The sequence below is a fragment of the Delftia sp. JD2 genome (assembly GCF_001682645.1).
GTDB classification, from domain to species: domain Bacteria; phylum Pseudomonadota; class Gammaproteobacteria; order Burkholderiales; family Burkholderiaceae_C; genus Comamonas; species Comamonas acidovorans.
Window position 1 is genome coordinate 1 of record NZ_LFJT01000056.1, and the last position, 42,283, is coordinate 42,283.

General features: G+C 67.6%; 35 protein-coding genes and 2 pseudogenes. 18 read left to right on the forward strand and 19 right to left on the reverse strand.

The window, feature by feature from the left end; genetic code table 11:
• The 3 genes from ACM14_RS23685 to ACM14_RS23695 form a co-directional block, all read left to right on the forward strand.
• Positions 1 to 2,608, forward strand: a 2,608-nt coding sequence (locus tag ACM14_RS23685) for an efflux RND transporter permease subunit (RefSeq protein WP_065347513.1), incomplete at its 5' end; no start/stop codon positions are given.
• A 345-nt stretch (positions 2,609 to 2,953) separates the two neighbouring features.
• On the forward strand, positions 2,954 to 6,115 hold the full coding sequence (locus ACM14_RS23690) for a multidrug efflux RND transporter permease subunit (protein ID WP_065347485.1): 3,162 nt from the start codon (positions 2,954 to 2,956) through the stop codon (positions 6,113 to 6,115).
• A 23-nt stretch (positions 6,116 to 6,138) separates the two neighbouring features.
• The gene (locus ACM14_RS23695) at positions 6,139 to 7,647 is read left to right on the forward strand and encodes an efflux transporter outer membrane subunit (RefSeq protein WP_065347486.1); all 1,509 of its coding nucleotides are present in this window, start codon (positions 6,139 to 6,141) and stop codon (positions 7,645 to 7,647) included.
• 3 nt (positions 7,648 to 7,650) lie between these two features.
• Here the strand turns inward: ACM14_RS23695 and ACM14_RS23700 are convergent, their stop codons facing one another.
• A complete protein-coding gene (locus ACM14_RS23700; protein ID WP_065347487.1) occupies positions 7,651 to 8,016 on the reverse strand; it encodes a hypothetical protein in 366 nt (121 codons plus the stop codon).
• A 91-nt stretch (positions 8,017 to 8,107) separates the two neighbouring features.
• On the opposite strand from ACM14_RS23700, the gene ACM14_RS23705 reads away from it, so the two are divergent.
• Entirely contained in the window at positions 8,108 to 8,794 is a 687-nt protein-coding gene (locus tag ACM14_RS23705; RefSeq protein ID WP_065347488.1) for an ABC transporter ATP-binding protein, read from the forward strand.
• A 24-nt stretch (positions 8,795 to 8,818) separates the two neighbouring features.
• Here the strand turns inward: ACM14_RS23705 and ACM14_RS23710 are convergent, their stop codons facing one another.
• Genes ACM14_RS23710 through ACM14_RS23725 form a run of 4 tightly spaced genes read right to left on the reverse strand, consistent with a single transcriptional unit; the run spans position 8,819 to position 11,537 of the window.
• Entirely contained in the window at positions 8,819 to 9,628 is an 810-nt protein-coding gene (locus tag ACM14_RS23710; protein WP_065347489.1) for a LytTR family DNA-binding domain-containing protein, read from the reverse strand.
• A 1-nt stretch (position 9,629) separates the two neighbouring features.
• Positions 9,630 to 10,718, reverse strand: coding sequence for a sensor histidine kinase (locus ACM14_RS23715; RefSeq protein WP_065347490.1), 1,089 nt, complete (start codon positions 10,716 to 10,718; stop codon positions 9,630 to 9,632).
• 29 nt (positions 10,719 to 10,747) lie between these two features.
• Positions 10,748 to 11,092, reverse strand: a complete 345-nt coding sequence (locus ACM14_RS23720; protein ID WP_065347491.1) for a 2TM domain-containing protein — start codon at positions 11,090 to 11,092, stop codon at positions 10,748 to 10,750.
• A 34-nt stretch (positions 11,093 to 11,126) separates the two neighbouring features.
• Positions 11,127 to 11,537 (reverse strand): DUF2306 domain-containing protein, encoded by a 411-nt coding sequence (locus tag ACM14_RS23725; protein ID WP_065347492.1) that lies wholly within the window; start codon positions 11,535 to 11,537, stop codon positions 11,127 to 11,129.
• Positions 11,538 to 11,859: 322 nt separating this feature from the next.
• Between ACM14_RS23725 and ACM14_RS23730 the strand changes: the two genes are divergently transcribed.
• On the forward strand, positions 11,860 to 14,025 hold the full coding sequence (locus ACM14_RS23730) for a TonB-dependent siderophore receptor (protein WP_065347493.1): 2,166 nt from the start codon (positions 11,860 to 11,862) through the stop codon (positions 14,023 to 14,025).
• A gap of 18 nt (positions 14,026 to 14,043) precedes the next feature.
• On the forward strand, positions 14,044 to 15,273 hold the full coding sequence (locus ACM14_RS23735) for a PepSY domain-containing protein (protein ID WP_065347494.1): 1,230 nt from the start codon (positions 14,044 to 14,046) through the stop codon (positions 15,271 to 15,273).
• A 330-nt stretch (positions 15,274 to 15,603) separates the two neighbouring features.
• On the opposite strand, the gene ACM14_RS23740 is transcribed toward ACM14_RS23735, so the two are convergent.
• Positions 15,604 to 15,882, reverse strand: coding sequence for a PsiF family protein (locus tag ACM14_RS23740; protein ID WP_043781210.1), 279 nt, complete (start codon positions 15,880 to 15,882; stop codon positions 15,604 to 15,606).
• 193 nt (positions 15,883 to 16,075) lie between these two features.
• Here ACM14_RS23740 and ACM14_RS23745 point away from each other — a divergent pair, with 193 nt between their 5' ends.
• Positions 16,076 to 16,903, forward strand: a complete 828-nt coding sequence (locus ACM14_RS23745) for an undecaprenyl-diphosphate phosphatase (RefSeq protein ID WP_063326858.1) — start codon at positions 16,076 to 16,078, stop codon at positions 16,901 to 16,903.
• Between the two features lie 91 nt (positions 16,904 to 16,994).
• Here ACM14_RS23745 and ACM14_RS23750 read toward each other — a convergent pair whose 3' ends face one another.
• The 5 genes from ACM14_RS23750 to ACM14_RS23770 all read right to left on the reverse strand — a co-directional run bounded on the left by ACM14_RS23750 (position 16,995) and on the right by ACM14_RS23770 (position 23,064).
• Complete coding sequence (locus tag ACM14_RS23750) at positions 16,995 to 17,864, reverse strand: alpha/beta fold hydrolase (RefSeq protein ID WP_065347495.1); 870 nt, start codon at positions 17,862 to 17,864, stop codon at positions 16,995 to 16,997.
• Positions 17,861 to 18,919, reverse strand: coding sequence for a proteasome-type protease (locus ACM14_RS23755; RefSeq protein ID WP_065347496.1), 1,059 nt, complete (start codon positions 18,917 to 18,919; stop codon positions 17,861 to 17,863). Before ACM14_RS23755 ends, ACM14_RS23750 begins: the two co-directional genes overlap by 4 nt.
• 55 nt (positions 18,920 to 18,974) lie before the next feature.
• Entirely contained in the window at positions 18,975 to 21,563 is a 2,589-nt protein-coding gene (gene mutS, locus ACM14_RS23760) for a DNA mismatch repair protein MutS (protein WP_034391340.1), read from the reverse strand.
• Between the two features lie 319 nt (positions 21,564 to 21,882).
• Positions 21,883 to 22,647 (reverse strand): hypothetical protein, encoded by a 765-nt coding sequence (locus tag ACM14_RS23765; RefSeq protein ID WP_065347497.1) that lies wholly within the window; start codon positions 22,645 to 22,647, stop codon positions 21,883 to 21,885.
• Between the two features lie 207 nt (positions 22,648 to 22,854).
• Complete coding sequence (locus tag ACM14_RS23770; protein WP_065347498.1) at positions 22,855 to 23,064, reverse strand: hypothetical protein; 210 nt, start codon at positions 23,062 to 23,064, stop codon at positions 22,855 to 22,857.
• Between the two features lie 64 nt (positions 23,065 to 23,128).
• On the opposite strand from ACM14_RS23770, the gene ACM14_RS23775 reads away from it, so the two are divergent.
• Positions 23,129 to 23,719, forward strand: coding sequence for a helix-turn-helix domain-containing protein (locus ACM14_RS23775; RefSeq protein WP_065347499.1), 591 nt, complete (start codon positions 23,129 to 23,131; stop codon positions 23,717 to 23,719).
• 46 nt (positions 23,720 to 23,765) lie between these two features.
• Here the strand turns inward: ACM14_RS23775 and ACM14_RS23780 are convergent.
• Positions 23,766 to 24,125: pseudogene (locus ACM14_RS23780) on the reverse strand (leucine zipper domain-containing protein); the annotation flags it as partial.
• A 112-nt stretch (positions 24,126 to 24,237) separates the two neighbouring features.
• Between ACM14_RS23780 and ACM14_RS23785 the strand changes: the two are divergent.
• Positions 24,238 to 24,909 (forward strand): annotated as a pseudogene (locus tag ACM14_RS23785) (PLxRFG domain-containing protein); the annotation flags it as partial.
• 90 nt (positions 24,910 to 24,999) lie between these two features.
• Here the strand turns inward: ACM14_RS23785 and ACM14_RS23790 are convergent.
• The 3 genes from ACM14_RS23790 to ACM14_RS23800 all read right to left on the reverse strand — a co-directional run bounded on the left by ACM14_RS23790 (position 25,000) and on the right by ACM14_RS23800 (position 27,341).
• Entirely contained in the window at positions 25,000 to 25,701 is a 702-nt protein-coding gene (locus ACM14_RS23790) for a DUF2569 family protein (protein ID WP_175403299.1), read from the reverse strand.
• A 50-nt stretch (positions 25,702 to 25,751) separates the two neighbouring features.
• The gene (locus tag ACM14_RS31775; RefSeq protein ID WP_139093484.1) at positions 25,752 to 26,231 is read right to left on the reverse strand and encodes a hypothetical protein; all 480 of its coding nucleotides are present in this window, start codon (positions 26,229 to 26,231) and stop codon (positions 25,752 to 25,754) included.
• A gap of 405 nt (positions 26,232 to 26,636) precedes the next feature.
• On the reverse strand, positions 26,637 to 27,341 hold the full coding sequence (locus ACM14_RS23800) for a GntR family transcriptional regulator (protein WP_043824513.1): 705 nt from the start codon (positions 27,339 to 27,341) through the stop codon (positions 26,637 to 26,639).
• 147 nt (positions 27,342 to 27,488) lie between these two features.
• Here ACM14_RS23800 and ACM14_RS23805 point away from each other — a divergent pair, with 147 nt between their 5' ends.
• From ACM14_RS23805 to ACM14_RS23840, 8 genes are all read left to right on the forward strand, one after another.
• Positions 27,489 to 28,475: a tripartite tricarboxylate transporter substrate binding protein gene (locus ACM14_RS23805; RefSeq protein WP_034368955.1), complete on the forward strand. Its 987-nt coding sequence runs from the start codon at positions 27,489 to 27,491 to the stop codon at positions 28,473 to 28,475.
• Between the two features lie 15 nt (positions 28,476 to 28,490).
• Complete coding sequence (locus ACM14_RS23810; protein WP_065347503.1) at positions 28,491 to 29,444, forward strand: SMP-30/gluconolactonase/LRE family protein; 954 nt, start codon at positions 28,491 to 28,493, stop codon at positions 29,442 to 29,444.
• A 90-nt stretch (positions 29,445 to 29,534) separates the two neighbouring features.
• The gene (locus tag ACM14_RS23815) at positions 29,535 to 31,262 is read left to right on the forward strand and encodes an acetolactate synthase catalytic subunit (protein WP_065347504.1); all 1,728 of its coding nucleotides are present in this window, start codon (positions 29,535 to 29,537) and stop codon (positions 31,260 to 31,262) included.
• A complete protein-coding gene (locus ACM14_RS23820) occupies positions 31,262 to 32,029 on the forward strand; it encodes an SDR family oxidoreductase (protein WP_065347505.1) in 768 nt (255 codons plus the stop codon). Before ACM14_RS23815 ends, ACM14_RS23820 begins: the two co-directional genes overlap by 1 nt.
• Positions 32,030 to 32,228: 199 nt before the next feature.
• Entirely contained in the window at positions 32,229 to 33,221 is a 993-nt protein-coding gene (locus ACM14_RS23825; RefSeq protein ID WP_065347506.1) for a tripartite tricarboxylate transporter substrate binding protein, read from the forward strand.
• A gap of 73 nt (positions 33,222 to 33,294) precedes the next feature.
• Positions 33,295 to 33,843 carry a sigma-70 family RNA polymerase sigma factor gene (locus ACM14_RS23830; protein ID WP_043796423.1) on the forward strand — a complete coding sequence of 183 codons (549 nt, stop codon included), beginning with the start codon at positions 33,295 to 33,297 and terminating at the stop codon, positions 33,841 to 33,843.
• Between the two features lies 1 nt (position 33,844).
• Complete coding sequence (locus ACM14_RS23835; protein WP_065347507.1) at positions 33,845 to 34,852, forward strand: FecR domain-containing protein; 1,008 nt, start codon at positions 33,845 to 33,847, stop codon at positions 34,850 to 34,852.
• Between the two features lie 115 nt (positions 34,853 to 34,967).
• Positions 34,968 to 37,421 carry a TonB-dependent receptor gene (locus tag ACM14_RS23840; RefSeq protein WP_065347508.1) on the forward strand — a complete coding sequence of 818 codons (2,454 nt, stop codon included), beginning with the start codon at positions 34,968 to 34,970 and terminating at the stop codon, positions 37,419 to 37,421.
• Between the two features lie 75 nt (positions 37,422 to 37,496).
• On the opposite strand, the gene ACM14_RS23845 is transcribed toward ACM14_RS23840, so the two are convergent.
• From ACM14_RS23845 to ACM14_RS32655, 4 genes are all read right to left on the reverse strand, one after another.
• Positions 37,497 to 38,594, reverse strand: a complete 1,098-nt coding sequence (locus ACM14_RS23845) for a crosslink repair DNA glycosylase YcaQ family protein (RefSeq protein WP_065347509.1) — start codon at positions 38,592 to 38,594, stop codon at positions 37,497 to 37,499.
• 79 nt (positions 38,595 to 38,673) lie between these two features.
• The gene (locus tag ACM14_RS23850) at positions 38,674 to 39,606 is read right to left on the reverse strand and encodes a DUF4349 domain-containing protein (protein WP_065347510.1); all 933 of its coding nucleotides are present in this window, start codon (positions 39,604 to 39,606) and stop codon (positions 38,674 to 38,676) included.
• 58 nt (positions 39,607 to 39,664) lie between these two features.
• A complete protein-coding gene (locus tag ACM14_RS23855; protein ID WP_065347511.1) occupies positions 39,665 to 40,492 on the reverse strand; it encodes a hypothetical protein in 828 nt (275 codons plus the stop codon).
• A complete protein-coding gene (locus ACM14_RS32655) occupies positions 40,483 to 40,617 on the reverse strand; it encodes a hypothetical protein (RefSeq protein ID WP_263864465.1) in 135 nt (44 codons plus the stop codon). The genes ACM14_RS23855 and ACM14_RS32655 overlap by 10 nt, the downstream gene beginning before the upstream one ends.
• Before the next feature lie 236 nt (positions 40,618 to 40,853).
• Between ACM14_RS32655 and ACM14_RS23860 the strand changes: the two genes are divergently transcribed.
• Positions 40,854 to 42,098 carry a cyclopropane-fatty-acyl-phospholipid synthase family protein gene (locus tag ACM14_RS23860; RefSeq protein WP_065347512.1) on the forward strand — a complete coding sequence of 415 codons (1,245 nt, stop codon included), beginning with the start codon at positions 40,854 to 40,856 and terminating at the stop codon, positions 42,096 to 42,098.
• The last annotated feature ends 185 nt before the right edge of the window (positions 42,099 to 42,283 follow it).

The window sequence follows — 42,283 nt, forward strand, 5'->3', positions numbered from 1 at the left end:
AGCATGGCCGAGACGGCCTGCCGTGCGCATCCAGGCCAACCCGACGGCGCTGGCCGGCCTGGGCATGACGCTGGACGATGTGCGCACCGCCATCGCCGCCGCCAACGTCAAGCAGGCCAAGGGCGGCTTCGACGGCCCGGCGCGCGCCTCCACCATCGATGCCAATGACCAGCTGCAGTCGGCGGCCGAGTACCGCAACCTCATCATCGCCTTCAAGAACGGCCTGCCCGTGCGCCTGTCCGACATCGCCCAGACCGTGGACGATGCCGAGAACACGCGCCTGGCCGCCTGGGCCGGCACGCCCGAAGGCGGCTCGCGCGCGGGCGTGATCCTCAACATCCGGCGCCAGCCCGGCGCCAATGTGATCGAGACGGTGGACCGCATCAAGGCGCTGCTGCCCCAGCTCAAGGAGACGCTGCCGGCCTCGCTGGACGTGCAGGTGCTGACCGACCGCACGGTGACCATCCGCGCCTCGGTCAACGACATGCAGCTGGAGCTGATGCTGGCCATCGCCCTGGTGGTGGCGGTGATCTTCGTCTTCCTGCGCAGCGCCTCGGCCACGCTGATCCCGAGCTTTGCCGTGCCGCTGTCGCTGATCGGCACCTTCGGCGTGATGTACCTGGCCGGTTTTTCCATCAACAACCTCACGCTGATGGCGCTGACGATCTCCACCGGCTTCGTGGTGGACGATGCCATCGTGATGATCGAGAACATCGCGCGTTTCGTGGAAAAGGGCGAGCCGCCCATGCAGGCCGCGCTCAAGGGCGCCAAGCAGATCGGCTTCACCATCATCTCGCTGACGATTTCGCTGATCGCCGTGCTGATCCCGCTGCTGTTCATGGGCGACGTGGTGGGGCGGCTGTTCCACGAGTTCGCCATCACCATGGCGGTGGCCATCCTGATCTCGGCCGTGGTCTCGCTGACGCTCACGCCCATGCTGTGCGCGCGGCTGCTGCGCCACCAGCCCGAAGGGGCCGAGGAAGAGCGGCATGGCCGCCTGTACCACGCCACGGGCCGTTTCTTCGACCGCACCATTGCCGGCTACGGCCGCATCCTCACCTGGGTGCTGGACCGCCGGGGCCTGACCTGGATCGTCTTCCTGGCCACGCTGGCCGTGACCGTGCTGCTGTACTTTGCCGTGCCCAAGGGCTTCTTCCCCGACCAGGACACGGGCACCATCCAGGCCACGACCGAGGCCGACCAGTCCATCTCCTTTGCCGCCATGGCCGAGCGCCAACAGGCCCTGGCCGAGCTGCTGCTCAAGGACCCGGCCGTGCAGAGCATCTCGTCCTTCATCGGCGTCGATGGCAGCAACACCACGCTGAACACGGGCCGGCTGCTGATCGACCTCAAGCCCCACGGCCAGCGCGATGGCGTGCCCGCCGTGCTGCGCCGCCTGTCCGACGATGCGCTGCAGATCCCGGGCATACGCCTGTACGCCCAGCCCGTGCAGGACCTGACCATCGAGGACCGCGTGGCGCGCACCCAGTACCAGCTGCTGATGTCCTCGCCCGACATGGCGCAGCTGACCACCAGCACCCAGGCCCTGGTCGAGCGCATGCACGACCTGCCCGAGCTGGTGGACGTGGGCAGCGACCTGCAGAACCAGGGCCTGCAGGCCTTCGTGCAGATCGACCGGGCCCAGGCCAGCCGGCTGGGCGTGACGGTCTCGGCCATCGACACGGCGCTGTACAACGCCTTCGGCCAGCGGCTGATCTCCACCATCTTCACGCAGTCCAACCAGTACCGCGTGGTGCTGGAAGTGGCGCCGCAGTTCAAGATCGGGCCCGAGTCGCTGCAGGCCATCTATGTGGCCTCCAGCGCGGGCGCGCCCGTGCCGCTGTCCTCGGTGGCCACGGTCAGCGAGCGGCCCATGGCCCTGGCCGTGAACCATGTGGGCCAGCTGCCCGCCGCCACCATCTCGTTCAACACCGCGCCCGGCGTGTCGCTGGGCCATGCGGTCAAGGCCGTGCAGGACCTGATGGCCCAGTTGCGCACCGAGGGCCATATGCCGCTGTCGGTGGATGCCGCCTTCCAGGGCGCGGCCCTGGCCTTCCAGGCCTCGCTGTCCAACACGCTGCTGCTGGTGCTGGCGGCGGTGATCACCATGTACATCGTGCTGGGCGTGCTCTATGAGAGCACCATCCACCCGGTGACCATCCTGTCCACGCTGCCCTCGGCCGGCGTGGGCGCGCTGCTGGCCCTGCTGCTGGCGGGGCTGGACCTGGACATCATCGCCATCATCGGCATCGTGCTGCTGATCGGCATCGTCAAGAAGAACGCGATCATGATGATCGACTTCGCGCTGGAGGCGCAGCGCGAGGAGGGGCATACGCCGCGCGAGGCCATCTACCAGGCCTGCCTGCTGCGGTTCCGGCCTATCCTGATGACGACCTTGGCGGCTTTGCTGGGGGCCTTGCCGTTGATGTTGGGGACGGGGGTGGGCAGTGAGTTGCGGCATCCGTTGGGGGTGACGTTGGTGGGGGGCTTGCTGGTGAGCCAGTTGCTGACTCTGTTCACTACGCCTGTGATTTATCTGACGTTTGAGGGGTGGGCGCAGAGGTGGCGGGATCGTCGGGGTGCTTCTTCGGAGCAGGCCCATGCTTGAGCTTGATCTGCGCTTTTGGCTGGCGCCGCTGGCCGGGGCTCGGCCCGGCGGCCGACCTACTTTCTTGTCGCGCGACAAGAAAGTAGGCAAAGAAGCGCGCCCCACTGCCCGCGACCCCTTCGCTTCGCTGCGGGGCCACCTGCGTCGTGGCGCTTGCGGGGTTCGCCGTGAAACTCACTTCGCGCTGGCGCGCTGCGTTCAGACAATCACGGCGAGCCAGATGACGAAGCAGTCCTGTCCTTCGGCAGGACTGCAACCCCGCAAGCGCCACGACGCAGGCGCGGGCAGAAGGGGAGTTTGCTCGGGCCATCGCTTCGCTCGGCCTGGGATTTTTGGGGCTGGATCATGAGCCAGCTTTCCAATCTCTCGGCGCCGTTCATCTTCCGGCCCATTGCCACCATGCTGATGACCATCGGCCTGGCGCTGGCGGGGGCGGTGTCGTATTTCCTGCTGCCGGTGGCGCCGCTGCCGCAGGTGGACTATCCGACGATTTCGGTGTCGGCCAGCCTGCCGGGTGCAAGCCCCGACACCATGGCTGCCACGGTGGCGACGCCGCTGGAGCGGGCGCTGGGGGCGATTGCGGGGGTCAATGAGATCACGTCCAGCTCCAGCCTGGGCAGTACGCGCATCACGCTGCAGTTCGATCTGTCGCGCACGGTGGACAGCGCGGCGCGCGATGTGCAGGCCGCCATCAATGCGGCGCGCACGCTGCTGCCTTCGGGCATGCCGGGCAATCCTACGTATCGCAAGGTGAATCCGGCCGATGCGCCGATCATGATCCTGGCGCTGACGTCCAGCGCGCTGACGCGCGGGCAGATGTATGACGCGGCGTCCACCGTGCTGGCGCAGAAGCTGTCGCAGGTGGAGGGCGTGGGCCAGGCGTCCATCAGCGGCGGGGCGCTGCCGGCCGTGCGCGTGGAGCTGGACCCGGTGAAGCTGGCGGCCAATGGCGTGTCGCTGGACCAGGTGCGTACCGCCATTTCGGCCACGAATGCCAACCGGCCGCTGGGCGCAGTGGAGCGCGAGGACCATTACTGGCAGGTGACGGCCAATGACCAGGCGCGCGTGGCTGCCGACTATGCGCCGCTGGTGCTGCGCTGGAGCAATGGCAATGCGATCCGGCTGCAGGACGTGGCCGATGTCACGGATTCGGTGCAGGACGTGCGCAACTACGGCGTGGCCAATGGCAAGCCCGCCATCCTGCTGCAGATCTTCAAGCAGCCGGACGCCAACATTCTGGAGGCCGTGGCGCGCGTGCGCTCTTTGCTGCCGCAGCTCAAGGCGTCCATTCCCGAGGCCATCGATCTGACCATCGTGTCCGACCGCACGCCCACGCTGCGTGCCTCGGTGGTGGAGGTGGAGCGGGCGCTGTTGATCGCCGTGGCGCTGGTGATCCTGGTGGTGTTCCTGTTCCTGCGCAATGGCCGGGCCACGCTGATTCCGGCCGTGGCCGTGCCGGTGTCGCTTGCGGGCACGTTCGGCGTGATGTACCTGGCCGGCTACACGCTGGACAACCTGTCGCTGATGGCGCTGACCGTGGCCACGGGCTTTGTGGTGGACGATGCCATCGTGGTGCTGGAGAACGTGATGCGCCACATGGAGCGCGGCAAGACCGCGCTGCGCGCGGCGCTGGACGGGGCGCGCGAGATCGGGTTCACCGTGGTGTCCATGAGCCTGTCGCTGATCGCGGTGTTCGTGCCCATCCTGTTCATGGGCGGCATCGTGGGGCGGTTCTTCCGCGAGTTCGCGGTGGTGATGTCGGCGGCCATTCTGATCTCGATGGTGGTGTCGCTGACCACCACGCCCATGATGTGCGCTGCGCTGCTGCGCCCGCAGCGTGTCGCTCAGCCGGGCCGGCCGCGCAACGGCCTGCAGCGCGCCTGGGACCGCTTCGGCGCCTGGGTGGGCCGGGCCGAGCGGCGTGCCATGTCCGGCTATCGCGCAAGCCTGGCCTGGTGCCTGCGCCACCAGCCGCTGGTGCTGCTGGTGCTGGCCGGCGTGGTGGCGCTGAACGTGCACCTGTACATGGCCATCGACAAGGGTTTCATGCCCAGCCAGGACACGGGCCGCGTGATGGGCTTCATCCGGGCCGACCAGTCCACCTCCTACCAGGCCATGGAGCAGCGGCTCAAGCGCTTCCTGTCCATCGTGCAGGAAGACCCGGCCGTGGAGTACGTGACGGGCTTCACGGGCGGCGGGCAGCGCAATGCGGCCAACATGTTCATGTCGCTCAAGCCGCTGGCCGAGCGCAAGGTGTCTTCCGACGAGGTGATCAACCGCCTGCGCGACAAGCTCAAGAACGAGCCCGGCGCGAGGCTGTTCATGGTCACGCAAAGCGATATCCGCATCGGCGGGCGGCAAAGCTCGGGCTCGTACGACTACACGCTGCAGGCCGACGACATCCAGGACCTGCGCACCTGGGAGCCGCGCATCCGCCAGGTGCTTTCGCAACTGCCCCAGCTCACGGACGTGAACAGCGATGTGTCCGACTTCGGCCTGCAGACCTCGCTGGTGATCGACCGCGACGCGGCCACGCGCCTGGGGCTGACCGTGTCGCAGATCGACGGCACGCTCAACAACGCCTTCGGCCAGCGCCAGGTGGGCGTGATCTACAACCCGCTCAACCAATACCGCGTGGTGATGGAGGCCGCGCCCCGCTACCTGCAAAGCCCAGAGACGCTGCGCGGTTTCTTCTTCGTGAACAACCAGGGCGTGCAGGTGCCGCTGACCTCGTTTGCGCGCATCACCACCACCAACACGCCGCTGGCCGTGAACCATGACCGGGGCACGCCGGCCAGCACCATCAGCTTCAGCCTGGCCGAGGGCGTGGCGCTGTCGGATGCCAGCGACGCCATCCGCGCGGCCGTGGCCGATCTGGGCGTGCCCGTGTCGGTGCGCGGCAGCTTCAGCGGCACGGCCGGGGCCTTCCAGCAGGCGCTGTCCGGGCAGCCGCTGCTGATCCTGGCGGCCATCATCACCATCTACCTGGTGCTGGGCGTGCTCTATGAGAGCCTGGTGCATCCGCTGACCATCCTGTCCACGCTGCCCTCGGCCGGCGTGGGCGCGCTGATGGCGCTGATGCTGTTCAAGACGGAGTTCTCGCTGATCGCGCTGATCGGGGTGATATTGCTGATCGGCATCGTCAAGAAGAACGCCATCATGATGATCGACTTCGCGCTGGAGCGGCAGCGCGCCGGCCATGCCACGGCTGCCCAGGCCATCTACCGCGCCTGCGAGTTGCGGCTGCGCCCCATCCTCATGACCAGCCTGGCGGCCATCTGCGGCGCACTGCCGCTGGCCCTGGGCCGGGGCGATGGCGCCGAGCTGCGCCAGCCGCTGGGCATTGCCATCGTGGGCGGCCTGATGCTGAGCCAGCTGCTCACGCTCTACACCACGCCCGTGGTCTATGTGCTGCTGGACAGGCTGCGCCAGCGTGTCATGGGCCTGCGTGGCCGCGTGCAGGGCAAAGACCCCGGCACCCCTGTGCCCGCCGCATCACCCCAGTGAACCGAATCCGAAAGCCCAAGCTGATGCAGTTCAAGACACTTCACTCCCCGGCGATCTGGCTGGCCGCCGCGCTGCTGGCCGGCTGCTCCACGCAGAGCGCCTACCAGCGCCCCGCACTCGAGGTGCCGGCCCAGTTCAAGGAAGCCACGCCCGAGGCGGCCGAGGCCGGCATCTGGCGGCCCGCCGATCCGTCGCGCGCGCAAGTGCCCGACAACTGGTGGGAGCTGTTTGGCGACGAGCAGCTCAACCGCCTGCAGCAGCAGGCCGCCACCGGCAACCAGAGCATTGCCCAGGCCGCCGCGCGCCTGCGTGCCGCGCAGGCGGCCGTGGCCAGCAGCCAGGCCGGGCTGTTCCCCACGCTGGGCAGCACGGCCGGCGCCACGCGCTCGCGCAGCGGCGGGGCCTCCGGTGCATCGGGTGCATCAGGCACGGGCGGCAACACCGGCAGTAGCGGCAGTAGCGGCAACATCTCGACCAACTACTCGCTGGGCCTGAACGCCAGCTGGGAGCTGGACCTGTGGGGCCGCGTGTCGGGCACGGTCAGCGCCAGCCAGGCCAGCGCCCAGGCCAGCAGCGACGACCTGGCCGCCGCGCGGCTGTCGGCCCAGGCATCGATCACGCAGACCTATTTCTCGCTGCGCGCGGCCGATGCCAGCGTGCGGCTGCTGCAGGAAACGCTGCAGAGCTACGAGCAAAGCCTGAAGCTCACCAATAACCGCTACCGCGCGGGCGTGGCCTCGTCGGCCGACGTGGCCCAGGCCGAGGCGCAGTACAAAAGCACCCAGGCCCAGCTCATCGAGGCACAGACCAGCCGCGCCCAGCTGGAGCACGCCCTGGCCGCGCTGCTGGGCCTGCCGCCGGCGGCCTTCAGCCTGGAGGCCGGCGCCGAGCTGCCGCCGCCGCCCGAGGTGCCGGCCATGCTGTCGTCCCAACTGCTGGAGCAGCGCCCCGACATTGCGGCGGCCGAACGCCGCGTGGCCGCCGCCAATGCCCAGGTGGGCGTGGCGCGCGCAGCCTTCTTCCCGGCGCTCACGCTGTCGGCCACGGCCGGCTACCGGGGTGCATCGCTGTCCAACCTGGTGAGTGCGCCCAACCTGTTCTGGTCGCTGGGCCCGTCGCTGGCGCTGGCGCTGTTCGACGGCGGCGCGCGCACGGCGGCCGTGGAGTCGGCGCGTGCCTCGCTGGACCTGGCCGCCGCCACCTACCGCCAGACCGTGCTGACGGCGTTGCAGGAGGTGGAGGACAACCTGGTCACCGCATCCGCCCTGGCGCGCGAGCAGCAGGTGCAGATCGAGGCCGTGGCCGCCGCGCAGAAGGCGCTGGATGTCGTCAACAACCAGTACCGCGCGGGCACGGTGGCCTATCTGAATGTGCTCAGCGCCCAGACCACGGTGCTGTCGGCGCGGCGCAGCCTGATCGATGTGCGCAACCGGCGGCTGGCCGCCGTCAACACCTTGCTCAAGAACGTGGCCGGGCGGTGGCAGCCGCTGAGCCCGGCCTCCGTGCAGGGGCCGCAGGCTGTCGCGCGCTGATGTTTAGTCCTGCAGCTCGAAGGCCTGGCGCAATGCTTCGCCGAAGGCCGCGCTGCCGCTGATCGACAGGTTCACCGTGGTGCGGCCATCCCCCGCCGCCACGGATTGCAGGCGCGCCGTGGCTGCGTCAAAGCGCCAGGCCAGCGGCTTGCTGCCGTCGTCCTGGGCCTGCAGCTCGTAGTCCCAGTCGCCGCCTTCCTCGATGGGGCCGCGCCGGCCCTTGAAGCGGCGGTGTGCCCAGGCCAGCAATTGCTCCACCTCGGCCGCCAGCGCCGGCACGCGCGTGGCGGGCACGCTGGCCATGGCGTCCCAGCAGCCCGTGCCTTCGTCGTCTTCGCTGTAGTCGAAATCCAGGTAGTCGAGGGTCATGGTGGGTCCGCCTGCGTGATGGGAAAAGGGAAAGCCCGGCATTGTGCCGCGTGCACAATCGCCCGCATCGCAGAACCGGAAAGACATTCAGATGGATACCGCACAGCAAACGATGGCGCCGCCGATGGTGAGCGCGCAGTCCCTGCGCTTCGGGCAGCCGGGCCTGCTGCTGTGGGATGGCGCCTCGCACGACTGGCCCGTGGGCCTGTGCCTGGTGCGCGGCGGCGAGGGCTGCGGCAAGACCAGCCTGCTGCAAATGCTGGCCGGCCAGTTGCCCTTGCAGGGCGGGCGCCTGGCGTATCCGCAGCAGCCGGACCCGTCGCAGCGCCCCGCGCTGTTCTGGCGCGACCCGCGCGCCGAGCTGTCGAATGCCGAGCGCGCCGGGCCCGCGCAGGAATGGGTGCAGGCACAGCGGCAATTGCATCCAGCGTGGAGCGAGGCGGCCTGGCAGGCCCATGCCGACGGCCTGGGCCTGGAGCCCCACCTGCACAAGCCCCTGCTGGCCCTGTCCACGGGCAGCCTGCGCAAGCTGTGGATGGCGGCGGGCTGGGCCAGCGGCGCGCCGCTGCTGCTGATCGACGAGCCGCTGGCCGCGCTGGACCGGGGATCGATCGACCATGTGCAGCGCACGCTGGCGGGGCTGAACCGGGCCGGCCAGCAATCTGTGCCCGTGGCCGGGCACGGGCCGCGCTGCGTGATCGTCGCCCACTGGGACGAGATGCAGGGAGTGGCCTGGGACGACGTGCTGGACCTGCCCGATCAGCCGCCGCTGCGCTGACGGAGTCGGCGTCTACATCGCCACCTACATCGCCTTGAACCGCTGCGCGTAGAGGCGGCTCACGGCCAGTTTTTCCGCTCGCTCGCGCAGCTGCAGCCACAGCCGGCCGGCCTCGTCGCGCTGGGCACTGGCAATGGCGGCCGCACGCACCACCGTGCCGCGGTGCACCTGCCAGAATTCCTCGGCGTCCAACCGGGGCAGCAGCTCCTTGAGCGGCGTGCGCACCAGGTACTCATGCGAGGCCGTGAGCACGCGCACGTACTTGTCGGCCGCCTCGAAGTAGACGACGTCCTGCACGGGCACCATCTGGATCTGCGTGCCCACGCCGGCCTGGATCATCTGCAGCGGCGGCTCGGTGGCGGCGGCGGGGGCCGTGGCGCCGGCCAGATGCCGCAATTGCTCCAGCGCCTGCGCCAGTGCAGCGCCGGCCGGGGCCACCGTGCGCTGGGCCAGCAGCTCGCGCAGGCGCTGCACGCTGCGCGCCAGCCGCTCGGGCTGCACGGGCTTGAGCAGGTAGTCCACGGCCTGGGCCTCGAAGGCGTCCATGGCGTACTGGTCATAGGCGGTCACGAAGACCAGGATGGGAAACGGCTGCGCCTCGGGCCAGGCGTCGGCCAGTTCGGCGGCGGCCTCCAGGCCGCTTTGGCCCGGCATGCGGATGTCGAAGAACAGCACATCGGGCTGCAGCGCCAGCGCCTGCCGGGCGGCACTCAGGCCGTCGCCCACCATGGCGGCAATCTGCAGCTCGGGCCAGGCGCGGGCCAGGGCCTGGCGCAGGTCCTCGGCCAGCAGGGGTTCGTCTTCGGCGATCAGGGCGCGGGGGGAGGAGGTCATTTCAACCGGCGTTGGCAATGGTGATTTTGGCGAGCGTGCCGCCTTCGGGCAGGGCGGCCAGTTCGAAGTGTGCGGCGTCGCCATAGCGGCTGGCCAGGCGCTCGCGCAGCTGGGCCGTGCCGAAGCGGCTGCCGGGCAGGGCGGGCGCTCCGGTGTCCAGGCCCAGTCCGTTGTCGGCCACGGTCAGCTCCAGCTGGCCGCCGGCGGTGCGGCGCGCGCGCACGGCGATATGCCCGCCTTCCAGCTTGGGCTCCAGTCCGTGGCGTATGCAGTTTTCCACCAGGGGCTGCAGCAGCAGCGGCGGCACAGGTACCTGGGCCAAATCCTCGGGCAGGTCCAGCGTGTATTGCAGGCGCGGGCCCATGCGGATGGACATCAGCGCCAGGTAGTCGCGCAGGCGTGCGAACTCTTCGCCCAGCGCATGCTCGGTGCTGCGCGAGCCGCCCAGCGTGGCGCGCAGGTAGGCGATCAGATGGTCCAGCATGGCCTGGGCGCGCTGCGGGTCGCTGGCCACCAGCACGCGCAGGTTGGCCAGGGTGTTGAACAGCATGTGCGGCTCCAGCTGGGCCTGCAGCAGGGTGAGTTTGGCCTCGGCCGCCTGGCGGCGGGCCTGCTCGGCCTGCATCTGCAGGTGGCGCGAGTAGCCCAGCAGGAAGAAGGCCAGCGACATCACCGTGCTGGCGACGATGGTGACGGCCAGCGGTATCCACAGCCGGTGCATCAGGGCCGTGCTGGCGTCGGGATCGGCCCACTGCCTGTAGGCCGTGCCGATCAGCGACCCGATCACAAACCCCGTCACGATGCCAGCCACCACCAGCGCGGCGCCGCGCCAGCCGCCGGGCCAGGGAATGTCCTGGCCCCGCGTCATGCGCCAACGGCCCAGTTCGATGGTGAGCCAGCTGGTCAAGCCTATCGACAGCGAGTAGATGAGGTTCACGTCCCAGCGGCCGTGGTTGCTCAGGCTGAATGCGGCGGCAATCAGGGCGCAGGCCGAGGTCGTTGCGATGCCGTGGCGCAGCAGCGTGGTCCGTTCCACGATGTGGCCCTGTGCGGCCCGCTGGGATGGGGCGTTGGATGCGAGGTCGGGCATGGAGGGCAATGGTAGTCCCATGGCGTCGTTTAGCGGGCGCGGCCCTGGCGTGACTGCAGCGCCAGCCGCTCACGCTCCACCATGCGCCCGTGCCAGCCGTTGCCCGGCAGGGCCAGCCAGACCACGGCCCCGTGGATGGCCAGCCCCAGGCCCCAGCCCAGGGCCGGGAAGATGGCCCAGTGCCTGCCCTGGGACAGCGACAGCGCCGCCAGCCCGAGGTTGACCAGCACATAGACGCTGGCGTGGATCATCCAGCCCATCTTGGCGCCTGCGCGGCGGCGCGCCATGCGCTCCAGGGCATCGTCGTCGTGGCGGGCAGAGGGATCGAGGGGATGAATGGGATCAAGGGGATCAAGGGGATCAAGGGTGCGCATGGGAAGTTCTCCGTCAGGGGGAAGGAAAGCGGCGTCAGGCCAGGCCCAGCTGCTGCCACAGCAGGTCGCCCAGGTAGCGGCCGGGCAGCAGGGTGAACAGGCCCGCCACGACGCAGGCGCCGATGTAGACGCTGCGCATGATCTTGCGGTGGCCGGCGATGTTGCCGTGGTACAGGTGCCAGAACGAGCGGCCCAGGCCGGCAAAGGTCAGTGGCACCAGCAGGTGGACGGGCGTGTAGCCGGCCCAGTTGGGCAGGCGGTAGTCGCGGATGAAGCAGGCGGACACCGCCGCGCAGACCATGAGCGTGACGAAGGCGTAGCCGGCCGCGCGGTGCAGGCGGGGATGGACGGCGGCCCGCCGGCGCGCCAGCAGGGCGATGGCACCCGTGGCCGTGGCCCCGAGGGCGGCACTCATGTGGATGGCGATCAGCGGTGTCATTTGCATGGCGGTGTCCTGGCGTGCGGCCCGGGTTGGTGGGCCTGTATGGGACAGGACTGTCGCTGCCGGACGCGGGCCGGGCCAGCGCCATGCGACGGACGGGCGCCGGCAGGGTGCCAGATGCATCGGGGCGCCGCGAGCTGCAGGGATCTCCGTGGTCGTTGGAAGATTGCGGCTATGGGGAGTGCGCACAAACTATTGCGAAGGGCCTTTGAATTCAATCACTTGGAGGATTGCTTCGATGCAACAGATTGAGAAAATTCATAGCAGCGCCCTAACGTGGTTGGTAAGCTAACGGATTCTGTAAATCATTCTCAATATCATCCTCATGCCCTCCATCCGCCCGATTTCCCTGGCCGTTCTCTGCCTGTGCAGCCAGCAGGCCCTGATTGCCCAGACCCGGGGCGGCGACCCCGTGCTGGAGGCCGTGACGGTGGAGGCCAGTGCCGACGCATCGGCCCAGGGCCTGTCCAAGCCCTTCGCAGGCGGCCAGGTGGCCACGGGCGCGCGCAACGGCGTGCTGGGCACGCTGGACTGGAAGAACTCCTCGTTCTCCACCACCAGCTACACGCAGCAGCTGATCGAAGACACCCAGTCCAAGAGCGTGGGCGACGTGCTGCTCAACGACCCGGGCGTGCGCCAGGCGCGCGGCTTCGGCAACTTCCAGGAGCTGTATGTGCTGCGCGGCTTCCCGGTGTACTCGGACGACATCGCCTACAACGGCCTGTACGGCCTGCTGCCGCGCCAGTACATCGCCTCGGAGTTCTTCGAGCGCGTGGAGGTGCTGCGCGGCGCCAATGCCTTCCTCAATGGCGCAGCACCGGGCGGCAGCGGCATTGGCGGCACCATCAGCCTGCTGCCCAAGCGCGCCGGCAACGATGCGCTGACGCGCGTGGGCGCCGGCATACAGACGGGCGGCCAGGCCTTTGTCTCCACCGACATCTCGCGCCGCTTCGGCCCTGACCAGAGCACCGGCATCCGCCTGAACGCCGTGCGCCGCGACGGCGGCACGGGCGTGGATGGCGAGGACCGCTCGCTCACCGCCCTGGGCGTGGGCCTGGACTGGCGCAGCCGCAACGTGCGCCTGTCGGGCGACGTGGGCTACCAGCGCAACAGCTACAACGGCGGCCGCCCCAGCGTGACGCCCGGCAACTTCATCCCGGCCGTACCCGACAACAAGACCAACTACGGCCAGAACTGGTCGTACTCCACCGAGCGCGACCTGTTCGCCACGCTGCGCGCCGAATGGGACATCAACGACACAACCACCGCCTGGGCCGCAGGCGGCCTGCGCCGCGGCAAGGAAGACAACTCCCTGAGCGGCGTGACCGTGAGCAATGCGGCCGGCGACACCACGGGCACGCGCTTCGACAACAAGCGCAAGGACAGCGTGGGCACGGGCGAGGTCGGCATCCGCACGCGCCTGGCCACGGGCAGCGTGGGCCACGAGCTGGTGGCCACGGCCAGCACCTACTCCGCCACCGAGCGCAATGCCTGGGGCATGGGCTTTGGCGTGGTCAACAACATCTACAACCCCTGGAGCAGCGCACGCCCGGCGATGACGCTGTTCGGCGGCAACCTGGCCGATCCCACGCGCGTGGGCGAAACCCAACTCAACAGCTTCGCCATCGGCGACACGCTGACGATGCTGGACGAGCGCCTGCGCCTGACCGTGGGCGTGCGCCGCCAGAGCATCGAGCAAAGCAGCTACGACTACAACACGGGCGCGCAGACCGACAACTACAAGAAGTCGGCCACCACGCCCATGCTGGGCCTGGTGTTCAAGACCAGCGAGAACACCTCGGTCTACGCCAACTACATCGAAGGCCTGACCAAGGGCGCCGTGGCGCCGCAGACGGCCAACGACCTGCCCGTGTCCAACGGCGGCCAGGTGTTCGCGCCCTACAAGTCGCGCCAGAAGGAAATCGGCTTCAAGTGGCAGGGCCCGCAGTTGGGCGCCACGGTGGCGCTGTACACCACGGACATGCCTTCGGCCTATGTGGCCAACCAGGTCTTCGGCCAGTACGGCAAGCAGCGCAACAGCGGCCTGGAGGCCACGGTCTTCGGCGAACCCGTCAAGGGCCTGCGCGTGCTGGGCGGCGTGACCTTCAGCGAGGCCAAGATCCGCGAGGCCGCCGATGCCACCACCATCGGCAACTACGCCATCGGCGTGCCCAAGCGCCTGCTCAACCTGGGCGTGGACTGGGATGTGCCCGGCGTCTCGGGCCTGGCCCTCAATGCGCGCGTGATGCACACCTCCAGCCAGTACGCCAACGGCGCCAACACGCTGAAGGTGGCCTCGTGGACGCGCACAGACATCGGCGCGCGTTATCTCATGGACATCGGCAACAACCGCCTGCTGACCCTGCGCGCGCGCATCGACAACCTGTTCGACAAGGGCTACTGGTCGTCCGTGGGCGGCTACCCGGGCGCCAACTACCTGGTGCAGTCCATGCCGCGCACCTTCTCGCTGAGCGCATCGGTGGACTTCTGAGCCGGAGCGATCTGAAGCATGCGCGCGTTGTGGACGGTGGTGCACCGCTGGATTGGCCTGGTGCTGGCCGGTTTCCTCACCATGGCCGGCCTCACCGGGGCCGTGCTGTCCTGGGACCATGAAATCGACGAATGGCTCAACGCCGACATGCTGGAGACCCCGGCACGCGGCCCGCTGAAGACCCCGCTGGAGCTGGCCGCCGCCGTGCAGGCCAGCGAGCCGCGCGCCGAGATCAGCTACATGACCCTGGGCCTGGTCGAGGGCGAAGCCGCCATGTTCATGGTGCGCCCCCGGCCCGACCCGGCCACGGGCCAGGCGCCTGCGCTGGGCTATGACACGGTCTTCGTCGATCCCGTCAGTGGCCACATCACCGGCCAGCGCAACGGGCGCAGCTTTGCGCTCAGCCAGCGCAACCTCATGCCCTGGCTGCGCCACCTGCACGAAAGCCTGCTGGCCCCGCGCTTTTGGGGCACGGACCGCTGGGGCTACTGGTTCATGGGCAGCCTGGCCCTGCTGTGGGTGGCCGACAGCTTTGTCGCGCTGCTGCTGACCTTTCCCGTCAAGCTCAGGAAAAGCGCCCCGCGCCTGACGGCGGCCGTGGGATCGTGGTGGCGGCGCTGGCTGCCCTCATGGCGCGTGCGCTGGGGCGGCGGCGCCTACAAGCTCAACTTCGACCTGCACCGCGCGGGCGGCCTGTGGGTCTGGGCCGTCATCGTCATCGTGGCCTTCACCTCGTTCTCGCTGAACCTGTACCGCGAAGTCTTCTACCCGGTGATGAGCACCGTCTCCACCACCACGCCCGGCCCCTACGAAACCCTCAAGCCCGCGCCCCAGGGCACGCTCCTCGTGCCCCAGGTCTCGTTCGCCCAGGCCATCGCCATCGCCCAGAGCGAGGCCAAGCGCCTGGGCTTCGCCCAGCCCGCAGGCGGCATCTGGTGGGGTGGCGACTTCCCGTTCTACAACGTCTCCTTCTTCGACCCGCGCGACGAAACCGGCGCCATGGGCATGGGCCTGTCCAACATCTACGTCAGCTCGGACAACGGCGAAGTCCTGGGCACCTACCGCCCCTGGCACGGCACCGCAGCCGACGTCTTCGTCCAGCTGCAACTGCCCCTGCACAGCGGCCGCATCCTCGGCACCCCCGGCCGCGTGCTCATGTCCTTCGTCGGCGTGCTCGTCGCAGTCCTGTCGATCACCGGCGTCATCATCTGGTGGCGCAAGCGAAGAGCTAGGAAGATGACCCCCTGAGCGGCTGCGCCGCTTCCCCCTTCTCGCTTCGCGGAGGGGGACGCAGCCCTCACTGCGGGGCGGCCCTTGCTCGGCTGCCCGCGCTTGAGCCCTGCGAGTTTGAACGGCTGTCGGTAGTACACGGCTCCATTGATAGCCAAATCAGAAAACTATCCGCCTAAACAGCAAAGCCACCGAAAACGGTGGCTTTTTGCAATGCTTGGCAGGCCCCAGACCCATCCGACTGGCGCGCCCCCAAAGCGAGGGACACCGAGCAAGGGCCGCCCCGCAGCGAGGGTGTCGTCCCCCCCCGCGCAGCGAGAGGGGGAAGGCGCGCAGCGCCTCAGGGGGTCAGTCCTTCTTCAAGCATTCACTCATGAACGCCTTGCGCTCATCACCCTTCTTGCCCGTGGCGTCCACGTTGCAGGTCTTCATGCGTTCCTGCTGGCGCTTCTTGCCGTCGGACAGGCAGGACTTCATGAACTCCTTGCGCTCGTCGCCTTTCTTGCCGGTGGCTTCGGTGTTGCAGGTGCCCATCAGCTTTTGCTGGGCCGTGGGAGCCTTGTCCCCTGCGGCCATGCCCATGCTGCAGGCCAGGGAGACAACTGCCAGAACAACGATTTTTTTCATGATGGAATGGTTTTGAAGGCGCGCTGAAGTCCAGCGCACCCACATTGCAGCACAGTGCCGGGCGCGCAGCAACGTCGCGGGCCGCGCGTTGTAAAAGTTTGCGATTGCCGCTGACAGGCGGGCAGGCGGACACCGGCAGGCCATGGCCAGCGCAGATAATGGCCCACTTTTGCATTGCGACAGGACGCTTGCCGTGGACATTCTTTTGCTGGTCAAGGCCGCCATCATGGGCATCGTGGAAGGGCTGACGGAGTTCCTTCCCATCTCTTCCACCGGGCACCTCATCCTTGCAGGCTCGCTGCTGGGCTTCGACGATGCCAAGGCCAAGGTCTTCGACATCGCCATCCAGACCGGCGCCATCTTCGCCGTGGTGCTGGTGTACTGGCAGAAGATCCGCTCCACCGTGGTCGACCTGCCCACCAGCCGCCAGGCGCAGCGGCTCACGCTGAACGTCATCATCGGCTTCCTGCCGGCCGTGGTGCTGGCGCTGATCTTCGGCAAGTTCATCAAGGCGCACCTGTTCACGCCCACCGTGGTGGCCACCACCTTCATCCTGGGCGGCTTCGTCATCCTGTGGGCCGAGCGCCGGCCGGCATCGGCCATGCGCGTGCAGACCGTGGACGAGATGACGCCGCTGGACGCCCTCAAGGTCGGCCTGGTGCAGTGCCTGGCCATGATCCCCGGCACCAGCCGCAGCGGCGCCACCATCATCGGCGGCATGCTCATGGGCCTGTCGCGCAAGGCGGCCACCGACTTTTCGTTCTTCCTGGCCATTCCCACGCTGATCGGCGCCGGCGTCTACAGCCTCTACAAGGAGCGCGCACTGCTGTCGGTGGCCGACATCCCCATGTTCGCCGTGGGCCTGGTGTTCTCCTTCATCAGCGCCTGGCTGTGCGTGCGCTGGCTGCTGCGCTACATATCCACCAACAGCTTCGTGCCGTTTGCCTGGTACCGCATCGCCTTCGGCATCATCGTGCTGGTGACGGCCTTCACCGGGGTCGTGAGCTGGAGCGAGGTTTGACCCAGGCTTGGGCGAAGGGCCCCAGGCATTCCTCAGGCACCAACGCAGAAGGCCACCGCAAGGTGGCCTTTTCACATTCGGGGTGCCCGGTTCAGCCCTCGGGGCCGAGCAGGTTCAGCAGCGAGGCCTCGATGGCGGCGGCCGTGGCGTGGGGCCGCTCCATGGGGAACAGGTGGCTGCCGTCCAGCATCATCACGCGCCCGCGCGTGATGCGGCGCGTAAGGTCCATGCCCACCTGGCGCATCTCCACCGAGGCACGCCCGCCGATGAAGGCCGCCGGGCAGCGCAGCGGATGGTGGTGCAGCAGCGAGGCCAGGTTGTGCGGCAAGGTGTTGTAGATGGCGGTCTCCACCTCGCGCGTGAAGTGCAGCGTGCGCCGGCCGTCCAGGTCGGTCAGGCCGCCCTGCACATAGTCCTGGAGCACCTGCGGGTGCCATTGCGCAAACACCTTCTTGGCGCGGAAATAGGTCATGGCCTCGTCATCGCTGTCCCAGGCATTGCGGCGGCGGGCGCTGATCTTGCCCGGCGAGACCGAGCCCACCAGCTGCGTGCGCTTGGCCACGCCCACGGCATTGGCACGCCAGCCGCTGAGCAGGGGCGAGTCGATCAGCAGCACGCCGCGCGCCAGTTCGGGGTGGCGCGCAGCCGTCATCACGCTCAGGAAACCGCCCAGCGAATGCCCGACCAGAAAGACCGGACCGCCCACGCGCTCCACCTCGGCGCGCGTGAACTCGGCCAGTTGTTCGACCAGGTGCGGCCAGTTGTTGGTGACGGGAAAGCGCGGGTCATGGCCGAAGCGCTCCACCCCCTGCGCCGCGATCCCGCGCTCGGCCAGCAGCGAGAACAGCAGCCGGTAGGTGGGCAGCGCAAAGCTGTTGGCATGCGAGAAGACCACGGGCAGCGGTGCCGATTCCGTGCCCGCGTCGCTGTCGGCCCGCAGCGCGGGCCGGGCCGCGTTCACGGCTGGGGCTCCTGGCCGGTCCGGTCCGCAGCATCCGGCATGCCTTGCTGGTGGCCGGAGGGTTGCCCGGCGTCCGGCCGCATGGGCGATGCCGGGCCCGGCTGCAGGGGCGTCATGGGCGAGGTGGCCAGCCCGTCGGCCGTGGAGGTGCCCAGGCCTGCGCCCGTGCCGCTGTGATAGGGCTGGCGCAGCGCCGCAGGCGGCAGCCGGCCCATGCTGCGCGCCGACGAGCGCAGGGCGCCTGCCGGCGCGGTGACCTTGGTCAGCGGCTGGGCCTGGCGGCTGTGCACGCGAATGGGCACCGCGGAATCGCTGCCCTCCCAGGCCGGGTCTTCGATGCTGTCGAAGACATGGCGCAGGCGCTCGCCCCAGCTGTCGTGCAGCATGCGGAAATACGGATTGCTCTCGTCGATGCTGACGATCTTGTCGGAGGCAAAGCGGTCCTTCTCGTACACGATCAGGTCCAGCGGCAGGCCCACCGAGAGGTTGGACTTGAGCGTGCTGTCCATGGACACCAGGGCGCACTTGGCGGCCTCGTCCAGCGGCGTGCGCGGCGTGATCACGCGGTCCAGCACGGGCTTGCCGTACTTGGACTCGCCGATCTGGAAGTAGGGCGTCTCGCTCGTGGCCTCGATGAAGTTGCCCGCCGAGTAGACCTGGAACAGCCGCATGTTCTCGCCCTGGATCTGGCCGCCCAGCACCAGCGAGATATTGAAGTCCACGCCCGACCGGGACAGTGCCACGCCGTCGCGCTCGAACACATGGCGCACGGCCGCGCCCAGCACGCGGGCCGCATCGAACATGCTGCGCACGTTCCAGATGGTCAGCATGTCGCCCGTGGCCTCGTCGCGCAGTTGCTGGCTCTCCAGCAGCTCGCGCACCGATTGGGTGATGGACAGGTTGCCGGCCGACAGCAGCACCATGAAACGGTCGCCGGGGTTCTCGTAGACCATGAGCTTGCGGAACGAGCTGATCTGGTCCAGGCCGGCATTGGTGCGCGAGTCGGCCAGGAAAACCAGGCCGGCGTTGAGCTTGATGGCAACGCAATAAGTCATGGAAGCGTCCGAATCTGCGGAAATGGCAAGTTTAGTGCGAGGCGATTGACCGCGTTCAGGCGGCGATCTTCTTGAGCTGGTAAAGGGCTTCCAGCGCCTCGCGCGGGCTCAGTGCGTCGGGATTGATGGCGGCCAGCGCCTGGGCCAGCGGGTCGTGGCGGCTTTCGGGCTCGGGCATGTCGGGCGCATCGAACAGGTCCACCTGCAGGCGGCCCTCGTCGGCATGGGCCTCCAGTGCCTCCAGCGCATGGCGCGCGTGGTGCAGCACGCCGGCCGGCATGCCCGCCAGCTTGGCCACCTGGATACCGTAGCTGCGGCTGGCCGGGCCGGGCTGGATCTCGTGCAGGAAGACGATGTCCTGGCCCGATTCGGCGGCGCTCACATGCATGTTCACGGCCGCGCGTGCCTTGGCCGGCAGCTCGGTCAGCTCGAAGTAGTGCGTGGCAAACAGCGTGAAGGCGCGCGTCCTGTCGTGCAGCTGGGTGGCGATGCCGCTGGCCAGCGCCAGGCCGTCGAAGGTGCTGGTGCCCCGGCCGATCTCGTCCATCAGCACCAGGCTGTGCGGCGTGGCCGAGTGCAGGATCTGCGCGGCCTCGGTCATCTCCATCATGAAGGTGGACTGGGCATTGGCCAGGTCGTCGGCCGCGCCGATGCGCGTGTGGATGGCGTCGATGGGCCCCAGCCGGCAGCTGGACGCCGGCACATGCGAGCCCATGCTGGCCAGCAGCACGATCAGCGCCACCTGGCGCATATAGGTCGACTTGCCGCCCATGTTGGGGCCGGTGATGATCTGCATGCGCGTGTTGGCGTTCATGCGCGTGTGGTTGGCGATGAAGCTGCCGCTGGAGGTCTCGGCCATGCGGGCCTCCACCACCGGGTGGCGGCCGGCCTCGATCTCGATGCAGGGATGGTTCACGAACTCGGGCGCGCACCAGTTCAGCGTCAGCGAGCGCTCGGCCAGCGTGCACAGCACGTCGATGGCCGCAATGGCGCCGGCCACGCGCGTGAGCGCCGGCACATGGGGCTGCAACTGGTCCAGCAGCTGCTCGTAGAGGAATTTCTCGCGCTGCAGCGCACGCTCCTGCGCGGACAGGGCCTTGTCCTCGAAGGCCTTGAGCTCGGGCGTGATGTAGCGCTCGGCGTTCTTCAGCGTCTGGCGGCGGCGGTAGCGCTCGGGCACCGCGTCCTTGTAGCTGTTGGTGATCTCTATATAGAAGCCGTGCACCTTGTTGAACTGCACGCGCAGGTTGGGAATGCCGGTGAGCAGCTTTTCCTTGGCCTCCAGCTCCAGCAGGAAGTCGTCGCAGTTGTTCTGGATGGCGCGCAGCTCGTCCAGCTCGGCGTCGTAGCCCGTGGCAAACACGCCGCCGTCGCGCACCAGGGCGGCCGGCTCTTCCATGATGGCGCGCACCAGCAGCTCGGCGCAGCCCTCGGGCGGCTGCAGGTCGGCAAACAGCTGGGTCAGGTGGGCCGAAGGCGTCTGCCCGGCCTGGGCCAGCACGGCGGCCTTGTGCAGCGTGCGGCCCAGTCCCACCAGCTCGCGCGGGCGCACCTGGCGCAGCGCGGTGCGCGCGGTGATGCGCTCCACATCGCTCACGCCCTTGAGCTGCTCGCGCAACTGCTGCCAGGGCGCGGCCATGCCGCCTGCGCTGGCGCCCTGCAGCGCCCGCGTGGCCTCCAGCCGCGCCATGGCCTGCGTGCGGTCGCGGCGCGGCTCCAGCAGCCAGGCCTTGAGCAGGCGGCTGCCCATGCCCGTCATGCAGGTGTCCAGCAGAGAGAACAATGTGGGCGAATCCTCGCCGCGCAGCGTCTTGACCAGCTCCAGGTTGCGGCGCGTGGCCAGCGGCAGCGCAATCAGCTCATCGTCGCGCTGCACCTGCAGAGCGTGGATGTGCGACAGGCTGCGGCCCTGCGTGTGCTCCGCATACGACAGCAGCGCGGCGCTGGCGCCATGGGCCAGCGGCAGGTCCTCGGCCTCCCAGGCCTTGAGGCTGGCCGCGCCCAGCAGCTCCAGCAGCTTGCGCTCGCCCAGGCCGCCGTCGAACTGCCAGTCGGGGCGCGGCGACAGCGGGCAGGCAATGGAGCCGCCATGGCGCAGCGCGAACAGGCTCTGCTCGAAACGCTCGGTCACGCCTGCGCTGTAGATCAGCTCGCTGGGCGCAATGCGCGAAATCCAGGCGCCCAGCTCATCGTGGGAGCACTCGGCCAGGTGGATGCGCCCCTGCGTCACCGCCATCCAGGCCAGGCCGCAGCGCTGGCGCCCGGCCGTGTGCAGGGACAGCAAGATCGCCTCGCTCTTGTCCGACAGCAGCTCGCTGTCGGTCAGCGTACCCGGCGTCACCACGCGCACCACCTTGCGCTCCACCGGGCCCTTGGCGGCGCCCACCTCGCCCACCTGCTCGCAGATCGCCACCGACTCGCCCAGCTTGATCAGCCGGCCCAGGTAGTTCTCCAGCGCATGGAAGGGCACGCCCGCCATGGGAATCGGCTGCCCCGCCGTCTGCCCGCGCGTGGTCAGCGTAATGTCCAGCAGCCGCGCCACCTTCTCCGCATCCCCGAAGAACAGCTCGTAGAAATCCCCCATGCGGTAGAAAACCAGCGTGTCGGGGTAGTTGATCTTGATGCCCAGGTACTGCTGCATCATGGGCGTGTGCGCCGACAGATCAGGGGCCGGAGAGGGCTGTGTGCTTTGCGAGAGGTCGCTCATTGGCTTGGGAATCAACAGGTTGCAGCGGCGCGAAGGCGCCGGGCAAGGCCTGCCTGGATGGCGCGGGGCCGCAGGAAGGCGCAAATGTTCTTGTGTCGTGCTGCCCGCCTCGGGCCGTATCCATCGTGTGGGGCATGGTGGCGGGCAAAGGTCACATTATTGACTACCCGAGGTTGGACGCCGCGCCAAGGGGGCGTAGATCGCGGCACACAAATGCGCTGCGCTCAATCCAAGGGACCATTTCCGCCGTACGTCGTCACAGGGCTACTTCTGGCAACTGCTTGGCTCCTTGGTACAGGGCGTGCTGCGCATCCGCCAGGGTGATCACTTCGTCCCCGGTGAGATAGCTCATCAGAACACTGTTGAGTTTCGCGATGCGTGCGCCATAGCAGCGAATCAGTGAGGCGATCTGAATCTGCTCCGGTTCCGTGATCTGATCTCCCAGCGCTGTCACGGCGTGGGCTGCTGCCTCGATGTCGAACGAGCAACGAATGAGCAACTCACTGGCCCGGTGGCCGCTTCCAAGCAATGGCGATGCCGCTGTGACTGATGATGCTGTATCTGCCTGGCTGCCGAATGTATTGATACCGTTGCCAGCATCCTTGGCTGCAGCAAAGCTGGCCAGGAAACGCAGGTCGTCCAAGGAGTTGGGAAGCTCGTTGTAGGCCCCGAACAGCCTGTCTGCGAATTCAAAGGCGTGTTCCAGCAGTCCATGAACAAAGGCAGCTTCACCTGCTGCACTGAGCCGGTTCTCTCGGAATGTGTCGCGAGCGAACTCCAATTCCGAGCTGATGAGGGCGAGCAGTGAAAGCAGATCCACCCGCACCAGCTCATGCGCACTGGTTGCCGGGTAGCAACCGGGAGCAGGAAGTTGGTTGAGCGCTGCAAATGCCCGGCTGAGGTGCGAGCAGGAGTAGCGCTCCTGTGCTCCGTCGTACAGGATGCTTTTCACCGTGTGCTTGAGCACTCCTGCTGCGAAGAGGACTGCTTGGTGGGGATCGGCAAGAGAGGCTCGGGCCATGCTGTTTCTGGCTGGGTCGGGCTTGCCTGAAGAGGCTGATGGGTCATTCCTTGCCATGGTTCACCGCGCACCCCCGCTCACGCGCGCGGCGGTCAGGAAACAGGGCATGCCGTAGATGAGTTCCAGCGTGGCCTGGGCAGCGAGCGGCGCTAAGCACCAGGCGGCTGCGCACATGCAGAGCGTCCAAGTGGGTGACGGCGTACGGCCTCATGCCGCGCCCCCTTGCGCCCCAGCACCAGCAGCGCGCGGGCCCACATAGCAAGACAGGTGCAGGCCGCCCAGCTCTAAGGCAAAGCCGCCATCGCCGAAGGCAGCCTTGTTTCGGGCCTTGGTCAGCCGCTGGAGGATGGGCCTGACCTGCAGAAGGGGCTCGACCATAGCCGAGCGGTGGCTGGTCTGTTGCGCTGGAGTGGTCATGTAGTATTTGAATCTAGGTTGTTACATGGTTGATTGATTTTTATCGACAAATGTCGATTTGTCAATGGAAAGTTATCGGCAAATGTCGAATTTTTGCGAGAGACTGAAAGAAGTCCGCAAGCATCTCAAGCTGAATCAGGGGGCTTTTGGCGCCCTTGCAGGCGTATCTGCTGAGACGCAGCTCAACTATGAAAAGGGCTCGCGTAAGCCCGATTCGTCGTACCTTGAGGCAGTGGCCGCACACGGGGTTGATGTCGCCTATCTGCTAACTGGTCTACGTTCGTTGGACCCTTGCGCTGCCCCGCACCCAAACCCAGGGCAAACCTTTGCCGAGCGGCTGCAACAGGAGCGCAAGCGGCTGGAGTTGACCGTGGGCCAGCTGGCAGACAAGTCGGGCGTGGATCGCCTGGCACTGCTGAAATTTGAAGAGGGCGAGTTCGCACCCGACGCCAAGGCGCTGCAGCAGCTGCATGCCGTGGGCGTGGATGTGGGCTATGTACTGCTGTCGCTGCGCGCGGGCGCGGCTGGTGGCGATGCCGGCACGGCGGCCTCAGTCAGTTCTGACACTCAGGAGCTGCTGCAGCACTACGAAAAGGCGCCCCAAGAGGCGCAGGCTGCGCTGCGCACGCTGGCGGCCCTGGTGGCGCGCGGGTAAGCAGCCCGCCGTCTTTGCCAGCGGCCGATGGCCGCGACGAATGCATCACCGGTTCCGCAGGCTGCAGGTCGCTGAGGCGAGACAGGCCAGCCCGGGCCAGCACACGGCTGACTGAGGAGGCACAGACGCCTGCGTAGCTGGCAATGCGCGATTACAGCATCCGACTGCTGCGCAACTCAACGATGGGCAGTGCCTCGGACTGGTCAATGGCTCGGGGCGAGCGCGCTGGCCTGGAGGAGGCGTCGGCCAGGGCGGCTTTGCCGCCGCTCAGATACCGACCCAATCACTTTCTGGCTGTCTGCGCTGTGACGCCGTGGGCGAGAGCAGCTTGGGTGGCATCCAGGCCATGAATGGTCATCTGTTTAACCATCTCAAGTCGGCGGGCGAAGGTGCTGGACTTGCCCATGGTGACCACGCTGCTGGCCGCGGTCTCGGTGTTGAGCGGCGCCGAGGACGAGCCCTGGGGCGCGCAGGTGGTCATGCTGGCAGACACCTTCGGTTAGACGCCGGCGGAGGTTCTCTCCCATGGCCTGTTCCGCCTGACGCCCTGGGACATCTCGGGCCGCGTGGGGCTGGACCGGCTGATCCCACGGGTGTGCAGGAGGGGGGTGGAAGGTCAGCGCCTGGGCGAGTCGGCAATGGCCGCCACCCTGGGCCCCGTGGCTGGCATCGGCATCAACGCTCTGAAGAGCCTGCAGGAGATGAGCGATGGCCGGTACCAGTGCGGGCTTGAGACCATGGCGCCCAGCGTGCTGCGCGGCCCGCTCAAGGCCTGGCGCTACGAGACCGAGGGTGTCAAGTACAAGACCGGCATCGTGGTGCAGGACCAAGTAGATGCGGCTGCCGTGGCCGGTCAGGCTGTGGGCTTCTCGCCGTCCAGCGTGCGCAATGCCTACGAAGGCAAGTCCGCCATCGTGGGCCAGGACCGCGCGCTGCAGGCCCGGCGCAGCGCCCTGGTCGAGCAGTTCGCCATGGCTGCCATGGCCAAGGACGAGGAGGGCAAGACCGAAGCGCGGGAGGCCATCCAGCGCTTCAACGAGAAGAACCCAGGCCGCCGCATCCGGCCAATGCAGCTGGCCCAAAGCGTGAGCATGCGCGAGAAGCGGATTCGGGAGGCCAAGGACGGGGTCTACCTGCCGAAGAAGCGGGGCGATGCTATGGACGCTGGGCGGTTCGCGGTCGAGGAGTAGAGATGGCGGGAGGGGCGGCGCCCTGCCGCACCGCTAACCCATTGATTTTGTTCAATTCCGGCACAGAACCGGAATTGTACTGGCCCGCCATCAGAGCATCTGAAATGCGATGACTGCCAGGCCCGCCGCCATGCTGCCAATGAGAATCGCGCTGCCAAATCCAATTCCATGGCTGCTGGCCCAGTCCTCCAACAACGGAAGTGAATAGGTGGCGCAAACTCGCTTTGACCGGTTCAGGTAGCTGGTCCAAATCGCTGCACTGAATAGCGACTGAAATACTCCCTTTACGGCGTCAGCGCTGAATCCGCTCATCGCCTGCTGGTCGAGGCCAGGTAGTTTGGCGAGCGATAAGAAGGTGAGGGCAGTTGCCACTACTTGGAACGCCAGGAAGGCTCGCACAAACCCAGGTGCGCCCGTGGCCCTGGTTGCTAAACACCAACCAGCATAGGCGCTTCCCGCTGCCAGGGTGACAGCCGAAAGTGCCTCGATATACAGGACCTGCCGGGCGAGTTTTGAAGTCTGGATCAATGGCGCCAGGATCTTGTACTCGTTGTAGAAATTCATGAGCAACAGGATCGGCCCCACGGCAACCAGCACGATCACCAAGAAGGCCAGCCATCCGCCCACGCCCACGAGCTTCGGGTCCTGTATGTCCGCCCGCACGTCGGTTGCAAGCGTGAGAGGCACCGTAGAGCCCGGCGCGGTACCGACGGGCTGCAGGATGGACTTACCGCAGGCTGCGCAGAACGCAGCTTCGTCCCCATTTCGTTGGCCGCATTGTGTGCAATACATCATCCCCTCCTGTTGAGGCGCAAGGATACATCACGCCACATTGGGCAGGCCTACATCATGGGAGAGGTGCTTTCGTTGATGCGTTTTCCCTTTTCCCGGCGTTCGCCCGCTTTCCCGAGATAGTAGACCAGTACCCAAAAAATCATCCCGCCGATAGCAAGTGCGGGGCGGCTGAATTCACTCGTCAGGGGGCATGGCCTTATTAGGCCGGAAATTACGAATCCGTGCGCACCGATGTTCAGTGCGTCGGCGACCAACATATTCAACAGTCCGGCGTGCTTGCGTCCTTCGAAGCTGCGTTCTGCCAGGGTCCCTGCCCATTGAAAGGTTCTGAGGGGTGGCCAAGTGCGAATACTTCTGCCTGGGGGTGATCTCGGGATGAGGACACCAATAATGAATATTGCAAAAATTCCAAATGACTGAATCCAGTCAATGAAAGGAAGGATATAAAAAAAAGCAGCAGAAATAGCTGCCGGAACGAGCACAGCTACGGCGCGTGTGAAGTTATTTCGATAGATGAGGGCGCTCATTGGAAATCCTTGGTGTTGCTGGAAGATCTGGATTCTCTCAGCCACCAAAAATTCGCGTCGAAAAATAGCTCACTGCATTTGAGCACTCCAAAAATCCGTGTGCAGACGAGGAAACTGGTGGCCCGGAGCCGAAGATACCCTTCAATTTCGAGCCAAGGCGCCGAAATTTAGCGTAGCTTTTTGCGTAGCTTTGAATGATTGTTTGTCCCCTACAGAGGGGAGATCTACCGTTGCATCATTGGCGTGTGCACCGAAAGGTCGGGAGCCGGGGAGGGCTGTCTGTTTTGCGAGAGGTCGCTCGTTGGCCAGGGAATCAACGGGTTGCAGCGGCGCGAAGGCGCTAGGCGAGACCTGCCTGGACGGCAGGGAATAACCACGTGAGCACAGGCGTGCGGGGCCAATGCCTTACCCCGCCACTTCCCACTCCTGCGGAAACTCCATCCCATCATCCTTGGCAATCTTCCTGAGGATATGCAGGCAGGCACTTTGCAGGTCCTGCACCACAGCCTGCCGGGCGGCGGGGCCGTCCCTTTGCTCCAGCGCATGGATCAGCCGGATGTGCGGATGTTCGGCCGCGCGGGCGTAGGTGCCCCGGTACAGGTAGCGCACGGACGGGCCGCACTTGAGCCACAGCAGGCCGATGAGGCTGGCCAGCACGGGCTGCTGCGCGGCTTCGATGATGGAGAAGTGGAAGCGCTCGTTGGCGATCAGCGTGGCGTCGTCGTCCACGGCGATGGATTTTTCCAGGTCCTGGTGCAGCTGGGTGAGGGTGTCGATGAAGCCCTGGCCCGGATGGCGGCTGGCGGCGGCTGCGGCGGCGCGGCCTTCCAGTTCGATGCGCAGGGCGATGATTTCCACGTACTGCTCCACGCTGAGCACGGGCACGGTGGCCACGCCGCGGTCGTCCAGGTCCAGGGCGCCTTCGGAGGCCAGGCGCTGTATGGCATCACGCACGGGCGTGGGGCTGATGCCGAACTCTTCGGCCAGGCTGCGGTAGACGAGGCGCTGCGCGGGTTGCAGCTGGCCTCTCACGATGGCGTCACGGATCTGCAGATAGGTTTTTTCGGCAAGGGTCTGATTGGTTCGGATCTGTGAAAAAACGCTGGACATCGGGCCTCCGCAACTGCTTGGGCGCAATGGTACCTCCCGGGGGATGGTGGGATGGCCGTCACATCCGAGCGTGCCTGGTCCACGGGCTAACCCCATGTTTGGTGTTTGATACATCAAGTACCATGCATCAAAATCCAGGGAGGAAACATGCCCGTATCACCATCGAACCGCCGCCAATGGCTTGCCATGGGCACGGCCCTTATCGGCCTTTCTTGCGCGGCGTCCGCTGCATCCACCACCTATCCATCCAAGCCGCTGCGAATCCTGGTGCCCTATGCCGCAGGCGGGGCCTCGGACAACATCGCGCGCCAGATTGCGGCGGCCATCACGGGGCAGACCGGGCAGGTCGTGGTGGTGGACAACCGCCCTGGCGGCTCGGGCGTGATCGCCGTGCAGGCCCTGCAGGCCGCACCCGCCGACGGCCATACCTTTGCGGTCTTCGATCCCTCGGTGGCGTCGATGAACCCGTTCCTCTTCAAGAAGCTGGCCTATGACCCGGAGCGTGCGCTGGCGCCGGTATCGGTGCTGGCGCGCAATCCGATCGCGCTGGTGGCCTTGCCTTCGTTTCCCGCAGGCAGTGTCCGGGAGCTGGTGGCCCATGCCAGGTCGCATGGCGACCTGAGCTATGCCTCCACCGGCAATGGCAACGGCACCAACCTCGCCATGGAGATGTTCCTGGCCGGCAGCGCCATCCAGATGGTGCATGTGCCCTACAAGGGCAGCGCCCCGGCCATGCAGGCCCTGCTGGCGGGGCAGGTGCCCGTCTTCATGTCCGACCTGCCCACCGTCGTGCCCTATGCCCGGTCGGGCAAGGTCCGGGTCATCGCCGTCACGGGAGACCGGCGCTCGCCGCATCTGCCCGATGTGCCGACCTTCGCCGAGGCGGGCGCGCGCGGCGTGGAGATCGCCAACCATTTCAGCGCCTTCGTCGCTGGCGGCACGCCGGCCGCCGTGGTGGAGCAGCTCAACGCCGTGCTGCACAAGGCCCTGGCTGATCCCCGGTTGCAGAAGAATTTCTCGGAAATGGCGCTGGAGGTTTCGCCGTCCACCCCGCAGCAATTGCAGGCCATGGTCAGGGACGATTCCGAAAAATACGGTGCCGTGATCAGGCGCTTGAACCTGAGCATCGATTGATGCAGTGAGGCGCACATGACATACACGCTGCAAAAAACAGAACCCTCGCTTCGGGCACTGGCCGACGGCCTGGAGTTTCCCGAAGGCCCGGTGGCCATGCCCGATGGATCGGTCGTGCTGGTGGAGATCGCCAATGGCTGGCTGACCCGGGTGACGGCCGATGGCACAAGGCGGCAGCTCGTCCACCTGGGCGCAGGCCCGAACGGTGCCGCCATAGGCCCCGGCGGCAAGCTGTTCATCTGCAACAACGGTGGCTTCCAGTGGCACCGCAGTGCGGAGCATGGGCTGCGGCCCATAGGCCAGGCCAACGACTATTCAGGCGGGCGCATAGAGGCCGTGGACCTGGCCTCGGGCCAGGTCGAATGCCTGTACACGCAAAGCGGCAGCGGACCCTTGAAGGGCCCCAACGACCTGGTCTTCGACCGGTATGGCGGGTTCTGGTTCACCGACCACGGCAAGGTGCGCCCGCGCGAGGTGGACCGGGGCGGCGTCTGCTACGCGCTGGCCGATGGCAGCGCCATCCGCGAGGCAGCCTTCCCGCTGTGGTCGCCCAACGGAATCGGTCTTTCTCCCGATGAGAAGACGCTCTATGTGGCGGAGACCTTCACGGGGCGGCTGTGGGCCTTCGATATCGGCGAGCCCGGGCACATCCTGGCCCGGCCCTGGCCCGATTCGCCCAATGGCGGACGGCTGGTCTGCCGCCTGCCGGGCATGCAGAACATCGACTCCCTGGCCGTGGATGCCGAAGGGAACATCTGCCTTGCCACGCTGGGCGAGGGCGGCATCACCGTGGTCTCGCCAGCCGGGCAGGTGCTGCACCGGGTCGAGTTGCCCGACCCCATGACCACCAACATCTGCTTTGGTGGCAAGGACCTGAAGACGGCTTTTGTCACCCTGTCTTCCACGGGGCGGCTGGTGGCGCTGGACTGGCCGTGTCCTGGACTGCCTTTGAATTTCCTGAATAGATAAGTTCCCCCTGGCTTCCCTTTCCGTATCGCTGGCGATTGCCATGGCGAGGGAGCCGCTACGCCTTTTTTTGTTGAACGGAAACCGCAACCCATGTCGAAACCCCTGAGCAACCCTGGATTGAACAAGCAGGACACCGTAGGCCACCTGGTGGCCCGGGTCCTGAAGCGGCACGGCATCACGCAGTTCTTCGGGCAGAGCCTGCCCAGCATGTTCGTGCTGGCCGCCGAGGAACTGGGCCTGCGCCAGATCGCCTACCGCACCGAGAACGCGGGCGGCTACATGGCCGATGCCCATGCCCGCATGAGCGGCAGGCCGGCCGTGATCACCGCGCAGAACGGGCCGGCCGCAGCGTTGCTGGTGGCGCCGCTGGCCGAGGCGCTGAAGGTCTCCATCCCCATCATTGCGCTGGTGCAGGACGTGGCGCGCGACCAGACCGACAAGAACGCCTTCCAGGACCTGGACCACATGGGCCTGTTCAAGCCCGTGACCAAGTGGGTGCGGCGCGTGGACCAGGCATCGCGCGTGGAGGACTATGTGGAGCAGGCCATCATCGCCGCCTGCAGCGGCCGGCCTGGCCCCGTGGCGCTGATGCTGCCGGCCGACCTGCTCACCGAGCCTGCCCAGCCGTCCGGTGTGCCCCGGCCCGCTGCACTGGCCCGCTTTCCGCTGGACCGCGCCGTTCCGGAACGGCAATTGCTGGAACAGGCCGTGGGCGCGCTGCTCCAGGCCCGTGCGCCGGTCATCGTTGCCGGTGGTGGCGTGCACATCTCGGGCGCCAGCGAGGCACTGAGCGCCTTTGCCGATGCGCTGAGCCTGCCCGTGGCCACCACCAACATGGGCAAGGGTGCCGTGGCCGAGACGCATGAGCTGTCGCTGGGCGTGGTCGCCAATTGCCTGGGGCCCAATGGCTCGGGCCGCTACCTGAAGGATTTCGTGGCCGGGGCCGACGTGGTGTTCCTGATCGGCAACCGCACCAACCAGAACGGCACGGACAGTTGGACGCTGTACCCGCGCGATGCGCAATTCATCCACCTCGATATCGACGGCCAGGAGATAGGGCGCAACTACGACGCCATGCGCCTGGTGGGCGATGCGCGGCTGGCGCTGCAGGCCATGCTGGACATCGCCGGGCCGATGGATCTGTCGGCCCGTACCGGCCAGCGCGCTGCCTTGGCCGCACGCATTGCCAAGGGCAGGGAAAGGCACAGGCAGGAATCAGCCGAAGTGCGCTTGTCCAACGCCGCACCCATCCGGCCCGAACGCATCATGCATGAGCTCGACGCCCTGCTGACCGCCGATGACACCGTGGTGGCAGATGCCAGCTACTCCACGCTGTGGGTCACCAACTACCTGACCGCGCGCCGGGCCGGCCAGCGCTTCATCACTCCGCGCGGCCTGGCGGGCCTGGGCTGGGGCATGCCCATGGCCATGGGCGCGCGCCTGGCGCAGGACGGCGGCCAGGTGTTCTGCCTGGTGGGCGACGGCGGCTTCGGCCATGTGTGGTCGGAGATGGAGACCTGCAGGCGCATGGGCATCAAGGTCATCACCGTCCTCATCAACAACGGCATCCTGGGCTACCAGAAGCATGCCGAGCATGTGAAGTTCGGCGAGCACACCTCGGCCGTGAACTTCAGCGGCGTGGACCATGCGGCCATCGCACGGGCCTGCGGCATCCACGGCGTGCGCGTGGAATCGGCCGATGCCATCGCCCCCGCGCTGCGCGCCGCCATGGCCGCCGAAGAGGCCACGCTGATCGAGGTCATGTGCACCGAAGACGCCTTTCCCCCCATCACCTTCTACACGCCGGAGAGCCACTGATGAGCGCGCCTGAGAACTTCCCCATCCGCACGGCCCTGGTGACCGGCGCCGCGCGCGGCATCGGCCTGGCCACCGCCATCGAACTGCTGCGCGACGGCCGCCAGGTGGTGCTGGCCGACCTGGCCGCGCCCGACCTGGATCGGGTCCCGCAGGAACTGCGCGCCAGGGCCAGCGCCGTGGTGCTCGATGTCTGCGACGAGGCAGCCCGCCAGCGCGTGGTCGCGGACATGGTGCAGCGCCATGGCGGCGTGGACATCCTGGTCAACAACGCCGGCATCAGTCTCAAGAACGCCAGCGGCCAGTCCAACGGCATCCTCGACGTGGGGCTGGACGAGGTGCAGCAGATCCTGGACGTCAACCTGCTGTCCATGCTGCGCCTGTGCCAGCTGGCGCTGCCGGGCATGAAGCAGCGGGGCTGGGGGCGCATCGTCAACGTGTCCTCGCTGGCCGGGCGCGGCAAGTCCATCGTGGCCGGCCCCGCCTACATGCTGAGCAAGTCCGCCGTGCTGGGCCTGAGCCGCTCCATCGCCTCGGAGATGGGCCAGTACGGCATCACCACCAACTGCGTGGCGCCGGGCCGCATCCTGACGCCGATGGCGCAGCAGGCCGGCGACGAGGTCAACCGCCGCTATGCCGAGCAGATCCCCGTGCGGCGCCTGGGCGAGGCGGCCGAGGTCGGTGCCGCCATCCGCTACCTGTGCAGCGAGTCCGCAGGCTTCACCAATGGCGCGGTGATCGACGTCAACGGCGGCTTCTTCATGAATTGAGGAAGGACGACCCCCTGAGCGGCTGCGCCGCTTCCCCCTCTCGCTTCGCGGGGGGGCGGCACCCTCGGTGCGGGGCGGCCCTTCCTCGGTGCCCCCATTTCCAGGGCGTGCCTGTTTCCCGGTCAGTGGGTAGTGCGCAGCACCGTGAAAGCACGACTTCCAAAGACGACAGAACCCAAGATCGCAACGAGAGACAACCATGCATGCATATCCATCCCCCGCATCTCGCAGATGCCTGCTTTCGGCCTTCTGCGCGGCAGCGCTGGCAGCTGCCGCCGGCGCCCCGGCGCTGGCCCAGGGCACGGACGCGTTTCCCGAGCGGGAACTGACCCTGATCATCAACTACGGCGCAGGCGGCAATACCGACGTGGCCTCGCGCGCCATCGGCAATGCCATGGAGGGCCTGCTCAAAAAGCCCGTGGTGCCCAACAACCGCGCGGGGGCGCAGGGCACGCTGGGCGTCTCGTCTCTGGCCCGGCAAAAGCCTGACGGCTATACGCTGGGCGTGGTGACGTTTTCGACCATCGCCATCACGCCCCACCTCATGAAGGTGGACTACAAGGTCGATGACTTCGACTTCATCGCAGGCGTGGCCCGCTACCGCTATGGCGTGGCCGTGCGCGCGGACTCGCCCTACAAGACCATGGCCGACCTGGTGGCCGCGTCCCGCCAGGGCAAGGGCATCTTCTTCGGCGCGCCGTCCGCGCCCAACAACCTGGCCATGTACGAGCTGGGGCGCAAGACGGGCGGCAGGTTCGAGGAGATCAACTACAAGTCCGGCGCCGAGACCGTGGCCGGCCTGATCGGCGGTCAGGTGGACGTCATCGTGCAGAACCCTTCGGACATCGTCCAGCACGTCAAGGCCGGAAAAATGCGCCTGCTCGCCAGCGCCAGCCCCATGCGCTGGAAGGAGTTGCCCGAGGTGCCCACGCTCAGGGAGCAGGGCTACGACGTGGAGATCGACTCCTGGATCGGCCTGGCCTACCCCAAGGGCGTACCCCCGGCCCTGCGCGACAGGCTGGAGCGCGTCGCCATGGCAGCTGCCGAGGGCCCCCAGGTGGCGCGCATCTTCGAGTCAGCCGGCGTGGACCCGGCTCCGCTCACCGGCACCGAATACCGCAGGAAGCTGGTCCAGGGCCATGAGTCCATGGGCGCGGCCATCAAGGCGGCGAATCTGCCGCGCATGAACTGAGGGCGGTCCGGCTGCCCTGGGGGAATGGTGGAATGCAAACCATTCTTATTGCGGACGGCTAAAATACCGCCCCATGTCCGTGCCGCACACGCCTCCAGAATCCATGCTCCAGGTCCAGCAGCTGTATGTGGGCCACCATGCCTGGCTGCTGTCGCGTCTGAAGGCCAGGCTGCGCGACACGGCCGAGGCGCAGGATGTGGCGTCCGAGACCTTTGTGCGCGTGGTGGCGGCGCGCCCAGCTGCCGTGGTGCAGGAGCCGCGCGCCTTTCTGACCACCATTGCCAAGCGCCTGCTGTTCACGCTGTGGCGCCGGCGTGAGCTGGAGCGGGCCTATCTGGAGACCCTGGCCCTGCAGCCCGAGGAGCTGGCGCCTTCTCCCGAAGAGCGCGCCGTGCTGCTGGAGACGCTGGAGCACATCGCCCAGGCGCTGGACGGCCTGCCGCTCAAGGCGCGCCAGGCCTTCTTGCTGAGCCAGATCGACGGCCTGACCTACCAGGCCATTGCCGACCAGCTGGACATTTCCCTGAGCACGGTGCGCCGCCACATGGCCGAGGCCTTCCGGCGCATCGCCATCGCGCTGGCCCGCCAGCAGGCCGGCATTGCGGTGGCGCGCGGCGGCTGACATGGCGGCCTCTCTTTCGCAGGACGGCAGCAGTCTGGATGCTGCCACCGAGGCGGCCGTGGGCTGGCTGGTCACGCTGAACTCGGGCACCGTCAGCGATGGCGAGCGCCAGGGCTTCGAGCAATGGCTGCGGGCCGATGCCGGCCACCGCCTGGCCTGGGAGCGGCTGCAGGCACCGCTGCAGCAGATGCTGTCGCCGCTGCGCACCGGCGCGCCTGCGGCCTCGGGCAGCCTGATGGGCCAGGCGCTGCAGCGTGCCGAATCGCGCATCCGCCGTCGCCGCAGCCTGCTGCGCGGCGCGCTGGGATTGGGCGGCATGGCCGTGGGCACCGCCTTCGTGGCCCACCGCAACGCACCCATCAGCCAATGGGCTGCCGACCTGCGCACCGGCACGGGCGAGCGGCGTGATTTTGCGTTGCCCGATGGCAGCACCATCACGCTGGATGCGCGCTCGGCGGCTGACCTGGACTTCAGTGGTGGCCGCCGCACCGTCATCCTGCGCCAGGGCACGCTGCTGGCGCATGCGGCGCCACAGGCCTGGGAGGCAGGGCAAGGGGGCGCCGCCTTCACCGTGCGCACGGCCCACGGCCAGGTGCGCGCGCTGGGCACGCGCTTCGTGGTGCGCCAGGAGGCCTGCAGCAGCCTGGTGAGCATGCTTGAGCACAGCGTGGAGATCACCACGCCACAGGGTGCAAGCCAGGTGCTGGCCCAAGGCCGCAGTGCACGCTTCGGTCCGGCAGGCATTACCGAGGATGCGACCGAGCCCGGCACCGCATCGGCCTGGCAGCGCGGCATGCTGGAGGCGCATGACCAGCCGCTGGGCGAGGTGGTGCAGGCCCTGCGCGCCTACCGCGCGGGCTTCATCCGCGTGGCGCCGCGTGCGGCGGCCCTGCATGTCTACGGCACCTTCTCGCTGGACGACACCGACCGCGCCCTGGCGGCGCTGGCCGAGACCCTGCCCATTGCCGTGAATGTCTACCAGCGTGGCTGGCTGGTGACCATCGAGTGACTGTCGAGTGAGGTCGGTGCCTGCGCGCAAAAAAATGAACACTTTTTGCGGCGCGCTCGACAAGCCTTGGAAACCTGCTTTTCAGGCCCTTCCAACCTCCTTGTCGAGAACCCGCATGCTGCTCTCCTGCCCCTTGCCCTTGCGCACCTTGGCCGCTGCCGCCCTGGCCTGCGCGCTGAGCGCCCACGCCCAGACTTCCCCTTCCGCGCCCGCTGCGCCAGCCGCCTCGTCCGTGCGCAGCTACGACCTGCCGGCCCAGCCGCTGGGCAGCGCGCTGGCGCGCATAGGCGCCGAAAGCGGCCAGCAGATCGGCATTGACGCCGAGCTGGTGCGCGGCCTGACCGCGCCCGCCGTGCGCGGCAGCTACACGCCCGAGCAGGCCGCGCGCGCGGCACTGCAGGGCAGCGGGCTGGAGCTGGTGCGCACGGGCTCGGGCAACTGGGGCCTGCGCACCGCAGCGCCCGCTCCCGCCTCTGCAGCCGCCGCTGCACGCACCGCAGGCACGGCCCAGGCCATGGCCGAGGTGCGCGTAACGGCCCAGGCCATCACCAGCCCCACCACCGAGCAGACCGGCTCCTACACCACGCGCGCTCTGAGCATCGGCAAGATGGAGCAGTCCATTCGCGAGACGCCGCAGTCCGTGACCGTGGTCACGCGCCAGCAGATGGATGACCAGAACCTGTCCTCCGTCGAGGACGTCATCCTGCAGACCACGGGCGCCACCAAGTCGCAGCGCAACTTCGGGGCCCACGTCTACATGATGCGCGGCTACGAGATCCCGGACTCCAACTACCTGCTCGACGGCGTGGCCGGCGGCACCTACAGCCCCACGGGCTGGGTGCCCATGGACACGGCCATCCTCGACCGCGTGGAGGTGCTGCGCGGCGCGGGCGCCCTGGTGGTGGGCGCGGGCGACCCCAGCGGCGTGGTCAACATGGTGCGCAAGCGCCCGCGTGCGGAAAAGCATTTCGAGTTCGCCCAGGGCATCGGCTCCTGGAGCAACTTCCGCACCGAGATCGACGGCGGCGGCGCGCTCAACGAGGCTGGCACGGTGCGCGGCCGCGTGGTGGCCGCCTATACCGACCGCCACAGCTTCATCGACCTTGTGCATTCGCGCTCGCCCATGCTCTACGGCGTGATCGACGCTGACCTGGGCGCCGGCACCAAGGTCACGGCGGGCTACCGCCATGAGCAGACCGACATCGACGGCTACAGCATCTTCGGCCTGCCCAGCTACTCCAACGGCGCCTCGCTGGGCCTGCCGCGCTCCACTTCGCTGGGCCAGCGATGGAACCGCCACGAGGCCCAGGTCGATGACGTGTTCGGCGAGGTCGAGCACCGCATGGGCGGCGACTGGGTGGCCAAGCTCACGCTCAACCACGGCAAGACCACCATCGACCAGAAGCTGGGGTCGGCGCGCGGCGCCATCGATCCCGTTACCCTGCAGGGCCTGCGCTACGTGGGCAACGATTTCATTGCGCGCGACATCGATGCCACGGGGCTGGATGCCAACGTCACCGGCAGCTTTCAGGCGCTGGGCGGCACGCACAAGGTCATGTTCGGCACCAGCTGGACCCAGCAGAAGGTGCTGACCCAGTCGGCCTCCTCTGGCGAGGCCATGCCCCTGGACGTCTTTCGTTTCGACCATTCGCGCATCCCCGATCCCGTGGCCCCTCCTTATGACTTCGGTCTCAGGGAGCGCAAGCAACTGCTGGGCATCTACGGCAGCGGGCGCCTGCAGCTGGCCGAACGCCTGCACCTGCACCTGGGCGGGCGCCTGAACTGGTTCAAGTTCCGCTCCAATGACACCTTCACCGGCGCCCTGACCAACGACTACCGCGAAAACGGCCGGTTCACGCCCTATGCGGGCCTGGTCTACGACATCGATCCGCTCTGGTCCGTCTATGCCAGCTACACCAGCACCTTCCAGCCCCAGTCGCAGTACGCCACCGTGCAGGGCAACCGCCTCAAGCCCGCCGTGGGCGCCAACTACGAGGCCGGCATCAAGGGCGAACTGTTCGAGCGCAAGCTCAACGTGGCCTTCTCGGTGTTCAACATCAAGAAGCGCGACGTGGCCGTGTTCGACACCGGCAACGAAGGCCTCTGCCCCGGCGTGACCACCAATGACTGCTACCGCAACTCCAGCGTGCTGCGCAGCAAGGGCTTCGATGCCGAAATCGGTGGCGAGGTCGCACGCGGCTGGCAGGTCTCTGGCGGCTACACCTGGCTGAACACGCGCGACGACGAAGGCAGCTCGCTGAGCACTGACACGCCGCGCAGCCTGCTGCGCGTGTCCACCAGCTACGCGCTGCCCGGCGAATGGTCGGCCTGGAAGGTGGGCGCCAACCTCAGCGCGCAAAGCCATGCCCGCGTGGACACGGTGCAGAACCCCGGCCACGCTGTGCTGGACCTGCGTGCCTCCTACCGCATCAACCGCAATTGGACGGCCGCGCTCAACATCGGCAACGTGACCGACAAGGTCTACTGGGCTGCCGTGGGCGGCGCGCGCAACGGCACCTACTACGGCATGCCGCGCAATGCCACGCTCACGCTGCGCGGAACCTTCTGAGCGGACTGCCCCTGTGCGGTCTTGCCGCTGCTCCTGTGGGGCGGCAACCACGCGCAGGGGGCGAGTGCCTGCGCCTCAGCGCGGCGCCAGAAACAGCTCCATGCGCTGCAGCTCCTCATCCAGCGCGCTGCGAAAGGCGGCATCGCCGGGCGCCGCGCTGGCCACATAGCCGAATGACGGCTCCAGCCGGCCGTCGCGCGCCTGCAGGTTGGCCCAGCCGATCACATGGCCGCGCCAGAGCATGGGCAGGGCGTAGTAGCCGAGCTGGCGCCGGGCTGGTGGCGTATAGGCCTCGAACTTGTAGGTCCAGCCCCAGAGCAGCGTGAAGCGGCGCCGGTCCCAGACCACGGGGTCGAAGGGCGCGAGCAGGCGCAGCCGCTCGTCGAATGCATGGCGGCGAGAGCGAGGGTTCTCGTCTGCGGGCCAGTACCAGGTGGTTCCGTCGATGCGGCAGCTGGCCAGCTGCTCGCGCGCCAGCCGCAGCGCTGCCTGGGTCTGTTGCGCCAGGTGGGGCGCGCCATAGCCCAGCAGGCGCACCAGATAGGTCAGGCTGGGGGCCGGCAGCGGTGCGTACTTGCGCACCACCAAGTCGATCAGCGCGGCGGCGCGCAGGGCGCTGGCGGCGGGGCTGTCGTCGGCCGGCGGATGGGCGACTGCCTCGTAGACGCGCGTGCCGCTGTCACGGCGCTTGACGCGCAGCAGGCCGCGGTAGTGCATGCCGTCGAGCAACTGCGTGCTGGCGCTGCCCGAGCCGCCCCAGTAGTTCTTCACGCTTCCGTGCGAGAAATGCTGCTCCACCTCGCGTGGATGCGCGGCACCGCGCTCGCGCACGAAGGCCAGCACCTCGGCGGCCTTGCGCTGCGTCTCGGCATCCCAGGCCTTGCGGGCCTGGCGCGGGTGCATCAGCGCCAGGTGCTCGCTGGGCAGAAAGCCGTAGTTGACCAGGCAGTCCTCGTCGATCGCCAGGCGCGCGTAGCGGCGCTCCAGGTCGCCGGCGCGGTAGTCCTTGACGCGGTGGCGCAGCGTCAGGTCCTGAGCCCGGGCCGGGGCGCGGATCGGGTCTGCCTGCACAAAACCCAGGCGCTGTATGGCTGCAGGCAGGGTGGTCGGTGTGAACAGGGTGCGCGCCACGGCATGGCGGCGCAGGTCGTCAAGGCTCGGTTCGGTGGGCATGGCTTGATTGGAGCACGGCAGGGCTGCCGAGTGGGCCGGTCTTCGTGCCCCGCCGTACTTCCTGATCCTGCCGTGCCGCTCAGGCCTTCCTGGCGCGCCTGCGCCGCCACAGCGCGCGCAGCACCCAGCCCAGCGGCAGCACCACCAGCACCAGCCAGGGCAGCACGGCCGCCACGAAGGTGATCAGGGCGGCCATGCTCTCGCCCAGCACATGGCCGGCATCGCGCAGCGCGCGGCCTATGGGGCTGTAGCTGGTGCCGCCCTGCACCAGGGCGCGGGTGGGCGTGAACTGGATCTGTATGTGCTGCTTGCTCGTCTGCTGCTCCAGCACCTTGCGCTGGGCGGCCATGGCGTCCAGCTCGGCCTGCGTGTCCGACAGCGTGCGCTGTATCTCCAGCAGGTCGGACATGGTGCGCTTGGTCGTGGTGTCGCGCAGCATCAGGCGCAGGCTGTCGCGGAACTCGGTACGGTTCCTGATGCGCGCCTCCACGTCGATCACCTCGGCCGTCTTGTCCTCGCTGATGGTGTTCTGCGACACGATGGTGGCCACGCCGGCCAGCGTGCCCAGCAGCCGCTGCACATCGGCCGGCGCCACGCGCATCTCCAGCATGGCGTTGCCGGGCTGCTGGGGCGTCTCGCGCAGAAGGGATGCCGACAGCAACTCGCAGCGCAGCGTGGCACACAGGTCGCGCACCTGGCCCCAGGCATCGGCCAGCTGCGCCTGCGGCACTTCCACGTTCAGCTCCTGGCGCACGGCCAGGAAACGCTGGGACATCTCGTCCTGCGCCGATGTCTCTGGTGCGGCTGCTGCCGCATCCTCGGCCTGCACGATGGCGGCGCGGCCTTGCTTCATGCCGGCGCCGCCCGCCATGGGCGCGGGGGCGGGCGCAGATTCCATGGCTGCTGTGTCGTGCCGCTGGTTGCAGCCCGCAAGGGCCAGCGTGGCAGCCATTGCCAGCGCGGCCGGCAAGGCCATGCGGGAGGGCAGAGTGGAAGGCCGGGGATGCGTCATGAATTTCCTCTTGAAAACAGGCAAGAACAGGCCGCTGTCAGGACACAAAGCTCAAGGCTCAGGGCTTGCCGCCGGGGCCGAACATGGAGTCCACCTCGGACTGCAGCTCGAAGATGTCGGACACCGTGTAGAGCCAGTCGCCCTTTTGCAGATGGCCGGGGTCCGGCGGCGTCTCCACGCAGGCCTTGACCAGGGTGAACTGGCCGGCCGGGTCGGGCAGGAACTTCAGGCCCGATATGGAAAACCGCGCCACCCGCCCCACGCCATCGTTGTAGCGCCGGCCCCGGGCGCGCACGTCGGCCAGCTCCGCCATCTGCGGCACGTGGTCAAACACCGCGTCGTAGAACTCGACGATGGGGCTCTGGTTGGTCCGGGCGCAGCCGTGCACGTACAGGGCGTGGAAGCGCCCGTCCAGCTCCATGGCCACCACGTCGGCTGCGCGGTAGAAGGTAAGGCTGTCGGGCAGGCCCGGAGAGCGTTTGGGCGGTGCGGGCGGCGTGTCCAGGAAGTCCTGGCGGATCTGCGCCGACTTGCGAAAGAAGTCATCGCTGAGCGCCACCTCGGCATTGAGCACATCGATGGCTGTGCGCGCGGCCGTGTTCAGGCCCGCGTCGGCCAGGCCGTTCCGGTGCAGCACGATGGCCAGGGCCAGCGCCGTCTTGTGCCGGTACAGCGCCGTTGCCTTGGCGTCACCGGCCTGCAGCACGCAGCTCCAGCGCCGCAGCAGGGGCGGCAGGGCATGGCCGCCGTAGTTGGCCGCGATAGCGGCATCGTGCCGGCCCAGTGCAAACGTGCGCGCCATCACGCGCGCCACGTCTTCCTCCAGGGTCTGCACAAGGGTGTCGGCGGCCAGCTTGGACAGCGCCTGGGTATGGGTCATGGCCATGGCGTCACTGGCTCCAGTTCGATGGCAGGTTCCTGAAATCCGGCCGGCAGGCCATAGCCGCCGGTGCTGCGTTGTGCGTTGCGGTGCTCGATGCAGTGTTCGATGCTCAGGTCATGGGCTTGCATGGGTCTGTCGCAGGCGCCTTCGCGCCGGGGCAGTTGGAACGCCGGCCAGTGTGCCCCAAGCCGGGCCGCTGGCGGGGTGTGGGCGCCATCGGGTCTGTATCGATCCGCTACCGGCGCGGGCTGCCGTGCTGACGTCTTGCCGTCACATGAACCGGCAAGACTCGTCATTTGCTTTTCATGCGGTTCATGCGGGTCATGTCAAAAGGGGGGCGCAGCCAGCCCCGGGGAGATGCAAGATGTTCTGGGACAAGAAGCTCAGGCGCTGGGCCGAGGCCGTGCGTGCGCGGGCCGATCTGCCGGCGCGGCTGGTGCTGTGGAATGGCGAGCAGTTCGACTTCGGCCGCTTCGAGCAGCCACGCGTCACGCTCACGGTGCGCAGCGCCTCGGCCCTGCCGCTGCTGCTGGACCCCAGCCTGGACCACCTGGGCCAGGCCTATGTGAAAAGCCAGATCGACATCGACGGCCGCCTGCCCGACATCATCGACTTCGGCTATGCGCTGGCTCGCCGCATGTCCAAGACCCAGGGCGCGGGCAAGGGGCCGGGGCGGCTGGCGCTTGCGGCGCGCGCGGCCAGGCGCTTTCGGCACAGCCGCAGCACGGACCGCGAATCCATCCAGTACCACTACGACGTGTCCGACGACTTCTACCGGCTCTGGCTGGACGAGGGCATGGTCTATTCCTGCGCCTACTTCGAGAACGGCGACGAGGACCTGGCCACCGCCCAGCGCAAGAAGCTGGACCACATCCTCACCAAGATCCGCCTGCAGCCCGGCCAGCGCCTGCTGGACATCGGCTGCGGCTGGGGTGCCCTGGTGCTGCGCGCGGCCCAGCACTTTGGCGCGCACTGCGTGGGCGTGACCCTGTCGCGCAACCAGTTCGAAGCGGCCACCGAGCGCGTGCGCGCCGCAGGCCTGGCCGACCGCATCGAGATCCGCCTGCAGGACTACCGCGACGTGCAGGGGCGCTTTGACCGCATCACCAGCGTCGGCATGTTCGAGCATGTGGGCCGCCGCAACCTGCCCATGTACTTCGCGCACATGCGCGAGCTGCTGGCCGATGACGGCCTGGCGCTGAACCACGGCATCACCTCCACCGATGCGGACGTGGGCGCCACGGCGTTGGGCGGCGGTGCGTTCATCGACCGCTATGTGTTTCCTGATGGCGAACTGCCGCACCTGAGCCTGGCGCTGGAGGCCATGCAGCGTGGGGGGCTGGAGGTGCTGGATGTGGAGGGGTTGCGGCGTCATTACGTGCGCACGTTGCAGTTGTGGCTGGAGCGGTTTGAGGCTTGTGTGCCGGAGATTCGGGCGTTGGTGGAGGAGGAGAGGTTTCGGATTTGGAGGGTGTATTTGGCGGGGTGTGCTTATGCGTTTGAGCACGATGACGTGTCTATCTTTCAGGTTGTTTGTCGGAGGGCGGGGCAGGGGGCTGCTTCGTTGGCTTGGTCGCGGCGTTATATGTACGAGCGGACCTTGTCGTGAGGCTTGTCTTGTTCGTCTGGCGTGACGCGGGTTTGGCTTTTTGACCCTGCCGGGTGGTGTTTTTTCGAGGCCGGGTCTCGGCCCGGCGGCCGACCTACTTTCCTTTGTTTCGCCAAAGGAAAGTAGGCAAAGCAAAGGCGACCCGAATGCCCGCGACCCCTTCGCTGCGCTGCGGGGCAACCTGC

Bases quoted from the DNA above. Each gene is read 5' to 3' on its own strand.
- ACM14_RS23690 (WP_065347485.1), top strand. From the start codon at position 2,954: ATGAGCCAGCTTTCCAATCTCTCGGCGCCGTTCATCTTCCGGCCCATT.
- ACM14_RS23695 (WP_065347486.1), top strand. From the start codon at position 6,139: ATGCAGTTCAAGACACTTCACTCCCCGGCGATCTGGCTGGCCGCCGCG.
- ACM14_RS23700 (WP_065347487.1), bottom strand. From the start codon at position 8,016: ATGACCCTCGACTACCTGGATTTCGACTACAGCGAAGACGACGAAGGC.
- ACM14_RS23705 (WP_065347488.1), top strand. From the start codon at position 8,108: ATGGATACCGCACAGCAAACGATGGCGCCGCCGATGGTGAGCGCGCAG.
- ACM14_RS23710 (WP_065347489.1), bottom strand. From the start codon at position 9,628: ATGACCTCCTCCCCCCGCGCCCTGATCGCCGAAGACGAACCCCTGCTG.
- ACM14_RS23715 (WP_065347490.1), bottom strand. From the start codon at position 10,718: ATGCCCGACCTCGCATCCAACGCCCCATCCCAGCGGGCCGCACAGGGC.
- ACM14_RS23720 (WP_065347491.1), bottom strand. From the start codon at position 11,092: ATGCGCACCCTTGATCCCCTTGATCCCCTTGATCCCATTCATCCCCTC.
- ACM14_RS23725 (WP_065347492.1), bottom strand. From the start codon at position 11,537: ATGCAAATGACACCGCTGATCGCCATCCACATGAGTGCCGCCCTCGGG.
- ACM14_RS23730 (WP_065347493.1), top strand. From the start codon at position 11,860: ATGCCCTCCATCCGCCCGATTTCCCTGGCCGTTCTCTGCCTGTGCAGC.
- ACM14_RS23735 (WP_065347494.1), top strand. From the start codon at position 14,044: ATGCGCGCGTTGTGGACGGTGGTGCACCGCTGGATTGGCCTGGTGCTG.
- ACM14_RS23740 (WP_043781210.1), bottom strand. From the start codon at position 15,882: ATGAAAAAAATCGTTGTTCTGGCAGTTGTCTCCCTGGCCTGCAGCATG.
- ACM14_RS23755 (WP_065347496.1), bottom strand. From the start codon at position 18,919: ATGACTTATTGCGTTGCCATCAAGCTCAACGCCGGCCTGGTTTTCCTG.
- mutS (WP_034391340.1), bottom strand. From the start codon at position 21,563: ATGATGCAGCAGTACCTGGGCATCAAGATCAACTACCCCGACACGCTG.
- ACM14_RS23765 (WP_065347497.1), bottom strand. From the start codon at position 22,647: ATGGCCCGAGCCTCTCTTGCCGATCCCCACCAAGCAGTCCTCTTCGCA.
- ACM14_RS23770 (WP_065347498.1), bottom strand. From the start codon at position 23,064: ATGACCACTCCAGCGCAACAGACCAGCCACCGCTCGGCTATGGTCGAG.
- ACM14_RS23775 (WP_065347499.1), top strand. From the start codon at position 23,129: ATGGAAAGTTATCGGCAAATGTCGAATTTTTGCGAGAGACTGAAAGAA.
- ACM14_RS23790 (WP_175403299.1), bottom strand. From the start codon at position 25,701: ATGTATTGCACACAATGCGGCCAACGAAATGGGGACGAAGCTGCGTTC.
- ACM14_RS31775 (WP_139093484.1), bottom strand. From the start codon at position 26,231: ATGAGCGCCCTCATCTATCGAAATAACTTCACACGCGCCGTAGCTGTG.
- ACM14_RS23800 (WP_043824513.1), bottom strand. From the start codon at position 27,341: ATGTCCAGCGTTTTTTCACAGATCCGAACCAATCAGACCCTTGCCGAA.
- ACM14_RS23805 (WP_034368955.1), top strand. From the start codon at position 27,489: ATGCCCGTATCACCATCGAACCGCCGCCAATGGCTTGCCATGGGCACG.
- ACM14_RS23810 (WP_065347503.1), top strand. From the start codon at position 28,491: ATGACATACACGCTGCAAAAAACAGAACCCTCGCTTCGGGCACTGGCC.
- ACM14_RS23815 (WP_065347504.1), top strand. From the start codon at position 29,535: ATGTCGAAACCCCTGAGCAACCCTGGATTGAACAAGCAGGACACCGTA.
- ACM14_RS23820 (WP_065347505.1), top strand. From the start codon at position 31,262: ATGAGCGCGCCTGAGAACTTCCCCATCCGCACGGCCCTGGTGACCGGC.
- ACM14_RS23825 (WP_065347506.1), top strand. From the start codon at position 32,229: ATGCATGCATATCCATCCCCCGCATCTCGCAGATGCCTGCTTTCGGCC.
- ACM14_RS23830 (WP_043796423.1), top strand. From the start codon at position 33,295: ATGTCCGTGCCGCACACGCCTCCAGAATCCATGCTCCAGGTCCAGCAG.
- ACM14_RS23835 (WP_065347507.1), top strand. From the start codon at position 33,845: ATGGCGGCCTCTCTTTCGCAGGACGGCAGCAGTCTGGATGCTGCCACC.
- ACM14_RS23840 (WP_065347508.1), top strand. From the start codon at position 34,968: ATGCTGCTCTCCTGCCCCTTGCCCTTGCGCACCTTGGCCGCTGCCGCC.
- ACM14_RS23845 (WP_065347509.1), bottom strand. From the start codon at position 38,594: ATGCCCACCGAACCGAGCCTTGACGACCTGCGCCGCCATGCCGTGGCG.
- ACM14_RS23850 (WP_065347510.1), bottom strand. From the start codon at position 39,606: ATGACGCATCCCCGGCCTTCCACTCTGCCCTCCCGCATGGCCTTGCCG.
- ACM14_RS23855 (WP_065347511.1), bottom strand. From the start codon at position 40,492: ATGGCCATGACCCATACCCAGGCGCTGTCCAAGCTGGCCGCCGACACC.
- ACM14_RS32655 (WP_263864465.1), bottom strand. From the start codon at position 40,617: ATGCAAGCCCATGACCTGAGCATCGAACACTGCATCGAGCACCGCAAC.
- ACM14_RS23860 (WP_065347512.1), top strand. From the start codon at position 40,854: ATGTTCTGGGACAAGAAGCTCAGGCGCTGGGCCGAGGCCGTGCGTGCG.